The sequence below is a fragment of the Alteromonas sp. ABH4_454 genome, from assembly GCF_056311775.1.
In genome coordinates, this window is the sequence record NZ_CM149972.1 from 3,863,985 (window position 1) to 3,921,655 (window position 57,671).

Sequence of the window (57,671 nt, forward strand, 5' to 3'; positions counted from 1 at the left end):
TTTATCTCAGACATTCACTAACTTTGAAGTAATTGTTGTAAATGATGGTTCTGATAAAGAGTCTCTTGAAGCTTACAAGCAATTTGAAAAGGAAACGCCTTCAAACGTTTATTTTAGATATCAAATAAAACGCCCAAATGGGCATGGCCAAAGTTACTCTATGAATACTGGCGCTCTTGTTGGTGCTGGTAAATACCTTTGTTTCCTCGATGATGACGATGAATGGATTGACTCTGAACACCTAGCACGAGCATATGAAAGCATATCAAATAGTGATAGTACGGTAGATGCCTATTACACGAATCAAACAGCAGTATTTGTAGACGGTGTAGTAAAGCAGGGACCGATATGGCTAGAAGATTTAGCTGAAAAACTTCAATATAAGCAATCTGACGTACGGGGAACGATGGACGTGAGCGTTTCTGAACTGCTCGAAAGCCATGGCTTTGCCCATTTGAATTGCTCTATTATCAGGCGCGAGCTCTATTTGTGCATAAACGGTATGGATGAAAACATCCGTTGGGAATGCGACCGAGACCTATATCTTCGAACTCTAGACCAAGCAGATAAAATACTATACAACCCCTGCGTAGTGTCTCGACATCTCATCCCTGATACAAGTAAAAAAGAAAATATGACAACCATGGTAAATATGCTGGAAAAACGCTTGTATCAGGTAACGGTTTTTCAAAAAGGAACCTTACTGTTAAAACGTTCTTCACTGCGTACCTATTGCCTGGCGTATTTAGGATTTATTTATCAACACATTACTCACGAATTACTTTCTACCAATCGTGTAAAAGAAGCTTCATCGTACGCATCAAAAGCACTTGCCTGTCGATTTAGCATCAAATGGCTTGTATTTACATATTGGTTGAAAACAAAAGCACTGCTTAGCTAAGTGGATACTATGAAACTAATTATTCAAATACCTTGCTACAACGAAGAGCACACATTACCCCAAACGGTTAATGATTTACCTAATCAAATAGAGGGGATCGATGAAATCGAGTATATGATTATTGATGATGGCTCCACTGATAAAACGATTGAAGTAGCAAGATCTCTTGGTGTGCACCATATTGTCGTAAATAAGAATAACAAAGGGCTAGCAAGAACATTTAGAAAAGGCTTGGATGAATGCTTAAAACGCGGTGCCGACATAATCGTTAACACCGATGGCGATAACCAGTATGCAGGGTGGGATGTTGCAAAACTAGTCGTTCCAATTCTTGAAGGGAAAGCTGATGTTGTAGTTGGGGATAGAAAAACAAACGATATTGAGCATTTTTCGCCGTTGAAAAAACTACTGCAACGTGTAGGCAGTTATGTCGTCAAAAAAGTATCTGGTGTAAAGGTTCCGGATGCTGTGAGTGGATTTCGCGCCTACAGCAGAGAAGCTGCGTTGCAACTGAACATTATAAGTCCGTTTAGCTATACCATTGAGGCACTGATTCAATCAGGTAAAAAGCATATGGCTGTAACTCATGTGCCAGTTGAAACTAACGCTAAAACGCGAGAGTCTCGCCTTTTCACAAGTATTCCTAAATTCATCGAGCGTCAGGTAACTACGATTTTACGAATGTACACCATGTACCAACCACTCAGGGTATTTGTGTTACTTGGTGCATTGATCACTTTAATTGGCCTTATTCCTATAGTCCGATTCCTCATCTTCTACATAATGGGAGATGGAGACGGTCACATACAGTCTTTAATATTAGGTGGAGTACTTACTTTACTAGGTATAATCACATTCTTAATTGCGATCATAGCCGACCTCATTAACTTTAACCGTCAACTCATAGAACAAACACTAGAAAAAGTGAGACGAATGGAGTTACAAATGCTTGATGAAAAGAAAGCACGTGATGACGATAACTTGAAGAATCGTTCTTGATGAAAATTCTTATTGTTACCTCCAATTACCCCCGCTGGGAAGGTGATAGCACAACTCCTTTTGTACATAATTTCGCTAAAGAGCTTGTTAGCCAGGGGGTTAAAGTAAGAGTTATAGCGCCGCACTATAAAGGCGCCAAAACCAAAGAGGAAATGGATGGTGTTGAAATACGTCGTTTTCGATATTGGTTACCTGAATCAGGCCAAACAGTGTGTTATCAAGGTGGCGCACTGGGTAACTTGCAAAAAAGCTGGCTTAACAAAATTAAGTTACCTGTTTTAGTGGCCTGCGAATTTTTCTTTACCCTACTTCAAACATTAGTTTGGAAACCCACTTGGATAAATTCTCACTGGCTTATACCACAAGGTTTCGTATGTGCGCTTGTTGCTTTACTGACAAAAACAAAGCATGTTGCAACAATTCACGGTGGCGACGTATTAGCCCTAGATAGCAATACTCTTAGAAAGTTTAAAGCATTCGCTCTCAAGCATTCAAATATAGTGACAGTTAATAGTTCAGTAACCAAAGCCAAAGCTGAAGAACTATCACCCTATTCTACAAACAACTTGTTATTGCTGCCTACTGGCATTTTACCTTTACCTCACTTGAACAAAGAAAAAATAGCAAAAGTAAGAGCGTCGTTGCTGCCGAAAGGGGCTGAACACTTAATTCTTTTTGTGGGGCGTGTAAACGAAGAGAAAGGGGTTGGAGAGTTAATTGAAGCAACGAAAAAGCTTCGTGATAATGAAAAGGCAGTACATTTAGCTATCGTAGGAAGCGGACATGATGAAGACCGCTTCAAAGAGTTAGCTAAAAACCTTGGCATTGAGAAAGAAGTAACATTCGTTGGATGGGTCAGCAGTTCGGAAATTTACTACTATTACGCAGCGGCAGATGTGTTTGCTGGTCCTTCGAAACAAGCTGACGACGGCTGGATAGAAGCACAAGGTTTAACCTTTGTAGAAGCAATGCTTGCCGGTTGCAAGGTAGTTGGGACAAAAAGCGGTGGAATACCTGATGCGGTAATTCATGAGAAAACTGGCTGGTTGGCTGAGCCAGGTGATTCAAATAGTTTGGCTGATGCTTTAAAACTAGCTCTTGTAGACACCAATTCATATATGACTGAATCTTCGAAACTATTCGCAAGCGAACATTACCTCGTCAGTAATACCGTTGCCAAGTTTATAAAAAAGATAACTTTGTCTATAAAAAGTTGAGAATTCTGAACAAAATTTTATGAAAATTAAAAGTCTTGTGATTATAGGTAACTATTTCACATCAAACATGAATGTGTACCTTAATAGAGAGTACCGAACACATAAAATTTGCGAAGCTTTTCGAATGAGTGGAGTAAGCTGTAAGGTCATACTCATCAATTATAAAAGTTTGTTTTCGACCAAGTCGTTCGACGAGAACGAAGTGATAGTTTTAAATCTGCTTGATATTTTTAACTTCAGGAAGCGAAAGCTACTTAATCAAGTATTAAATAAATCAACGCATGTTTGGTATACAAATGGACCTCTCGTAGGATTTCTTTCAAGACTCTTTGTAAAAGCCAAAAGCAATTCGATAATCTACGAAGTTCTAGACAACTACCGTACCTACTTTCCTTCTATTTACCCTCTTTTGAGTTTGTTCGAACGAAACATTAAAAGAAAAGCCGAAAAAATAGCCTACGTTACAAAAGAATTAGCAAATTTAGATGTCGACTTCGAACAAAAAAACACCATCTTTTTTAATGGTATAGACTCTAGAATTTTTTACCCGATGGATAAAGAATCATGCAAGCGCGAATACTCATTGCGAGTAGATAAAAAAACTATCGGATTTACCGGTTCAATTGATAAAAGAGTCAAAGATAATCTTATTACTATTGTTAATTCTCCCAAGCTCAAAAACTTTGAATTTCATATAGTAACCAACTCGGAAATCGACTTCAGCATTCCATCTAATTGCACCGTAACTAGGAAAGTACCACTGAACCAGATGGCATCAGCAATAAACAGTTGTGACCTAGTGATCATACCCAATCGAAAAGATGAGTTTACAAGGTATTGCTTTCCGAGCAAAACTGCAGAAATTATAGCTTGTAAAGTGGATTTTCTTATTACTCCTATTAATTCACTAAATGGAGTCATTAACGAAAGTAATATCGCAACCTTCGATGTAGAGAACTTCGTGGAACTAATTATTGAGAAGCTGGCTACTAAGCACTACTTCAGCCCTTACAACGTAGACTCTTTCACTTGGACGCACCTTGTTGAGAAAAGTTTTTTTAAAGACTGACTATGAAATTATCAATCATAATTGCTACATATAACTCAGCAAAAACTCTTAGTAGAACGCTGGACAGTATCAAAGACCAAACTCTCGATGAAATTGAAGTTATTGTTATTGATGGCAATTCATCAGACGGGACGATGAGAATTGTTGAAGAGTTTAACTCTAAAGCTATTCGATGGCTTTCTGAACCTGACAAAGGAATTTATGACGCTTGGAATAAAGGGCTTAAACTTTCCAGTGGAAAATACATCTGCTTTATAGGAAGTGACGACTACTTTGCGTACCCTAATGCCCTTAGTGATTTGTTCAATTTGGCCGATAAAGAGGGCTTAGACTTCGTATCAGCAAAGTATCAATTGGTAGATGAGATTGGTGAGGCGCGGCTCGTGAGAGGCTTACCTTGGAGTTGGAATGGCATTAAAAAAAGAATGGTCGTGGCGCATCCTGGCTCACTTCATAAGCGATCAATGTACAGTACCATGGAGTACAACTCGCTGTATAGGATAGCATCAGATTATGAACTTTTGTTAAATCAAGGCCCAATGCTGAAGAGCGGATTCCTTAATAAAATTACTGTGGTGATGGCTGATGGAGGGGTGAGCAACAATTTTGTATGGAAAACACTTGTTGAGGTGTATGATATTCAGAGGAAAAGTCAATACATATCACTCCCACGCTCACTGTTTAACTTTGTTAGAGCTCTAGTGAGAACTTACATATTACGCTAGGAACGCTTCAAATGAGGGTTTTTCATTTCTTATCTAATGATGTCCAGTCTGGGGCTGGACTGGGCACTTTAAGGCTTCACTTAGCGCTTTTAGATCTCGGCATAGACTCTTATTTAGTTGCCTACAATAGAGATGAAAACTTTAATTGCAAAAATCTAATTAATTTAAATAGGTTGAAAGAGCGTTGGAAACGAAAAATTAATGTAGGTATTAACGAGTTTTCGCTTAAAAGATACAATAAAAAAAGTGACGGATTTTTTACTACAGGAAACGAGCTTTTCAACATATTCGCTTTGGTAAACCTCGTTGCTGGAGACATAATACACCTACACTGGCCAAACTACGGGATATCACTTCAAAGATTAAAAAAACTATCGGAGAAACATAACGTTTTTTGGACATTAAGAGATATGTGGCCGTTTACTGGAGGTTGCCACTACAGTTTGGACTGCGAGAGGTATATTGTTGGATGTGGTCATTGCCCTATTCTCAACTCTAATTCAAAAGAAGATATTTCAGACTGCAAGCCACATGAAAAAAGCCCTGATGTTTCGCAATATAAAATTTGTCGCAATCAGTGACTGGATGAAAGACGAAGCAAAAAAGTCACCTATCTTAACAAACAAATGTATCACTAGAATATATAATTCCGTTGATGATACTTACTTTGATTTTTCGGTAACTCAGAGTGAAGCAAGACAATCACTTCAAATAGAAACAAAAAAGCCTGTTTTACTTTTCGGCAGCCACAACGTTTTAGACCCCTACAAGGGAGCAGATATCTTTAAGTCTATTTATGAAAAATATCATGAAGACTTTATGTTTGTAGTATTCGGCAAGAACTCTGAAAAAATTGTGGGCCAACGAAAAGGCGAGTTTAAAGCACTGGGGCTTTTAAATGCAGAAAGAATAAAGTATGCCTATGTTGCTGCGGATGCGTTCTTAATGCTCTCTGTACAAGAAGGCTTCGGAAAAACTATTATAGAGTCTTTTTGTTTAGGGACGCCAGTGGTCACTTTACCGGATGGTGCACCTGAAGAAATTGGAAAGCTTTATAAAGACTATCACGAGGTTTACAGCGATAGCTTAGACATGAAAGGCGTAATTGATTCACTAATAGAGAAACACGATAAGAACGAAATGAAGCGTATAACAAGGGATATTTTTTCTGCTGATAAGATAGCTAAGGAATATAGCGATTTATATGAACAACAATGAAATCAATTTTTATGTCGAGAAGTTTCCAGTACTATCTCAAACTTTTGTAGTTGACCAGGTAGCACAGGCCGCTAATAAAGGAATGCTGGTCACAGTCTATGCTGACGAGATAGACCATGAACTTATAAACAACTCCAAGATTTCAAGCGTTCAGAACGTTCGAATTATAAATTCTCTTCCAGCTAAAAAGGTAATACCTAGTAAAAAATTGATTTACTTACTGAAAATAATATTTTTCTTTTTCTCTAAAGGAAAGTTTCAGCTTGGGTTTAACTTTCTTCAATCAATGTTTACTGCAAGAAGGGCAGAGGTTTTAAACATCTGCAGCTTTGTAGTTCGAAACGACTCTCAAATAAAAACTGGTAGCTATGTAGCACACTTTGGAAATATTGCTGCTAAATTGAATTTACGCTTTTTATATCACAAGCAGAAACTGCCTATATTTTCCATCTTTCATGGAGTAGAGATTAGTTCATATGAATACCTCGATTTTTGGATTCCACTTTATCGTCTCCTGAACAAAAACCCCGGTTCAATTCTTCCTATAAGCCAAAGGTGGAAACAAAAACTTTGCGCTATTGGAATAGAGAAGGCGAAAATTCAAGTAATTCACATGGGGATTTCTGTAGCGAATACTTTTAAGCCTAATCAGATTAATGGGAAAGCAAAGATACTTTATACAGGGCGTCTAACAGAGAAAAAGGGGGTACTTACTTTAATAAGGGCAATAAGCAAAGTTAGTTGTCAAAATCTCAGTTTAACCATTATTGGAGACGGACCGCTCAAAGATAAAGCTAATTTTTTGATAGAATCTCTGCACTTGAGAGATAAGGTGTCTCTTGTCGGAGCAAAAAACCACAACGAATCAATCAACGCTTTAAATGAAACAGACATATTTATACTCCCCTCTTGCACAGCACCTAACGGGGACCAAGAAGGTATACCAGTTTCTTTAATGGAGGCTATGGCAAGTTCAAAATTAACAATATCAACATACCACTCAGGTATTCCAGAGTTAATTACAAACCTTGAATCAGGTTTATTGGTTCCAGAGAACGACGTTGAATCTTTAGCTTCTACTATAGATTTTGCAATCTCCAATTATGATTTAACTACTTCAATTAGAGAAAATGGCTTCAAAACAGTAAGAAAGAGATTTGATAAAGAAAAATTGTTCAAAGAGTTACTAGCTGTCGTCAACACTAATAATTTTGCCAATTAATTGCACTTTAGGAGGTGGTATGAAGGTCTTGCATCTTAGTTACAATGACATTTCTGGAGGAACCGCGAGAGCCATGTATAGATTGCATGAATCTCTTTGCAAAAAAGGGATAGAAAGCCAACTGCTTGTAGTTAATAAAGAATGCAATAAAAACAATATTGTTTCTATCGGACTGTTAAACAAATTGGCAATTGAGATCATGAACTTTCTGACAAAAAAGCTTACCCCAATTGTGTCTAAACAACCCAGAGAGCAAACTTCATATAATCTAATATCGCCGTCGGTAAGCAAAATAATCAATGCATTACAACCAGACATAGTGCACCTTCACTGGATAGGTGCTGGAATGGCTTCATTTAGCGACTTATCAAAAGTTAACGCTCCAATAGTCTGGACTATGCACGATATGTGGCCGTTCACCGTAGGAAAACATTACGTACCAGATTCTACATACTTTCACGATGAACAATTAAGCGGAGAGGCAAGCGCCGATTTATTCGCCAAAATAACTTTGCGTCAAAGGCAAACTTTTTACACTCGCAAGAGATGTATACTAGTTGCTCCAAGTCAGTGGCTTGCGAATGAAGCTTCTAATTCCGCTTTAACCCGTAATCAAAACATTAAGGTTATACAAAATACGCTAGACCACAATCAGTACTTTGCGCAAGACAAGAAGGAATGTGTCGAATTACTCAATTTGAAAAGAAATAAGGTTACCTTTTCTTTTGGAGCTATATCAAGCGAAGATGACCCGAGAAAAGGCTTTCAGTATCTAAAGAAGGCAATTCAAAACCTCTCTCCTGAAAACAAACACAAAGTTCAATTAGTCGTTTTTGGTACTAAAAAAAAGGGAAAAGGTAGTTTATATGGAATTGATGTTCATTACTTAGGTTCAGTTAAAGAAGATGACGAGTTAAGATTAATTTACTGCGCTAGTGATTATTTTATAGCACCTTCGATACAAGACAACTTACCAAATACTGTAGTTGAATCACTGGCATGTGGCACACCTGTTATAGCCTTCAATGTTGGTGGCATGCCTGATTTAATCAAAAACGATATAAATGGCTTTTTAGCCGAACAGATAGACGAAAAGTCTCTTCAGAAGAGTTTAGAGAAAGCGATTGATACCAAATTTTGTGGCTTGCTAATACATCAAAACTCGAAAAAATTAAGAGATTACGATGTTATTGCTGGTGAGTACTGCGACCTATATCAACATGTTTTAGGCTAATTGTTTTTCGTGCTGACCTATTTGATCACTTAGCTTATGTACAAAAAAAGTTCACGAAAGTCTTTACAAACAGCTGATTTGATTTTTGAATGAAGCTGCAAGTTTAAAGTTCATAATTCTCGTTAGATTCACTCCCCATTTAAAGAGGCAGTTGTATTCTTATATTTGTAAACGAAACCTCAATGCTCGATAGATAATATAAGAATAAAAATAACAATCAATCAAAAAACGGTGCATAAAATTAACACTGTATTTTTTCATAACCTTTCTTTCATCTAAGAATCGACTATACAGGCTTTTCCAATCTTTTTTCGAACTTATACCGGTATCCCTCATCACAGCCAGAATTACCGCGCATTGAGTAGCCCTAACTCCATTCTTGTAGAACCTTAAAAATATATCGAAATCCATCGTGATTTTTATAGACTCATCAAAGTCACCAAATTTATCGAAAAGAGCTTTTTTACACAAAGACCCTTGATGCCACACGCCAGTTTTAAAGTTTGTTTTCCAATCTAAACCTCTAGACTTTTTTCGCTCGATTCCTTTTCCGTACAATATGTCACAAAGAAGAATATTGGGGTTGTTGACTAAGTTCTCTGCAGCTTCTTTCAAAGAGTTTTCATTATGAAAATAATCATCAGCGTGCAAGAATATCAAATATTCACCACTTGCATTCGCTATTCCTTTGTTCATTGCGTTTGCAATACCGCTATCAGGCTCCGAAATAAAAACATCTATCGAACCTATGTACTTTTCGATAATTTCACAAGTAGAATCAGTTGAAGCCCCGTCAACGACAATGTATTCAAGGTTTTCATACGATTGTTCAAGAACACTTTTCATACAGCACTCTATAAACTCTTCGTTATTGAAAACAACGGTAATCACTGAAATTTTGGGTTCAGATGCCATTTACATTCCTATTAACTTATAAAGTTTTTACTAAGAAGATTATCGTTTTTTTAAAAAACACCTAGTCAATAGGTCAAAACTCACACTTCTAATAAATAGCATGTTGTAATGCTGACTAAGCAAATATTATGTTATTATAAGCTAAAAGTATCGTTCATTATGTTAGTTAACGAAAAAGAGTTCGAAGCATTACATTTTCATAATTATTATGGTTTACCTTGAGTCGCGCAACCTCATTAACATATTGGAAATAGCCCCTAAATGAGCAGAATAGTAAAAGCTACATCATGGAGTTCGGTCTCTACACTTTTAACTACTCTCGTCACCGTATTACAAATTTCCATACTGTCTCACCATATTCAACCAGAAACCTATGGTCAATTCGCTATTATAACCTTAGTTATAGAAATAATGAGCGCAGTAGCTTTGGGTGGAATATCCACATATATTATTCACAAGGTAAACATTACACGTGACGAAACTAATACCTGCTTTGTCATTGTTTCTGCTTTTGGACTCTTCACCTTTTTACTTATTTACTCTTTCATAGAAGTCATTTCAGTTCACATTAATACAGAATCAATAGTTATTCCACTTCAACTAAGCGCAATAATTCTGCCAGTATCCGCAGTGTCATCACAATATGTGGCAATCGCTTTAAAGAGTTACTCGCATAATAAGCTTGCGAAGATTGAAATAGTATCTAAATTACTATCCTTTTTTATTGCATTATTCACAATAGAACATGCTATATATTGCTTAGTGATCTCGAATATTGCATTTTATATTTTCAGACTGATTGGTCTATTACTCTATTTCAGCCCGCAAAGTAAATTAAGCTTATCTTTTGACGCCAAAATTGCTATCGATATCCTCCGATATGGAATATTTGAAGTTGGCTCTCAAAGTCTAAATATTATTCGAAAACAATTAGACATCATCGTACTTTCTTCAACGCTTACCACAAGTGATTTGGGTATTTATCATGTTATCAAACAACTGGCGAGCAGACCTGCTCAAGCCTTGCAACCTGTGGTTAATAATGTAGCGTTACCTACCTTCGCCATATTGCAAAAGAATTATCAAGAACTCAAAACTTGTTATCTAGACTTCATAGCGCTCCAATCACTCGCATTATCATTTTTTTACGTTCCCGTTGTTATTTTTTCAAAGTGGGTAGCTGAATTACTTCTTGGTGATACTTATGCCTCAATGTACTTTTTACTATCGCTACTGGGTGTTTTCTGGTTCCTTCGTGTTGCTGGTAGCAACCTTATCGGCCCCTTGGTGTTAGCTACTGGAAAAACAAAAGCAAATTTTTACTGGAATTTAGGCGTACTAACCCCCAGTTTAGTAATTATTTTAGTATCATCTAAAGACGGAATCATCACGCTAGCATATACGCTAATCTTATTTCAGATGTTAATTATACCCATAGTTAATATCGCTGTAGTAAACCAAGTTATAAAAGTTACATATTTGGAACTGATAAAATCAATTGGGTTTCCTTTAATGCTTTATGTATTACCCATTTCACTACTATACTTGATAATACAAAACTACTCTTTCAATCATTTTTTTATTAGGGAGATTATTGTAGTAATAATTAGCATATGTGTAATGTTTGCCTGCTTAAGATTTAATTCTAGGTTAAGAGGAAGCGTACAGAGATTGATAAAAAAATAACTCACTTAGCTAATTATTTCGAACGAATTTCTTGATATTCCTTCTGTATTTTTCTAAAGGATTTTCTATAAATTTGATGCTAAAGATAGACACGATTAAACATAGAAACAAAGAAAGCAACATTGAAAGAATTCCTTCATAACTGAACCCCAAAACAGGTTCACTCCACAACAGCATGGATGATAAAAACCCCGCTTGCCAATGAAACAAATATATTGGATAGCTAAAACGTCCAACCTCTGCATCTATAAATTTTAGCCTCGACGAAAAACTAATATTTATTAGCAGTACGATAACCAAAGAATTGAGTATATAGTTTGAATAGAAAGTTAGATAGAAAAAGAAACTAGAGTGATTTTTATAGACAACAAACCCACCAAGGCAAGCATTGAATATAGTGATTGCAATGACAAAAAATAACAGCCTATGGCTAGGCGATTTTTTTAAAAAATTGATTTCATTTTGGAAGTGGTAAATTAAAGCACCGAGAGAAAATGGGAGAGTACCAGCTATTAAAGAGCTATATCTCATAGAGTACGAACCATCAAAGCAGTGAGTTGCAAGCATGTATAGACAACTACAGCCGAACCAAATTGCTGAAAAGCCTTTGGTTTTACTGATCCCAAATCCGACCAGTAAATAAAAAAACAGCTCAACTGTTAGAGCCCAAGTAGGAGGAGAAATTCTAGGCTCTATTTTATTCGGAAAAAAATCAAAATACACTAAGGAAATGTTCTGTATCCAGCCTGAAACATCGTTTGGAATATAAATAAACCTTCTATAAGATTGAGACAATGCCTCTCCATAATAGAATATAATTAGCAACGATATTAAAAGAACAAACCAATAAATAGGAAAGAGCCTTAGCAATCTATTTTTTAAAAAAGCTAACAAACCATATATACTATATCCATAAGACTCGTTCATTATAAGTGTCATTAGATATCCACTGAGAATGAAGAATCCATGTACAGCGAAGTGGCCAATAACAGGAACTGAACATAAGTGATGCAGGACAACGACAAAAGCTAAGAACGTTCTATATATACCAAACATGCACTGCACCTGTCCTCAGTCTATAGGAAAGTAAATCATTAACTTTTGATTGCCTCACCAAAGAAATCATTGACGAAAGACATATTTTTTCTATATTCGTAAAGCACAAAATCTTTTTGATAAAGGCGACGTAATATATCTAAACTCGTTGAGTCGAGTGCTGACCTGCAGGTCCTTTTTCCTCTAGTTTTATTTTCGTGCTTAATCTTTGGCGCGTCTATGTTAAGAAGCAACGCTAACTCTACATCAAAATTTTCGAAATCAAGAAGTTTATTGACCATGCACAAATCATTATCCAATATAAATTCGGTTTGCGGTATGAAATGAAAGTAGCTCATTAAGCTGCATTTTCGCTTTCGAGCTAATGAACGGGTAAAAGCATTCACATCATTGAATGGTTTAACATATCGCTTACCAATTTCATTATCTATCGGGTTTCTACCTCCTCGATGTAAGTAGTCATAGGCCGAAAGAAAACGTTCGACTGGCTCTCGCACTATACAGAATTTAACCCAGTCTTCATAATTTTCACCACCAATACTCTTCCATTCAGACCAAGTTCTATGGCCAACGCGCATATTGTCAAACGCGAGAGCTTCAACAGATGTACCACCATTTTTCGGAATATGAACGAAACAGAGGCCAGTTTCGTCAAAAACTCTCTTTACGATTGGGTTATAATGAGGCTTTGACTTTTGGTTCAGGCTGTCAAAACTAGCGAACTTCATTTTTAATAAGCTATTAATTCTTCTTAAATTCACAAACTTACATATCCATTTCAAAAATTTAGAAATCCTACTAGACGGTAGGAATTCACACCTCTTAATGTTTTCAAATGCTTCAAAACTTATCTTACTCTGGCTATTCTTCTAAAATTCCATGCTATGGCACTGCATTTTAGTTACATCTTTTTTTGAGTTAAGTACACGTTCAACTGGTGTCTTATTTTCCTTGCTCGATAACATACTTGTTAACAAAGCAATAAGCTTTTCGTTCCTTAAAAGAACCGATAATATTAGCCTTACAAATAATACTCTTGAAAAACTACCCCAGTCGTTCTCAACAAAAAGTTCACTATGTTCATTACACAGTTAGAAAATTTCGATTTTCAGAGAATGATGTATTCTAAAATATTAAACGTTATTGTAACTTATACATCACTGGACATAAAAAATGAAAAATAGTTTATGGATAACACAAGAGTTCACCTCAACATTTTTCTACCCGTCGCTTCCAAAGGGCTTTTAAACGACGCTGAGATTCTCTCCTCTGCATGGTGCTCATGCCTACCCAACACCAATATTCATATAGTATCTAAAAACAAAGGTATTGCCTTCGTTTTCTTTCAACTTATTGGAATTGTCTTTCGAAAATTCACCTTTAGGAAACAAATCGCATTTCATCTTGAAGAGGTGCAAAGTGGCTTGAAAAGATTTAATGATTTAAACATTTTTATACCAAATCAGGAGTGGCTACGAAGCTTAAGTGCCGCGGAAATGGCTAAAAGTGATGTAATAACGTTCGTAAAAAGTAAGTACGCACTTGCTAAAATAAAAAGTGCAGCTTCTGAAATCTATTATCTAGGCTTTTCCTCCAAAGACATAAACTTACCAAATGTTAAACCTGACTACAGCAAGTTTTTGCATGTGGGAGGCAAAAGCCCCCAAAAAGGTACTTTGGCAGTTTTAGAATGTTGGTCTAAACACCCAGAGTGGCCACAAATAACCGTAATATCTTCTTTGGCTGAAGCTGCAGAATTTTCTGAACACGACAACATAAGGTTAATAACTAATTTTATACCAGATAATGAGCTAAAAAATATAGCTAACACTCACGGTATACATTTGTGTCCGTCTGAAGCTGAAGGTTTTGGGCATACAATTGTAGAAGGGCTTTCTACAAGTGCGATTGTTTTTACAACTAACAACGGTGTTATGGCTGAATTAGTAGCTGATGAAGGCTGTCTTATTGAGTCTCACAGTAGGGAGCAACGATATTTCAGCGATCTTTACGAAATTGAAGTAGCCGATTTAGAAACAAAGATAGAGGAAATATTGCAAACAGATATTGAACAACTGAAAGCCAGAGGCGAACAGTCGCGCGAAAGATATGTCGAAATAAACTCTAATTTTCACGATACTACTTCAAACCTTGTCTCGAACGTGGTTTTACGGAAAATTATTAAGAATTAGTCGCATCAGAATTGTAATTTGCTCTGTGGATGTCCTCAAGATTTTTAAATTAGATTTTGGTCTTGTGCCAGTGCTGCCCTAAGTAAAGCGAGCCATGCACTTCTTTCATTATTAGTGGCGACGCAGGTGCTCACCTTAGCAAAAAGAGTACATCTTGCAATAACTAACAGTCTTATGAATTGAATATAGGGATTACCAGAAGAACACATTACTCACTGCAACGTATTTTTGAAGTTCAAGAGATACTCTCCTTATCTAGTTGTACTTCCCCCCGCCAAAACAGTTGCAAATTTAACCACACAGGTTAATATTCATACAAAGGAAGTAAAAAGTTCTGAAGGATCAGGATGCTTACCATCGCACTCGATAAGCATGCTTGTCGCAAACGCCTTCCCTGTCTCCTTCTAAAACGTTTTGTACTAACAATAAAGGTCTGCTGGTCAGAATCAACATAACAAACGCAGAGGGTATTTCGATGATATTAGCCAACACTCCAATTGGTAGGAACGTTGTTGACAAAGCGGTTACGGGCTGGGTTAACGACCTGAAAATGTTAAACTCCTCAAAGAATGTGCGGCAATTTAACTTTGTGTACTTTTCTTACCGACCCGACTACTCCTTCTTATATTTATCTATAAAAACCCTGGTACGTTACTGCAAAGAGATAAGAAAAATATATGTATTTGTAGACCAAAAAGCGCCTTTTTCGGAAACTGAAGAAAAAGAGTTGAAAGCATTGGACGAAAGGCTGACATTCAAGAAAATATACAACTTTTCATGGGCATCTTCTGAGTCGACAATGGCAGAGTTTGGCGCTTTTCTTGACGTTTGTGAAGAATGCCCTGAAGGAGACTTCGTCGCTAAAGTAGACTCCGACATACTATTTTTTGAAAGCTCAAAATTGAGCCGTATCGCCCGTTCAAATTTACTTTCTTTCGGCGACGGGCATTGGGACAACTATGAATTCTACCAAGGCGGTTTATATATTATTGACGCTCAACTACTGCGGCGAGTTTTAGCTAAAGTTACACTGGAATACATAGACCACCTTGTCGCTCATGAACTCAACAATAACCAAGGCGAAGATCGAGTGATAAGTCATGTACTACGTAGCAAAAATGAACTTTACTATACACACTTGATGTTGTTTCCTAGCGAGTACTCAAGGCTTTCCAAGCTCAACCGTTTTGTCCGTTGGGACTACTGTGCAATGCATTTCATTAGAGACAAGAATTCAATGCCCCTGATGTACCAGAAGTTTTGCAGACAATGAGCATACACACTAAAATATAGCTAAAGGTAAGATGACAACGATACCAATTAACGATACTTCCACAAATGCTTACAATTAAACGGTAAAGCCCCCTATCTAAATAACTTTGGCTGTATCTGCAATTACCAATTTAAAGTGAGCCTTTTTGTTTGTATGCTATTGCATTGAATAGAATAAACGGACTTTCAAAAAAATGAGTTTCACTTTGTACTTTGTGCGTTCTTTGGAAACTATTTTTAGTTTTTTGTTGTTTTTGATAACAACTAGCTGTTTTATTTTGTGGCCGGCGCAAAGCTTAGGAATGTCGTTTGCAGATCTTAATGCTGTCTTTCCGTTTATTGTCTTTTTTTCTGCCGTGTTGGCAGTGTTAATCAAACTGAATACTTTCAGCGCAGTCATTGTTCCAACGGTAAACGCTCCCACCGATAAAGTTAGATCACGCTCAAAAAGCCAATTAATTTTCTGCGTTATTACTTTTGTAATAGCTCTTCTCATTACAGCTTTTGGCATTGATGATGAATTTAGCTATACATGGTTTATTGCAGCAACTGGTAGTGCAACGCTATTATTGTCTAACGTAGTCACGAGCTATCACAAAGCTATCGTCTCTTCAGAACAAGCACCGAAAAGTCACGTAATATGGTTAAGCTTGTGCTCTATATTGTTGATGTTTCTATATTTACTAAGCAATGTAAATAATGCCGACGACACACATTTCATTTCTTACATAGTAGGGCTTTTACAACACCCCGACGCCCCCCTTTTTTCTATTGATACCATTTACAATGAAAACTTACCGAATCACATTTTTGCACTAAACCTCGGCCAAAGTTGGGAGTTTATTATTGCCGCGTTATCGTATTTTAGCGGCATTGACCACCTCACTTGGTACTACACGATTGCGCCATGCATACTGGTTATCTTTGTACCTTGGGTAACTTATTCTTTTGTCAGACATTTTGCACCGCAACAAGCACTGTTGGGAACTCTTTTCTCACTCACTTTTTTGCTTCTTTGGTCTACTCATAACCACATGCACGGTTTTTTCTTTATACCTCGATTTTTTCAAGGTAAAGCGTTGCTTCTTATGCTATACGCGCCGTTGACTTGTCTAATGGTTTTATTATGGTGTAGAACAAATTCCCGTCGTTACTTGATAGCAACAGGTTTAGCGATGGTTGCTTGCGGTGGAGTTTCAAGTACTGGCTTCTATATTGCAGGGCTGGTAGCCGGTATCTCACTTCTAGCATTTTCCCAATGGAGTATAAAGGTTTTATTGAAGAACCTTGCACTCTTAGCTTTGGTTAGTTTGCCTAATTTAGTGATGCTAGTGGTCGTAAAAACGGCAATAGCAAAAGTAAACTCATACTCTCCAGTTTCCACATTAGCTAACGTTGAAGAAAATTTAGCGTTATCTTCTACGTTACCTACAGTGCTACCAATGCAACCTGCTGAACGTCCAATTTCATCAATGTATTGGTTGTTTGGCGACAATTATTCACTCTTTATCATATTAAGTATCGTTTTCGTTGCTCTGATGGCGTCTTACGCTTCGCAAACTAAAGAGCGACTACTTTCACTTCGCTGGCTAGGCCTAATAATAATACTCTGCTTTAGTCATCCATTAGCAAGCTTTCTCGGCAATACCATAGGTCCTGGCAACCTTATCTGGCGCTATCATTGGGCAGCTCCGCTATCACTGGTCATCGCGCTAAGCAGTGCGTTAATAATTCAAAATTCAACCGCAATATTGCGTTTTTTCGTTCCAAATAGCCCTTTGCTAGCTAGGCATGCGAAAACATTGTCATATCCGGTTTTATTTTCAATCTTTGCGGCCTTTATAGTACTTAATGGCAGCTATGCTTTACAAAGATATTCATCATCCTTCATTCTTCACAAAGTTCCTTCCGAAGCCATGCGTGCTGCGAAAGAAACGATTCGCGTTACATCAGAATCCGATACTATTGTCGCGCAAGATATTGTCGCACAAATGCTCCCCATGCTACCTAGAGATGCGAAGCTCATAGCTTCACGACCTCTATATTGGAGCCAGCCATATTTTTCATCAAAAGAAACGAAATTAAGGGAACGCCTACAAACGCTAACAGATAGCCTAAATAGTTTAACTGACGAGCAGTTAATGTTATACCAATCATCTCTCAAGCTTGCAGGTATAACTGTTATTGTGGCCGAATCTTTACCTCCAAAAATCATAGAATCTCTTTCCTTGAAGCCTTTAGCACAACTAAATGCTTGGGGTATCTATAGAGTTATAGGATAAACAGCGCTGATGTCGTATTCTCAAGCTTTACGCTCGATCATAACTACTCCATCTTTACTTTCTAGCAAGAAGCACCTTTTTTTACTTAGCCATATGAGAGCTAATACGAGTCTAATGGGGCATTTGCTCGGTAGTCATAAGCAAATTAATGGCTATTACGAAATGCATATAGGCTATTACAGTTTAAAAAGCTTAATGCGCCAAAAGATACTTTATTCCCAAGAACATAGCATAAAGCAAAACAGCGTCTATATGTTTGATAAAGTTCTTCACAACGAGCACCACATCAGCGAGCGTATACAAAAGCACCCTAAAAGCCACTTCCTTATAAGTATTAGAGCGCCAGAATTTACCATCCCAAGCATTGTATCCTTGTACCAAAAAATAAATCCCAGCCATGAATTTACAAACCCTGAATTCGCTGCTGCGTATTACTGTGAAAGGCTTGAACTTCTTGCTGATATTGCTTCGGTTAAAAATTTCAACTACTTATATTTTGATGCAGATGCAATCAAATCGAAACCAACTCTAACACTACAAAGAATTTCTCAATTCCTTGAGCTTAAAACCACGCTATCTACAAAGTATGAGAAAATGCATAACACTGGCAAAGAAAAAGCTGGAGACTCTTCGAGTTCACTTTTGAAAGGAGAAATAATTCAGTCGGAACTCATGCCCGTTCATGTTCCTTACGCAGAGAGTCCATATTTCAAGCATTGCCAAAACACTTACAACAGAGTGAGAATATTGTTGGATTCCAAAGCCCAACAAAGCGTACTCTTATAACTTAAACTGTGGTTAAAACTCGCAAATTTTAAAGAAGTCGATAACAGAATAATGACAAAAGAAATTGTTTTAATAGATATGGTTAGCCATAGTGAAATGCATTTACCTTTTAACGAAGGTTACGTTAAGGCAATGTCACTTGCGTATCCTGACAAAGCCATTACATTTGCAGCTTGCGATGGCCATGTAAAAAATATAAGGGCGCAAGTTGGAGCACTTTCTAACGTTAAATACAGAGTCATCCCTCAATTTGATGAGTTACTTTCTCATCATTCTTATCACCACCCTATTTATGGAAGAAGAGCCGCTCGATATTACACAAAATGGCTGTCTGACAATTTTAACTTAGAAAATATTGATTTAATCACTGTTCTTGGTTCAAGAGCGCCAGTAATTAATGTCTTGAAAAAGTTTTGGAAAAACATGGCCGGGGAATGCCATTTCTTACAGCATAATCAACTCGGAATAAGCAGAAGCTGGCGTTCTCGAAACCCTATAGAACGCTATTTCGATTATATCTCTGTCCTGAAGCGAGGATTGCCAAAAAATCAAAAGCTATTAGTGCTGGAACTGGGGTTGGACGATGTTATTTTAGACATAGCCCCTGCTATGAGGGGCTCAGTAGAAGTTGTTGAACACCCAGTACTTGAATCTGAATGGTTACCCCCAAAAAATTTAATTGCTGGAGAACCTATTAAAATTGCTTTCTTGGGTCATTGCGGAAAAGGGAAAGGATTTGACGTCTTTTGCAAAATCGCTAAACAGTTTAATAGCGATAATTTAAAATTTTATGCAATAGGAAAAGAAAATACTGCTCAAGCCTCAGAATTTGACACCTCTGGATTAGCACTGCCCCCTCACAAAACCCACTTAGCGAGAGAAAAGTTCGTCGAACTGCTTGGAACGATGGATCTTGTGTGTCTCCCACTTCCAAATTCAGTATCATATGTTTCGAGCGGAAGTATAATTGATGCATTTGCCGCAGCAAAACCGTTGATAACAACGTCAAATCAATCACATATTGCTATTAAGGAAAAGTATGGCGAGTTCGGCATACTGAGGTCTGAACAGTCAGACTTGTTTAAATTTTTTCAGGATTTAGCAGACAAGCCGGAGCAAATTCTCGCCTCTTATGAAAATTGGAAAAGAAACACTATTAAAATTCGCAAGGCTCGCGGAGAACAAGAAATCGCGAAGCGAATCAAGTCAATATGCAGCACTTAGGTTCTTTTTATCCAGTCTCTTAAGGTCTCAACAGGCTTGTGAATGCTCATTACAGTAAGTTGACCAAAAAATAGCATGAAAGGTATCGAGATTATTGCAAACATTTCAGTTCGCTTAGTAAGCTCAACGCCTAACTGTGCCGCACCGTAGAACACTAGAACACCGACAGTCCAATGTATTAGATATATAGGATAACTAAGGTCCCCCATTTTTTTATCAAAATTTAGCAATATTTTGTTTTCCACCTTGACGTGAGTTAAGACAGCAAGAAGAAGACAGTTGATTAAAAAGTTCAAGTAAAAGCCAATGGATAAACCTGATCCGTTTTTGTACTGCCAATACCAGTTTAATAGAACAACGCCATATAAAAGAATAGCCACATCAAGTCGCGCAAAACGTCCTATGGACTGCCCTATTTCATCCTTGTAATGATACATTAGTGCTCCCGTAGCGAAGGGGAGAGAAGCAGCAGCTGGATGAAAATAGCCATAGTCCCACCATGGCAAATTTGTTGTGAATATAGCGACTGTGTATATCGTTCCTGCACCGAACCATATCCAGGTTCTTGTCTTGGTCTTTGAGAGCCCAAGCCCGATTAAAGCGTAATAGATAATTTCTACAGTTAATGCCCAAGAGGGTGGTACGAGCGCAGGCGATTTATGATCGAAATTCATTAGTGTAACATTTGAGAACGTGTTAGCTATTCCTTCGGGCCAACGCAAATTGAAGATAACTGCACTGGTAGCCTCCTCTCCAACCAGCAATAAGGTTACAATACTCAGTAAGCAAGCTGCGATATACAATGGATAGATACGAAGCATTCTTGCAATAGCATACTTTTTCACTCCCTGCCTGTCATAACCATAGTTTTGCTGCATTATAAAAGTCATCAAATAGCCGCTTAAACAAAAGAAAGTAAAAACTGCATACTCTCCAAAACCCGGCCAACCAGCCAAATGCAAGAAAACTACCATGAATGCTAATATTAATCGGTATGTACCAAACACGAATTTAGCCTCTACATTGTTTAAGTTCAGTTGATATAAATTGTAGTGTTTGCTCCCGAATCTCAGCCATTAGGGCGGAATAGCCTGCGCTATTTAAGTGCAACTCATCACTGCTGAATTGAGATAGAAGCTTTTTCTTACCGCTTAGTTTATGATTCACACTTACAAACATCGTGTTATTAATTTCGGCAATAGTTCGCAATTGCATATTTAAGTCTTCTACATACGCACTGTCATTTGGGCGCTCAGTGTACATTACCTCTAAAATAACTAGCCTTTTATCTCGTTTCTTAGCAATACGAACCAGTTTATCAATAGCATCTGCAGCATCATTGGGCATGTCTTTTTTCGTCCGGTTTATACCGGCCATGACTACCAGTACACAATGGTCATCACTTGAGACTTGATCTCGATACATTGAATATACTTGGCGAGCTTGATACCCATCAACAGCTATATTTCGAATTTGCCACGGTTTCAAAGACCAAATATCTGGCCAACCGTCAAACCTAGCGAGGTGGGAATCGCCAAGTATTAGCACTACCGGGCTGGAACTGTGAAGAGATAAATAATTCATTACGGCTCGTCTTGCATTATCAATAGAGAGAAGCACTACAGCAGTTATAATTGCCCCCAACGATAATATACTTAAATGCCCAATGATTCTTTTAAGCACAATTTTCACCCAACTTTTTGTGAAGCATTATTGGTAAAGCCTTAAGTTTTTTCCACCAAAACTCCCATGTAGGGTCGAACTTCGCGAATATTCTGAGGAGTATTGATAGCGCTATCGAGTAAACTACTGCTCCAATTACTATATTTCCCACCAGTGCTAAAAATGACAGTTCAGTAAAATGATAGCCATACTCTAGACAACTCCACATCGCAAAGGCGGCTGTGGATGGTAGTAAAAGTACGCTCAACATTTTCTTGATAGATAAGCCAATCGTCAGCCGTGTAAAAATCAGTATGCATAGGAAGGCGATTAGCGCAACGATACCTCTAGCCCAAGCAAACTCAGACAATTCGCTAAAAGTGAACAAACAGAAAGCACCGACTAGAAGTGTTATCCCCATTGCATCACTGAAAAGGCTATATTGAGTCTTATTGAGATAATCAAATAAGTTGTTAGTAATTGCTGTTAGGGGATAAGGTAGCATCATGACACTTAAAGCAGCCATTACAGGCGCAGTGTCTGCCCACTTTGGCCCTAAGATCACGTCGCAAAATTGAGGGGCAACAAACCAAATTCCAACGATGCAAGGCATTACAAAACCATAGACCAAACCGAAGTATTTGTAAGTTTTATCGAATAATTCCTGTTTATTGTTCTTATAGCCCGCTAAGGCTGGAAACATTGCTGTAGACGCTGGAGTTATTACTTCGGCAAGAGGGAGCACTGCGAATTCAAGTCCAATACTATATTTGCCTACAGCGCCATTATCGAATAACCGCCCCACAAGAAATGTATCAAGTTTATTACGAGTGTACCCCAGCACAGCGCGCGCCATTATTTTACTAGAAAATCGTAGCTGACCTTTTGCGATATTGAAGTTAATCTTAGGACGGTAGGATGATATTCGATAAGACCCGATGCAATATACCATCGCATTACATACCCCCCCCGCCACGAGGGCCCAGTAATTTTGTAACCAGAACGCAAACACCAGCATCACGGCTGTTGAGACCAGCTTTGCACTAAGCATCAAAGCAGAAATACGCTTAAAATCTAGCTCTTTTTCAAATTGAACTAAACCAATATTATTAAGCGCAGAGAAAATGCCTGAACAAGCCACAACTACAATAATCAACTGAATTTCAGGGGCATTCATAAAGTCTGCAAGAAAGCCTGACAACGCAATAATCAAAAAAATTAAAGCGATCTTAAGTAGCAAAGCGACTGTCCAACTCGAGTCCATTGCTTGTTTATCGAGCTGTGTCTGAGATATTAAATACCTGTTTATACCGATGTCTGTTAAGGTCTCAAAAAAGCCGATACAAATGGTTGCAAGCGCGACCAACCCGAATGCAGAGGGGTCTAACAACCTTACTAGAACAAGCGTGCTACCTATTCCAATAAAACGAACGCCCCACTTACCGAGCAAATTCCATAGGTAGGCCACTGTTAACTTTTTTTGAATACTCATTTTGCGACACTAATAGCTTTTATTTTTTTTGAGGTACGCGTGTCCAGAAAAGTATTCAGTCGGTTATCAGTCCTAACATGCTCAGGTTTGTGATAAGTATACAGATTAACTACATTGCGCGGCAGTGAAGCAAAGTCATCACTTTCAAGAATAAGGTACTCTTTGATGCAATTTTGTTGAAGGTGTCTCAAGCTATAGCGTTGTAGCCTACGCCAGTACATCTTAATATTTTTGAATGAATTGGGAATCAGCCGATGGTAGCCGAACAAGGCTCCTTTTACACCAACCATCAATCCATCTTTAACTCCATTGCTCAATCTAAAGTCACATTGAGCAACCCAAGCTAAAAGGCTGTCATCGCCGATCAAACCGACAGGTAGCATAAAGCCTGTTTGTTTAATTTTTTTATGGAATAATGGCGTGATAGCATAAAAGTTACCACTTAACGCTTTACCATTAAGCGTATTTCTGGTGATAACTTCGCTGTAACGACCGATAGGTTCTGGTATAGCGGCTAGAAGATATGCATCAATATTTAATTTAGCGCCCTCCAAAAAAGCGACTAAACTTTCTGCACTTATTGTGCAGTCACCATCGACCATAACTATCAGGCTTTCACTATTCTGAACTAGCTCATATATAGCAACATTCCATGCATTAGATTTATCGCCTAACTTAATATGCTTAGCGTCGAAATTATTTCGGGTGGAACAAAAACTATCGATAACAGAATCTGAACTATCTGAACTTCCGTTATTTACGATATGGACTTTGGAAGCTGTAGAATTTGGAATGCGAGCTAAAGCCACTTCTATGCTTTCTAAGCATGAAACAATAAAGTCTTCTTCATTATGTGCAACCACACACACTTCAATGTGACGTATCATGGTACGTTTATTTCCTCATCAGCACATGCTTCTAACAAACTTTCCCAGCGGCTTATTATAATCTCCGGAGTGAAATGAGACGCTCGTTCAAATGAACGTTCCGAGTAAAATTGCCGATCTGATTTACTTTCGATCATTAACGCTAATTCTCTAGACAAGGCACTTACATCTGCTAATTCAACGACTTTTCCATATTCCTCGTTAATTATTTCGGCTGGCCCCATAGGACAATCGAAAGCAATAACTGGCACACCATGCGTCATAGCTTCTACGATGGTTAAGCCGAAGCCTTCATAGCGAGAACTGCAAACAAAAATTCCAGCATCTAAGTAACACTCTTTCATGTTTGAAGATGGGCCGTCAATCTGAATACTTTCATCCTCTTTAGCTGCTGACAAGAGTTCTGCTTTCGCACTGCCATTAGGGCCTACTATTCGAAGAACCCAATCTTGACGCATATCGCTCGACAAGCTCTTCCATGCTTTTACTAAAAGGTCAAACCCCTTTTGCTCAGTGTAACGTCCAGCAGACAACACGACGTGGACATCTTTATATGGATTAAGTACAGGTAATGGCAATGCACAAGGGTTTGAATGCACGACAACAGTAGCTCTGCACTTATACTTATTTTCCCACTCTCGTTTATCCTGCTGAGTTAATACAACGATAGTTTGAGCAAATTTGGCAGCCAGCCTCCTAGCAAACCAACGACTACCAAATCGAGTTTCAATACGAGAATTAAAATGTTCCCATACAATCCTCTGGCAATTTTTACCAATTGTTGCAGGAAGACTTAACAGTGCCATCTGAGAATCTGAGGCTATGATTGCATTCGGTTGATTCTCGCTTAGGATTTTTCGTAATGCATAGACTTTCTGTGGCAGTGTTTTGAACATATTCGCAGTGTCACCGCCGAGAAATTTAACCTGAACGTCGTTTGATAGGCTGAAAGCAGGTTTCTTACCAGTTTGCTGCACCGAAATCAGAGTAACCGTGTGTCGTTCTGCTAATTGATTACAAAGCTGAAGAGTGACTCTCTCGGTCCCCCCCATAGCAGTATAGTCATGTATTAATATGGCCAGTCTCATTACCAAACCTTGCTTGTTGCATTGTTCTCGCTCGCACTTCTGCGACTCTTTTTTCTTCACCTTTAACGACAGCGGAAAGTGCAGCAGTCATTCCTACGAGCGCAAAAAACAAATCGTTATAAGCTGAACTAAGAGCTGCGCCAGCAGTTAAAAAGGCAATAAGCGAAAGCCTGAGCATTTCTGCTAAATTGACATGCCAAAATACTTTACTTGTCTTTGTAATCCCGCTAAGGGTTTTCAATGTAATTAGTACAATGAAACCATACCAGATAGCACCAAGAAAACCGTGGTCTGCCAACACCTGAAAGTAAATACTGTGGGCGACAAAAACCGTATCACCAACATTTAGGGTCGCACTTGGTATCCAAGACAACGTTTCCCAATCTGCAATAAGACTGTTGATCGTCCCTCTATTTGTAAATGTAGAATCAAATCCACCTCCAAAAAAAGGATGCCTAATAGCCATCAGCATAGCAAGCTTCCAAGACTTTAATCTGCCTTGGAAAGATCCATCCTCCCCTGCATCGCCGATGGTTTCCATCCTGTTGAACCATTCATCAGATAGAATAGCAAGAGCAATCAACCCACCCAAAGACATTACAAACCCATCACGAAACTTGTTTTTCGATTTTAACCAGTAAGCAATGCTGAACACGGCAAGCCCCAGAAAAGCGCCACGAGAATCAGTTCCCAGTACAAACATGACGTTGAAAAATGCTACGCCATATAGTCCGTTTCTAAAATAAAAATTGTCTTTATATTGGCGGGCGAGAAAAATTGCTATTGGAATACACATCAGAGACGCCAATGCTGAAAGGTTATTATCATTGAATGCGGGTGTTAAACCAAAAATGTTGTGGCCACCTAGTGATATAACGAACTTTGCTCCTTCTATCATCGCTAGTGCTCCGAAGGATAAAGTAATACCCCAGGCAATTGCTTCAAAATGCACCTGCTTTCTCACGACTACAGCAATAAAAAAGAACAATAGTAATGTCCGCCAAAACAAATCGAACCTAAACCAAACATAAGGACCATAACCATTATTAAGCATTGTGCTAACAACACAATGTGCAAAAAAGATCACACAAAGAACGAAGATAGCACCACTAGGAGGTTTTTTATTTCCCTTGTTTATCGCGAAGCTAGCCATGGTCACTACGGCGAAAAGAAAGTTCCAACGCACAGATGTCGCCATGCCACCGTGGGCCCATAAAAAGGGAGGCACAAGGGCCGACCAAATCCAGAATGATATTGATAAAAATGGTTTTCTCAACGCTGCGTAAAGTAATAGCGGTAGAATTAACACTAAAAGATAATCACGCATTACTTATCATCGTCCTGATTGTCTATTTTTATAGCTTTAAGTGATAGCCAAACTAGAAGCACAATCTCGAGCAAGAAAACCGTATTGTCTATCACTACAAATGCCTCAAAAATTCATTGATTACGTATTGTGACAACTTTTCGTATACGCGCGAACTGAAGCGATGACTTCCTATAAAGTGTAGTGTAGACACTTTGCCGATAAAATTATCAGGGTCTTTGTTCCCTTTGCCTGTCGATGGGAAGCCGTAATTTGCGTACTTGGGCCATGGCAAAATAAAGGGGTCGTCTGATAAGGAAACCATTAAATTACTCGCGACTTGTTCTGAGCCCCATTCATTCCATTTTTTAGGCCCTACCTTACCCTCTAGCTCTTGAGACAGTGCTTCTAGTCTTTCAAAGCTAGGCCCCATTTTAGGAAAGCCAGTAAGAGCGGAGCATCCACGACAATATTTCTTAAATTTTTCAGATTGTAGAGTCGTAATAGCTCTTTCCGTTTCTACTTGCACATGATTGCCCTGCCACCTTTTAGAAATCGCTGCCATGTACTCAGGGGGCACAGGGAAACTGAAAACAGGGTTTCCAATCGTAAACGCTCTATTCTCGTTAACCGCTTTGGATATTTCGGGAATAGCAGAGATGGTTAACGTGTCAGTATCTACTTGGATTACATAACGCTCTCGAGAGAGTTCTAGTATTCTGACTAACCTTTCCCACGTCCCGCCTCGAGGGCAGTGACCGACATCGATGTCGTTAATATTAGTAATTGTTAAGTCGGAAAAGTGTGCTTTAAACAGGTTTTTATCTTCACCGGTGAGTGAACCATCATCGACAATTTCGATTGCGCAACTTCCCAACTGGTAAGCGAAGCTTTTAAGCGCCAACAGAGCCATATCTACCGCACCGTGATAAACTTGCGATAGTAAGACGACATTAGCACCTTTAATTGATGGGTACATACATGTAGAACGTACGTTAAGCGCAGCCTTCTGAAACCTTACTTTATTTAATTTGGTTATTAGGCTATCAAGAAGCATCAAACTGACCTCGCTTCATAACCCTTTCCTCTGCTAAATTTTCGATGACCTTGGCATTTCCTATCCATTGTAGAGATCTTCGCTCAATCGTCTGAGTAGCAGCCTTGGTAAGATTGTCGACCAGTTCGGGCGATGAAATCATTTTGATTAACTTATCAACCATATCTTCGAGGTTTCCACTTTGAAAAAGTAACGCATTGTGCTCATCAGTTAACAATTCTTTTATATTAGGACTGTCATCTGCCAATATCGCTTTCCCCATCGCTAAGTATTCAAGCAGTTTTAGAGGCGACGCCCATGGCGTAACCGCTGGCTGAAGAGCAATGTCGATTTGACTCAACCAATATGGCATTTTGTCTCTAGCGACTAAACCTGTAGATATAAATTGCTCCGTAAAACCCAATTCATCAGCAAGTTCATTTAGGCTAGGTAACACAGGGCCATCCCCAACAAGCAAAAAAACAATGTCTTTTCTATTAAGGGAAGCTAACGACCGCATGACCTTGTCAAGGTGGTGCCACTCCCTACAAAACCCTACAAACCCTACAACACACTTTTCCTTCAGTTTAGGTAGTCGTTGAGTGTAAAGAGACGGGTCGAAACGAGCCTCATCGACCCCGTTAGGAATTACCTCAATTCGTTCTCTAGGTACCCCCGCATTAAATATAAATTCCGCAAGTACTTGCGTGACGGGCAATACAACGTCAGCATTACGCCAAGCATAATATTCTGACCATCTAGCTAGCCGCTTAAGAGAAAGTCCACCATAGTCAATCCGTTCTTCATACAAAGGAGAGTTGACCTCTAACAGTAAAGGTACTTTACAAAGCTTGGCTGCCCAAATTCCGCCGGTAAAAAATAAGTTATAGCGTTCATAAATAACATCTGGCTTGAATTTCCAGATAGACCACAGCATTTTAAAAAACGCCCAGAAGCTATAGGAGTATTCTATAGACTCATACAGCATTTGAGGTAAATGGTTCTTAAGCTTACTGACAAAACCACCATTGCTGCCGAAACTAGACTGTTCAGTCATTTTCGGTGCTACAATATGAACGTTGTGCCCCAGCTTTCGAAGTGCATTTACGATCTCCTCGATATGAACATATTGCCCGTCTTTGCTGGCAACTCTGTGATGATAGAGTATCTTCATTGACTTATAGTTCTTATTAGGCATTTATCTTGCTCAGCACACCAAGCATTAGGAAGAAAAGGATATTCAGGAAAACCAATTTTTTCCCTACTTTCATATGTTAGATTCGAGGTGTCTAATTCCGGTGTATCAACCTCACCCACTATTATATTTTGCGATATTACAGTTTCTACGTATTGGTTATCTGTAGCTAACATACTGTCATAGCCAATTCTGTCGAATATAAAAACATTTTCTCTAAGTGTGATGCTATTTTCGGTATGTTTTCTTCCTTCTTGAGCATAACCAATCGCTTGTCCATTCGATGACATAGCCCCTTGCTGAAGCAATGATTTGCTCAAAACAAGCTTACCGCCGTTTGGTACATCAAGTAGTCTGCTATCTACACCTGATAGTGATGCTATAATACTGCCGTGAATTTCGGTAACAGCTCCCCTACTTTTGATTTCGTGTCCTTCACTCTTTGAAGCAATAAACATACTATCGTAGATATAAAGCTCTGCTGTATTAGTATAGACACCATGAGCCCGTCCTAAACGTCCCAACTGTTCAAAACGACTATCATAAATAAGGATTCTGCTGGTTTTGCTAGTGGCTTCTAGTACACCATTCTCGCTACTGTGAAAATACACATGCTCTAACGTCAGGTTTGCCCCCTCTTGACGGATACACGCTCCGTTCCGGTCACCTACTGTAATACCTCTGCATTCAATATTTTTAACGGTTAAATCATCAGCATAATTAACGATATACCCTTTTCCTCTTATTGCTGCTTTTTCAAAAACCACATGCCCCTTTCCAATAATGGTAAGACGGTTGTGATGTATTTCAAAAGGTTCAGAATATACGCCTTGTGCAATTTCCAGCGTATCACCATCTTTGAGGCTTTTAAGAGCATTTTGAAGAGATTCAAAAGGTTTCCCATTCACAAAATGTAGGTTAGAAGAAGTGTATTCATCGCTTGGCTGCCATTTCGAAAAAACTGCTTCTATTTCTTGTTGAAGGCTTGGGAACTTAAGCATTTCGTTACGCTCACTGGCCTTCGCCGAAGTATAATATTTACTCAAAATTTTACTTGAAACTTTATCGACTAGGTCTGGACGCAATACTATAAATATAATCAGCACAATATGACCTAATAAGCCCGTATAAAAAAAGTATCTTTTCAGCATGATGAGCGTATTTTCTTTTATGCTCATGATGGCTCTACCTTGTCTTCATTAATTGAGCGGAATAATCTGTAAAGGGAATCACAGCTTTCACTCCATGAAAATTTCTCAGCGTACTTACGCGTTTGAACACGTGAAGGCTTCTCATCTAACAATTGGCGAATTCCCTCAGCGATAGCATCGCTTGAGCGCTCAACTAAAATACCTGCATCTTTTGTCTTAACTACTTCGGGCGTACCCCACACCCTCGTCGCAACAACAGGTGTCCCTGATGCCATTGACTCCAGCAGTACATTTGCCCAACCTTCACGACTTGACGCAAGGACTGAAAGATCCGCACTACGGAACCATTTATTTAAATCCGATTGGCTTAGCGCCCCCAGAAACTTGACTCGCTCACTCACTCCTAACTCTTTGGCAAGTAGTTGCAGTTTCTTCAGGTCGGGGCCGTCACCCGCAATTGCAAGAGTTACACCATCCAGCTTTTTTAGTGACTCAATGACTAAGTGATGACCTTTTCGCTCTATCAACCAACCTACTGAGATAATTAAACTCGGAGTACTTAAACCCAAAGAGCTTTTTAAAGTTTGCTGTGCATCATCATCACTGGCACTGAAAAGTGATAGGTCTACTCCATTTCTTACAACAGTTACCCGTCTGTCATCGACTCCTAGTGCTATCATTTCGTCTTTAAGTGCTTGGCAAACGCTCATCATGTGGGATGAATTCTCGAAAACCGACTGTAGCATTTTTCGAGCTCTTGGATATGTGGGCACTAAATTGATATCAGTCCCTCTTGCAGTGCAGGTAAAAGGAATGTTAAGTCTGCTTGCCACTCTTTCAATAGCAACTCCGTCAGGGTAAAAATAATGTCCATCAATCAAATCGACATTTTTGCGTTTTAGAAGCTTGTGTAATGTTTTTTTGATAGCTTTAGACAAAAAAAATGGAGTTATATACATACCAATTTTTGGTAAGACTACATATTTGGGATGGAAAACTGTAATGCCGTCTATAGTTTCACTGTATGGTACACCGGCATATTTTGCGTATTCGCCAAACTTTTTCCACGAGAAAGGAAACCACGGCACAGGAGCAATTACCGTGGCCGATATTTCTGGGTAAGCACGCAGTAGTTGCTTTAGTCGTGTGTGAACAAAAACACCATGCTTTAGATCGTTTTTGTTTGGATAAAGTGTGCTAATGGTGACAATTTCCATCAACTTTACTCTTTTACGAATTTAGGAGATGTAGAAAAGAGCCCCTGATTTAATTCTACAAGGCGTTGAGCACCAGCAAAGTCACCAGGAGTTCCAATGTCGAAGAATAATCCTTTTGTTTTGAACACATCTATATTTAACCCTTTATTACCTAATACATTTTTTTCAAAGCTAAAACGCTCAGGTTGGTCTAAAAAAGCGTAATGAGAAGTTTTCAACCAATAGATTCCTGCATTAATAAGCCCTTTGCCGCTCTTCCCTTTTTCAGAGAAACCAATGAGCTTTCCTTGTTCAATATTGGCCGCGCCAAAACGAGACAGGTCATTTACTTCTGTGCATACGAGCCCCAGATCGCTTTCGTTTTCACGCATGTCCCGAACAAATTTCGGTAAAGAAAATTCAATAAATGAATCTGCATTTGCAACTATCACATGTTTGTCATAACAAAGCGCCAGCGCTTCCCTAATTGCCCCACCAGTTCCGAGAGGTTCACGCTCAACTGAAAATTCAATATCCCAATCTGCAAAATGATGCCTAACTTCTTCTTCTACCATTTCAGAAAGATGTGAAACTGCTAATATGAAACGTCTTATCCCCTGATTTCGAAAATTCCAGAGTACGTAGTGTAAAAAAGGTACATTATTTACCTCCGCTAAACACTTAGGGTAATTGTCCCCAGTCACACTATGCAACCGAGTCCCTAGACCACCGGCAAGAAGAATGGCTTCCACACTTACTCCTAAGGTTTGTATTTAGCAAACAGTGTTTCTTCGACAATAGCGCATATAATGTGGCCAATGCTAATGTGTGACTCTTGGATGAAAGGCGTACACGTTGAAGGTACGTTTAGCGTTATGTCACACATTTCGGGTAACTTTCCTGCATCACCACATAAAGCAATGGTATGTATGCCCATTTCTTTTGCTTGTTCCACTGCCTTCACAACGTTCGCCGAATTTCCAGATGTACTTATTCCAACAAATATGTCACCTTCTCTGCCATTCGCCTGAACTTGGCGAGAAAACAGATTTTCGAAACCATAATCGTTACCAATAGCTGTTAACATTGAAGTGTCCGTGGTCAAAGCAATTGAAGGCAAACCTGGACGGTCAAAGTTAAATCTGCTTACAAACTCTGCTGCAAGATGTTGAGAATCAGCAGCGCTGCCGCCATTTCCTGCAAACATTACCTTATTTCCCCGTTGCAGCGCTTCTATACACAATTCGCTTGCTTCAACAATTCGCTCTATCAATGCACTATCGTTAAGTATTTTCTGTTTTACCTCAATACTCTTTTCGAAGTGACTTTTTATGTATTGTGTACCGTCCACGCTTTTACCCCAAAATTTGTAAATTGAAAATTATGTACTTGCCCCGAAGTCTGCTTTAGCCTTTTGATGAGCGGTTGCTTGTCAACTGGGTCAACAAAAAGCATCATGAAACCACCTCCACCAGCCCCTGATAATTTTAGAGACTTTGCGCCATTTTCGATAGCCATGGAAGCTACCTCTTCAATATAGGAGTTTGAGATCGAAGATGATGTTGATTTTTTCGCCAACCATGACGCCTCTAATACTCTCGACATACCTTCTATATCATTGCGCAATAGGCACTCTTTCATTTCAAAAGCACTTTGCTTAACCATATGAAGTGCCTCTAATGACTTGTCACTATCTGTCTTTGTTGATGCTTTTATTTGATCATCTATGATCTTACCAGAATCCCGAGACAATCCTGTGAAATAAAGTACGATCTGACTTTCAAGCTCGTTTTGTATGTCGTTTCGGATACGCAGCGGATTCACTAAAACCCTATCTTGATAAAACTCCATAAAATTGAAGCCACCAAATGTGGCTGCGTATTGATCTTGTTTCCCCCCTGACAATTTGCAATCTTCTCGCTCGATTTCATAAGCAAGATGCGCTAGATCATATTCACCGAGAGGTAATTTAAGTAGTTCCCTAAAGGCAGCAAGAATAGCCACAACCATAGTTGAGGAGGAGCCTAACCCGCTCCCTGGTGGGGCATCAGAAAAGGTTATAATGTCAAGGCCAATAGGCTCACCATTGTTAAAGTCTTGTACGACCCGTTTGTAAATAGCTTTATGAAGAATTAATTCATCTTCAACTACAAGTTCATCATGTATGTTCTGTGTATAGGTCTGCTCTATATCTTGAGCTTCAAAACAGATTTTATCGTCATCCCTGGTCTGAATTGTCGCGTAAGCAAACATGTCGAGTGTTACATTTAGTATAAAACCGCCATATTTATCACTATATGGGGATACATCCGTACCACCTCCTGCTAACCCTATACGAAGCGGTGCCTTAGTTCGTACTATCATTGCTGTTTTTCCTTGGGTAAAGTTTATCGAGAGGCTTTAGCGCACCTTCCCAACTATATCGCTCAACTATCCAGTTCCGATTTTTTTCACCGATTGCCGCAGAGCGCGCACTGTCAGAAACCAGGTCTAGAATTGTCTGAGCCATAATATTTTCATCATCAATGACTAAACTCTCTTGTTCCGCTGGTAACGCTATTCCCTCCTGTGCCATAGGGGTCATGACCACTGGCTTGGCCATTGACATTGCTTCAAGCACTTTATTTTGGACTCCCCGAGCGATACGCAAAGTCGCCACTGCGACTAGGGCTTTGTCGATATAAGGACGCACATCGACGACTCTCCCTGTAACAATAACACCTTGGATTGAGGACAGCTTTTTAACTCGCTCCGTGGGTTTCCCTCCAACTATGTAGAAAGTCAGTGCTGGGTGCTTCTCTATTACTAGTGGCCACACGTTTTCACAAAACCATACCACCGCATCTTCGTTGGCCCAATAATCCATTGCGCCTGTAAAGCAAATTGAGGGGCATTCCTCAGAAGGACTATCAGTGTGATCAAACTTAGCAGAAGGGTCAAAATAATCGGTGTCTACGCCATTACTGAGTGTAACTATCTTGTCACTATAAGCGTTGGGAGAAAGTGATTTAAACAAGTCTCTTTCTTCGTCTGTTATAAGCGTTATTGCGTCAAACTCTGAAAGAACCTTTTGCTCTAACTTTTTTAGTAGTTTGTATTCTCTTGCATAAATTAATTGCGAATAGAAAGGCTTGTTTTCACAGTACTGACGCCATTTATCACTGTCTACATCGGCCATATCTAGAACACGTTTTTTGTTTTTGTATTCTGGGAAGTCAATAAACTGAGCCATCCCTGAAGAATATACGAATAGATACTCTATACCATGGTCATTAATAACCTCGTGAACCCAACTTTGTAATTCTTCATTTCTGTAATGTGCAGTAGAAACAGACTCGGCTAACACTAGGGATTTTAAACCACTTGTTAGGTATCGTTTGCGCGTAATGTCGATGAATTTTACTTCTTTACAGTAGGCTTTTACATCGTCTATGTATTTTTTATCAAAATCATCATCAACAAAACTACCCAAATAAAGCTCAAAGCGCTTGCTTAGGTAATTCATAAGATTAAAGGTTGTAATCTTATCCCCTTTATTTGGAGGAAAGGGCATCCTGTGGCACAGAAATAACAAAGGAGGCTTCATGAACGTCTCTCATTTTCTTCTTTTACTAAAAACTGACACAACATCATTATTGTCCATAACGCGGCGGCATGGTCGTATTTCCCGCTAATGTGTTGTTGAGCTTTCTCCAACAAAGCATTTTTATCGAAAATTTCGTGTCTAGAAACACATTCAGAAGATAACAAACTTATCATTTTTTGTTTCAGCGGTCCTCGTAACCATTGAGCCATTGGCACACTAAAGCCCATTTTCTCGCGATATAGAGTGTCCTTGGATAGGAAAGGCTCAAGAGCCTTTTTGAAACTGAACTTTCCTTCACCATTATTCAAATTCAGTCTTGAGGGCAGCCTGAAGCCCCACTCTACTAGCTTATGATCAAAAATAGGAACTCTAACCTCAAGTCCGTGAGCCATGCTTGCTCGATCCACTTTGGTATGAATATCACCCGTAACCCAAGTTTTATAATCGAGATACTGTGCTTCTTTAAGCTTATCCTCAAATTGCTTGCCTTTAAGTACGTTGGCAAATACTTGATTCGAGCTGTATTCGCCAATATGACGCTTAAAGCTTTCATGATAAAGAGTCTTCGCTCATCAAAACGCAGTTTGCTCACACTATTTAGGTAGGCTTCTGAAGAACTCAAAGATAAAGATTGTAATGTCGTTTTTGCTCGTAAAAATTGGGGAGCCCAATCAAGCTTTGGATAAATACTTCCTAACAAACCGAATACTCGTCGCCTAATCGAATCAGGAATAATATCTCGTACTCTTTGTTCATTTATATGGAGGCGATACCTACGATAGCCAGCGAAAAGTTCGTCGCCGCCGTCTCCTGAAAGCGCTACCGTCACATGTTTTCTCGCTAGCTCACAAACCTTGTAGGTGGGGAGAGCCGATGAATCAGAATAGGGCTCATCATATAACTCTACCATTTTGTCAATCAACGAAAAATCTTCGTGATTTACTACCTCTGAGTGGTGTGAAGTTTCATATTGTTTAGCAACTAATGATGCAAATTCGGACTCATTATAGTCAGGAACATCGAAACCTATTGAGAGTGTAGTAACAGGCTCTTTGCGCAGTGCAGACATCATTGCTACGACCGCACTTGAATCAACTCCCCCGGATAAGAACGCTCCCAGGGGAACTTCTGACTCTAAGCGAATATCCACGGCTTCACGAAAACGCTCAACTAGAACTTCTTTGTCTAGTTCGTTGTATTGTGGTTGATCCCACGGTAAATCCCAATATTGTACTTGCTGTGGTAAAGTCTCTGCATTCCCCCGCTGGAACAACAAGTAGTGGCCTGCCTCTAATTTTTGCACTGAAGAATAAATACACTTTGGGTCAGGTACATAACCAAAAGTGAGGTAATCTTCTATTGCTGAATAATTTAGCGTTCGGTCAAACTCAGGATGCGCTTTTAAAACTTTCAGTTCTGAGCCAAAAATCACACTGCCATCAGCAAGTTGAGAATAATGTAGCGGTTTGATGCCTAACCTATCTCTCGCTACAAATAGCTGCTGTTTAACTTCGTCCCATATGAGAAAAACGAACATTCCTCGCAGTTTACTTAAACACTCGACCCCCCACTCCCTCCATGAATGCAGTATAGTCTCCGTGTCACTATGCGTTTGATATTGATAGCCTTTTGACTTAAGTTCTTTAGCAATGTCATGATGATTAAATATTTCACCATTAAAAACTATTACTACATTTTTATCTTCGCTATAGATGGGTTGACCACCGCCCGAGATATCTATTATTGATAAACGACGATGTCCTAAAGCAACTCCATCTCCAAAGTAAAAACCTCCAGCATCGGGCCCTCTGTGTATTTGAGCATTGTTCATGTCTTCTAGCGCTTGTTTAGATACAAGTTGCTCTTTGTCAAAACTGAATATTCCGCTAACTCCGCACATGCCGGTTTCTCATTGGTTATATAAGGATAAATAATCAGAGACCATTTTATCTTCATCAAAATCTTTACAAATTCTTTTACGTGATGCATTTGCGAAACTGCTTAGTAAATCTGACGACTCGAAAAGCAATATCATTGCATCGGCCAAGGCATCTGCATTCTGCGAAGGCACAATTACACCTTCTTTTTGTGTAACTACCTCAGGCATTCCTCCTACGTCAGTTACTATTGCGGGAACACCACTTGCCATAGCCTCTAATAATGTCATTGGTATACCTTCACCGATAGATGACATAACGAATACCGAAAAGCTTCTGTAGACCTCAGGCATATCTTCACGCAACCCTATCAAGCTTATTTTTTTTGACATATTTTTTGAAGTAATGTGGTTTCGCAAAGTCGATTCGCTCTCCCCCTCTCCAACAATATTCAAGCTCGCTTTTTTAGCAAATTCAGCGTTACGACAAGTCGCTAAGCAAAACGCATCTATTAGCAGTGTCTGGTTCTTGATAGGGCTAAGACGGCCCACATGGCCTATAACAAACTCATCACTCGACTTGTTCTGAGGTGCGAAGAGCTCAGTGTCGATACCATTTCTAATTAGCTTTGTCTTACTAGTAGAAAGACCGACCGTATTTTCTAACCACTTATGTAACTCTAATGAAACTGACACCCAAGTATGGATAAATGGCGAAACTAACCTTCTTAATAGCTGATATTTTTTATTGTCGCCAAAGGGATCATATACGTCTCTTCCATGCTCTGCATGAATCCGAACTTTTACGCCAGCTAAGGCTGACAACACTTGGAGCTCTAGCGTCGCAAGGTTATAGCTATGAACCACGTCGGGCTGGTAAGCTCGCAAAAGTTTCCACCATTTAAAAAAAAGTCCAAAGTCTTGACCATCTTTTTTGTCTAACGCTACCACGTTTGCATTACTAGGAAGTAGTGAAGCAAAAGAGTCGGAATAAGAAGTGAGACAGACTACTGTATGCTTATAATTTTTCGGCATACGAGAGACAGTGTTAACTAGTACCCTTTCAAGACCACCGACATGTAGTCCGTATACCACATGAAAAATAGTCTTAGTCATGGCGCAGCCTTTATTTCAACTGGAGGTAAAGGTAAATTTCCTAACCGCTTTAATACAATGTCAACTGAAAGGTTTTCGGGTATTTCTGCAACGACATAATAACCATCGGCTCTTTTACCAGAAATACGATTGAGAAATTGCTGCCACTTTGCGGTTAAAGCAGGAGCTACAGATTGGTTTTCCAGCTGGTACCAAATCAATAGCTTCTTACTATGCCCGTGTACATTTTGAATCTTGATTACTTCGTAAGAATTATTATTTCTACGAATTAGCTCTTTAGCTTTAAGTAAGCTGAACTCGTCATCATTGAATGGTCGATGTAAAGAACTTACTAATTCCTGCGTATCACTATCATCGCGATAGGTTAATCTCAACGGGATGTTATCTAGAAAGCCGCTCCATGTAGGTTGAATAGAATCATCCTTGACCTCCATCCAGCTAAGTGTTCCTTGCTCTACTGGTTGATAGTTAGAATTAAGTAGATAATTTACGTTAATATCTTCAGGTAGCTTCTCATTACTTATTCCAAAGTGGGACAATAATGGAAAGAGAATAACTAACACGGATGCAAAAACTACCGAATTGTTTGCTTGAATACTCCCATTCCCCCCACTGTCTTTTTGATTCACTTGGGGATCGTTGCCGAAAGTTCCAAGAAAAAACAGAATGATTAGAACGAATAGAAAGAAAAACCATCCATAAACTAAATGATCAGCTCCGACAGCATGTTGCATATCTGTAGCATAACCTATGACCATGATACCAAAAGCTCTGATGCCATTCGCAATTATGGGGACAAATGCGCAAATCATTGCGAATAGCAGCCGCTTCCATAAACGTTGATAATTTAGGTAAGCCAAGAGCACGCCTAGTGCAAAAGTTCCTATTAAAAACCTGATCCCAGCGCAAGCTTCTGCTACGTGGAAGGTGCCGTTTGGCAAATAGAGATACAGCCCCTCACGATACACCGGAATACCTACCGCCATAAGGAGTTGGCAGCTAATATCTGCAGTAATTACCTGTAAATGTGGGACAAGTTCTTCTCCGAAAGGAACAGCGAAGTATAGGTAAAAAACGGGAAACGCAATAACTTTGAAAACACTGTTTCCTACTAGCGTCCAGGTGATCAATATAAGCGAGGTAACGGCACAAAAATGTGAAACAAGCTGTACAGACAGTTGCTGCGCTAAAAAAAATAAAGTTTGAGTGATTAGCAGTGGAATAATTACCAACCAAGTAGGGCGGTAATCTAAGCTTTTTAGGCGGATCCTCTTTTCGTATAAGAGATAGAGAGTTATAGGTAAAATAAAAAAACAATGTTTGTAAGTTTCGGACTGAGACCATACTGTCACCATGTGTTGAAGCGTTTGGAAGTAAACGTATCCCCAAACTAAAAACACAAGTGCCCCGCAAGCCAAGTAAGAATTCACCGAACTTTGTCTCATTGACATATATTCCTGCAAAACATCAGCGAACCGCGCTCTAACCTAAAAAGCGGCTTAGGTAAGGTCCTAAGCGCTCAGAAATAAACAAAGGAAGCTTTTTCCAGATTTTGATGAAATACTTATACTTAGGATTATCTGGACTCAAGTTTGGCAGATTATTGGCTTTAACTAAATGACAATAATAAAAGAGTGGCTTTGGCTCAATTCCCCATGTTTTTTTATAACTTCCCGACCCCGAATTGTTTTTACTCCGCCCAAAGTCAAATATCTCGCAGTCACGATTAGCCCTAGCTCGACACATTAGGGTGTAATACATGAAGTCATTACCTCTGCAATGCCTAGCTTCTGGGGTACCGCCTCCGTAATATGGCAACACTGTGTTTTTATAGTAAAAAGATAAGACAGCAGATACGGGCTTTTTCCCATTCTTTATACTCAAAAGCTCTACTTTGTCGCCGAATACTTCCTTAAGCTTTGAAAAATAACGCTTTGGAAATACCGGTGTCCCAAGATTTCTTACACTTTCAGAATAAATGCGGTGTACATCGCTAATGTCAGACGTTTCTTCCGCGGTTAAACCATTCTTTAGCGATTGTCGTATGTTCGCACGCTGCTTTTTCTTTATTGATTGTAATATCGCTTGATCGTCGTCCGCAATTGGCATTAGATAGGTAGAGTGGTTGCAGTTTAGAGTTATATTCGGGTTATTGTAACGTGGCTTGAAATATCTGAACTCAACGTAATCAACATTGAGTTTACGTCCTAGTTCAACGGCTGCATTCTCCAACTGCAACAACCCGGCTTCATCGTCAGTCTATCGCTCCACCATAAACACAAAATGGTGTCGATATTAAGACATGACCGAATAGCCTGCTTTTCTGTTCAAATAGAGGCAACACACCACAAATAATGTTATTTCTCTCTAAAAATAAATAGTGAGGTGTATGTTTATAAATCTTTGAAATTACTTCTCGCCAGCCACTAAGATGAAAAAAGCTACCATCTTCGTGACTATCAACGTACGCATCCCATAGTTCAAACTCGCTTTTTTCTGTCGCTAGCTTACAAACTCTTTTTGACATCGCGTCTGTTCCTTCAGTTTATAAACATCTTCCATTGTTCCCCATTGAAAATCGTTCAATAAAGAGCGGAGTTTCCCTTCCATGTGACTCAGATTCACGTAGTGACGAAAACGAGACTTCATAGGTACTTTCTTTATGCGAGGTTGCTTGGAGTCAATCTCCCATGGGTGGAAATAAAAGTTATATGGTTCAGTTTCAGACCTCAAAAATTGCTCAATCCTGCGCTTTGATAACCAATAGGGAAAAAGCCTGAAATATCCACCTCCTCCGATACCTTTATTTGTCTCTCTGTTTCTTAAGGTTGGTATTGGTATTTCTACAATACCCTCTGGGCGGGTATGCATAAAGCGGGGCCAGGCCGGAACGCCATACAGGTCATGTTCAATCGGGTAAGTGCTTGACGAATATATAAAACCTAGTTCAGATAGGACTTCATAAACCCACTGAGTGTTCTCGTTGATCGAAAAACTTGGAGCCCGGTAGCCCAAAACTTCCACGCCTGTTGTGTCTTCAAGAATTTTTTTACTTTTGCCAATGTCTTCAACAAAACCTTCTTTGTCTAAAAAGCCGAGACCGAGTATGATCATATCCATGGCTCGCTACTTCATGGCCTTCCGAAACAAGTCTTCGAATAACTCCGGGGCACCTTTCAGCAACCCACCCCAAGCAAAAAAAAGTTGCTTTTACATCATACTCCGCAAACAGATCTATCAATCTGTTAGTATTATCCCCCACTCTCAGTGGAAGTTTCGACCAATCATTTGGCGAAATTGATTTTTCAAATGCCGAAACTTGAAAATAGTCTTCAACATCTACTGTCATTGCATTTTTCAAAGGTTATTCCCGCCAGTAAAGAACTATCTTCCACGCCCAAATAGAACAACTTCAGTTGTCCTGATTAAAATTAATAAGTCGAGTAAAAGACTTTGGTGCTTAACGTAGTACAAATCAAATTTCAGTTTTTCCATAGAGTCAGTAACAGAAGCCCCGTATGGATAATTAAGTTGCGCCCACCCTGCCAACCCAGGCTTTACGTTATGCCTTTGATTGTAATAAGGAATTTCTCGAACTAACTGTTCAACAAACTCAGGTCGCTCAGGTCTTGGGCCAATAAAGGCCATTTCACCTTTAAAAACATTAAATAATTGGGGTAACTCATCTATCCGATATTTTCTAATAAAGTGTCCGATGCGTGTTACTCTATCGTCGTCTTTTGAAGCCCATTTTGCTCCGTCTTTTTCAGCATCAGGGCGCATACTTCTAAACTTCATGATTCGAAATAACTTACCATTAAGTCCTACTCGCTCCTGTTTATACAAAACCGATGTGCCCGTTCTGAAACCGTCATCAAGATAGATAAAAGCGGCAGTAAGTAACATAAATGGCCAAGTAATTATCAATACTATAAGAGCGAGAAATGCATTGATTCCATAATCGAGGGAATCTCTTAAATAATTTTGCGTTGAAAAGCCATTTGAATAAATTACCCAAGAGGGATACATAAGATTAACTACAATTTGCCCAGTTTCTCGTTCCATAAAGTCCAGCAATTCAGTTACTTCAACGCCTCTTAACTTACATTCAAACAATTCTTCTAAAGGCAATGTCCCACGGCGCTGATCACATGCAATAACAACTTCTTCTATTTCGTTGTCATAAATGAACTGACGAAGGTTTTGCTCCAGTCGTATGTGAATAATTTTTTCCGACTTTATGCCGTCTTCACGATTATCGCCAGGAACAGGTATAAATCCAACCAAATCGAACCCTATTCTATCGACATCCCTTCTCATTCGTTTCTCAATAATCGATGCTCTTTCACCCGCCCCAATTATCAACGTTCGGGTTTTCCCCAACCCAAGCAACCCCAAACGTGTCGTGAAGTAACGAAAAACAACCAAAGTGATAATCGAAACAGCGGCCGACGCAGGAAGAAAATAAGGATGAATTTTTAACGAAGTTCCAATGGTTGAACTCACTATCTCAATACAGAAGTAAGAAATACCGACACTAACGAAAATTCGTCTAATTATTCCTCTAAAGGTCTCTCTTAATTTACTTTCATAAAGTCCTACAGAAAGAGAAGATATGACAATGAAGAAAGTAAATAAAAATGTAGTTGTTAAAACCTTGAGAGTATCAACTGAACCATTAAAGTAATAATTATCAAGCATCACATACATTAAATAGGTGATGTAACTCACTAGTGTGAAATCACAGATTACAAGCAAATTAGAACGCTTATTTTGCTTTTTATTGTTTGCAGCCATTAAGTTCAGTCCCTGGCGTTACTAATACATACGCGTCTCAATAATCGTTATATTAAATCAATATACGAAAACAATGAATAGGCCTCGGATCTACTTTTGAACATTTATCAAAGAATAATCTCGAAGTTAGAGCCTTTAAGGCTTGCCTAAATTTTTAATTCAGTTAACAATGATTCTACGAACTATGAGTAAACTTTCGCTTCCAAAAAGGATTTAACAAGGATCGCTCGAATGAAGGTACAGATGTTAAGTTTCAAATTCACTTGCGTAATTTCCATATTACTTTGTTTGTGGAGTTGCTCATCAAATAACGTACTACCTGAAGCAACGTTACACCCATCCTACACAACAGATATAAACGATTACAAGTATCTTATAGGTCCTGGCGATTCTGTAAACATCTTTGTTTGGCGTAACCCTGAGTTATCAGGGTCGTTTAGCGTCAGGCCTGACGGTATGATTACTACTCGATTAATTGAAGATATAGAAGTAACGGGCAGAACACCAACTCAACTTGCAAGGGAATTAGAAGAGCAACTTAGTGTTTATATAAATAACCCTCGAGTGTCAGTAACTATCGGAGGCTATGTGGGGCCTTTTAGTGAGCAAGTAAGGGTGATAGGCGAAGCTACAAACCCAAGAGCCGTGAATTATAAAGAGAATATGACACTTTTAGATTTAATGATATCTGTAGGTGGAATAACAGAGTTTGCAGACGGAAACAATACCCAACTAATACGGATAGAAAACGGGGAACAAAAAGTGTACCGAGTGTTTATAGACGATTTAATTCGGGATGGAGATATTAGTAGAAACGTAGATATGCTCCCAGGAGACATATTAATAGTACCCGAAGCTTGGTTCTAGAACAAAGGGAAGTAAATGTTCGACTTACAGCAGTTGTATGCCCAGATACTCGACTATCTTAAGGGCATATGGATTAAAAAAAGATATATACTCTTCGTTAGTTGGTTAGTTTGCCCTTTAGGATTTTTGTACGCACTTTCCTTACCAGATACATACTCAAGCTCAGCACGAGTCCATGTTGATACACGTTCAATGTTGGCTCCATTACTACGGGGCTTAGTAATAAACCCTAACCAAGCACAGGAAGTAAGTTTAATAGCGAAAACACTTAAGAGCAGAGAAAACCTTGAGCGTATTGCAAGAGAGACAGATCTGGATTTAAAAGCAATCGGTCCTGGTGCTTTTGACCAATTGATTAGTGAACTAGAGAGCGATATTAGAATTAGTTCTGGCGGTAGAAGCAATATTTATAATATTTCTTATAAAAACCAAGATCCCAACATTGCGCGCAACGTTGTACAAGAAACGCTTAATCTGCTTATTGAAGGTAGCCTGGGTAAAAATCGAGTACAATCAGATTCTGCATATCAGTTCCTACAACAGCAAATTGATGAGTACGAGCAGAGGCTCACTGAGGCGGAGATGCGTGTAGCAGACTTTAAACGCAAGTATTCTGACATATTACCTGAGACAGGTTCTTACTACTCTCGACTCAAGTCAGCAGAAAGTAATCTAGCAACTACTAGACGCACCATGGTCGAAATTAAAGAACAAATCGCTTCTTTAAAGAAAAATGTAAAGTTAATGCAAAGCGCAGGCTCTAATGACGGTGCTCTGATTCCAACTCGTTACGACTCGAGAATTGAAGCGCTAGAAAACAAACTAGATGAATTAAAGCTTCGTTTTACTGATGAACACCCAGATGTAATCGAGACTCATAATTTACTAGACAGATTAATAGTGCTGAGAAAAAAAGAAGTAGATAGCTATATTTCCAGCATCGAAAATGCATCTTCCATGAGCGCCGACAACCCATTGTCAATAGATATTGGGCAATTAGAAAGTCAGCTGGCACTATTGCAAGTACGAGAAAACGATTACGAATCACAAATAGCTGAGTTGCAGGCGAAAATTGATTTCGTACCGCAACTAGAACTAGAACAAAAAGCGCTAAACAGAGATTACGGCATAATTAAAAGTAAGTATGAGCAATTATTGCAAAGACAAGATTCTGCCGAATTGGGGAAAAAAGCTGACATTTCAGATGATGATCTAAAGTTCCGTGTTATTTCACCGCCAGTTTTACCCAGACAACCTTCAGGTCCAAACAGGATATTGCTTTACACCGCAACTCTAGTTGTTGGCTTTGCAGGTGGGTTAGGCCTAGCATTTATTGTTTCGCAGTTTTCTCCAGTTTTGATGAGAGCCGAACAGTTGTCTGCACTCGTATCACTTCCAATCTATGGAACTGTTGCAGATCTAGAAATTGCGAGTGTTCGCAAAAAACAAAGAAAACACTTGCTGATATTTCTCACTTTATCTTCAATATTACTTGCGATATATGGTGCCCTAGTTCTACTGTCAATGATGAATATAAACCTATATGAGCGTTTTATGTGATGAGTACTATTGAAAAAGCATTGGCGAAAAACAAAAAAACAAGCGCTGTTGAGAATAAATCAGACGAGTCTTTAGATGAAGTCATGGGCCAGGATACTCAATCGGCCGATACTCCTGCTGAGCCCGAAATTAAAGATAAGAAATCGGAAAATATAAACGATTACTCTGCTGAGAAAACGGTCAGTGTAAATGATGAAATCCAACTAGACTTAGAATCACTTAGCGCAAAAGGAATGGTTGATAATAGCGCTGAGAGAAGATTAATTAATGAAGAATACCGAGCAATAAAACGCAAGATCCTATCAAATGCGTTTGGGCCATTATCAAAAACACTTGATCGTAGTAATGTTGTAATGGTGACGAGTTCCAAGCCGGGCGAGGGAAAAACATTCACTGCTGTAAATTTGGCTCTAAGCATAGCGTCGGAACAAGACAAAACTGTGTTACTTGTTGATGCTGACGTGTTAAGGCCCAACGTTATGAAAACTCTAGGCTCTCGTAACAGAGAGGGACTGATTGAATACCTTTTAGGAGAGAAGCAAAATATTTCAGATGTAATGCTTTCTACAAACATTCCTAAACTAAAGCTTATCGCCGCTGGTAAATCTCACCACTTATCTAACGAACTTCTCGCTAGTGAAGTTATGCGGACTACTGTTGATGAATTTTCAACACGTTACAAAGACCGTATCGTAATTATAGATACTCCGCCACTTTTAGGAATAAACGAAACTTCAGTCCTCGCAAATCTAACTGGACAGGCTATCGTTGTTTGTGAGGAGGGCCGTAGTAAAATTCATGATATAAAAAGTTCCGTAGCTCACCTAAACCCTGAAATGGCAATTGGCTTTGTGGTTAATAAATCTTTGAGGCAAGAGAATGGGCCTGGGTATTATGGCTACTACTATGGAAGTAATGGAAGCTAAGAAAATGGAAAGAAAAGGGTTTGGTAATTCTTTAGTTCAGCTTAGCATAATAACTTTGGTAGCTTCATCGAATATACATGCTGCCGATTTTGAATTCACTCCCTCGGTATCAGCCACATTAAATTACGTCGAAAGAGTAACAGATAGCCGAGACAATTTTTTTGCAGGTGAACTATCTCCAAAAGCATTATTAACCTATCAAAGTAATAATTTATCTGCTTCTGCAACAGTGAATAACAGAAATATCTATAGAGATTTTTCTGGTGACTCATTTGAAAGTTATTTGACTAGTAGCTACAACGTTCAGTACGAAGTCCATGACCAAAGTATTTTTTTATACGCAAACGGTTCTCAGCAATATAACTCAATAAATTCTAGCAATTTACTTATAGACGACTTGGTTACCAATCCAAGCAACCTAGCGAAAACTAGAAATAATACAGGTGGCCTCCGAACCACTAATTTTGGTAACTCTTGGGTTACGTTATCATCAAATTTATCTGCATCATTATTCGAAAGTGAGAGAAGCAGTACAAGTGAAAGCGCTTTTGACACAAAAAGCTACCGTTCGAGTTTCAACTTAGCTAGTGGCAGCAGGTTTTCATTCCTTCGATGGAACTTGGGAGCCACTTACAGAGAAACTCAGCGAGAAAGTAGTTTTGATACAAAGCGGCGCAACTCATATGCAAATGCTAATTTTGCCATAACTGATCGCTTTTTTTTAGTTGCGGGAATTAACGAGTCTAAGCAGGATTTAAATGGAGTAGATGGTATCGATACGTACAGAACCTACAACGCAGGGGTTTTGTATCAAAATCAAAACAACTTGCTGAGGATCGCATACAACAGTGTTGGAGAACAGAGTACGTTATCAAATAATGACGATAGTGATTTTTATTCGATTGACTTCAGAGTCCAACTCAGCCCCAGGACCAACCTTTCAGGAAGTAAAAATCAAGCATTTTATGGAGACACTGAGTCATTTTCTTTCAATTATGCTAATAGAAAACTTAGAGCTACAGCTACATATTCTGAAGAAGTAACTGCAAATTCATCAATTTTTGACTCCGCCGTTGATGGCGTATTCGTTTGCCCAGAAACTTATCTTACATTAGATGACTGTTTTGTCCCAGATACTCTAAATTACGAATTACAACCTGGCGAGCAATATACTGACCTTTCGACATTTCAAGATAATATTAATGATAGTGAACGGGTAAGAAAAAGTTGGGTAGTAAACACTGGCTATCAGTTTAATCGATTGACTGTCTCCCTCCAAGGGCGACGTCTCCAATCATTGTATTTCGACGACACTCCAGACTCATTACAACACTCTTTCTCAACATCATTGATTGCTCGCATTGGAGTGAAAACGTCACTCAACGCCAATGTTTCTTATATAAAAACAGAATTCGATAGTCTATCAAGAAGCGATTCCGAAAGTTATGTTGGAACAGTCGGGATGAATTTCAGGATAAAAAGAGATATAACTATAGGCGTTCAAGGCCAGTACCGCGATTTAGATTCGTTGAATCAGTTTGACCGTTATCAAGAAAGACGTTTTTTGATAACGCTTTACTACTCGCCTAATGATAGTGCTTCAAACTTGCAACAAAACACCATTAGCAACTGAGTTTAGTCAACTTTTTCAAAAGTTACTGCTCTTTCTTATCATCACTCTTAAGCCGCACATACGTCTTAAACTTTTTCTTCATAAGCTTATCTACGTACTGGGTCATTTTCACTTTCTGTGAAATTGCGTCATCTAACGCATCTACCAACTCTGCTAGCATATCCAAATAATACTTGGTGTCACGAACAACATTCCCTTTCGGCGTCATAATAGTCTGGCTTTCGGGGTGGTCAGCAAATCCCATATGCTCGGTAACTTCAGCGCCGGTTTTATCTGGCTCGAACATTTCGGCTTTCACTTCTTCAATAACCTCGTTTACCGCATCGGCGTTAAAGCTCTCTAGCTCTTCAAGAAAGCCATAAAGCATTATCCTATCCATAAGGGTGTTAATTTTACGAGGTATGCCACGAGAGAACATATGAATGCGTTCTAACGCTTCGTCGCTAAATAGTGCTGAACCATTCCATCCGGCATGTTGTAAACGGTATTCGATATATTCTTTGCACTCTTCTAAAGAAAGTGGTGCTAGATGGCAAGACGCCACAATACGCTGCCTAAACTGCTCCATGTTCGGCGCACGCAGTATAGGCTGTAGCTCTTCCTGACCAAGTAAAAAGCTTTGGATAAGCGGCTTGCCGTTAAGCTGAAAATTGCTCAGCATTCTAAGCTCTTCGATGGTTTCTAACGGAAGGTTTTGCGCTTCATCTACAAGTAATAAAGCACGGCGACCCGCTTTATTTAAGTCGTACAAGAAAATTTCTAACGCTTTAAGAATATCAGCTTTTGAACGCCCCTCAGTAGGGATATCAAATTTGGAGGCGACCATTTTTACTAGTTCGTCTGGCGAAAGCTTTGGCGTAACTATTTGCGCTGCCGCAATATCGTCTTCAATTTCTTCAAGCAGACTGTTTGCTACGGTAGTTTTACCCGTTCCAATTCCGCCAGTAATAACAATAAATCCCTCGGCTTGAGACAGGCCATACTGCAAGTAAGACATGGCGCGCTTGTGCCATTTACTTGCGAAGAAAAATTCAGGGTCTGGGGTTAACTGAAACGGTTTCGAGTTAAGTCCATAGTAACTTTCGTACATGCTATTTACCGTTATTCCATTAGAAATGTGTATTTACAACCAGCGCTTAAAGTTGGTTAAAAACAGCGCACTGCCTTTTACCTATGCTTTTAACCTACATGGTAACTAACAACGCGCCGGTATCGAAGTATTATCGTGTCAGCGACTAGGTTATCGCAGTTTGTTTTCAGTAATGCGTTCGATGATACCTGTAGTCGATACACCATCTTCAAACGTTAACACTTTAACTTCCCCGCCGTTTTCCAGCACTTCAGTGCCACCTGCAATCTCTTCAATTTTGTAGTCGCCGCCTTTAACAAGCACATCTGGTAGTAAGCGGGCAATAACTCGCTGAGGCGTATCTTCTTCAAAGGGTACAACCCAATCGACTGCGCTTAAGCCTGCTAGTACAACCATACGCCTGCTAACGTTATTTACAGGACGACCTGGGCCTTTTAATTTGGTCACAGACGCATCAGTGTTAACTGCAACAACTAAGCGATCACCAAGCTGTGCAGCTTCTTCAAGGTAAGCAACATGACCAGAGTGCAATATATCAAAACAGCCGTTGGTCATGACAATACGTTCGCCGCGTGCTTTAGCTGCTTGAAGCGCTATTTCCAGCTGGTCTTCACTCATCACGCCGCCATCTAAATGTACCGACTGTTCGCCTAATGCTAATGCTAGCTCTGTGTTAGTTACAGTGGAGGTACCCAGTTTTCCAACCACAACACTTGCTGCTAAATTAGCAAGCACACAAGCAGCTTGAAGCGGCAGATTACAGGCCATGGCAACAGCGAGTGTTGAGACAACCGTATCCCCTGCCCCAGTTACGTCGTACACCTCTTTGGCTTTTGCGGGTAGATGAAACTCATTGTTATCTCCACCAAACAATGTCATACCGTCTTCTGAACGCGTTACAAGAAGTGCGTTTAAATTCAGCGATTCTTTTAATGACAGCGCCTTTTCCACCAGCACTTGCTCACTATCTATCTCGCCGACAATACCGCGAAGCTCGTCCATATTCGGTGTAACTAACGTAGCTCCAGCGTATTTACCAAAATCACTACCCTTGGGATCTACTACCACACGCTTGTTCTTACTGCGCGCTTTTTCTATCAGTCCTTGTGGGTTGCTTAAACACCCTTTTGCGTAATCGCTTAGAATAACAACGTCAGCATTGTCTAGCGCTTTATCGAAAGCTAATTCCAATGCTGATTTGTCCGTATCCTGAAAACTCTTCTCAAAATCTAAACGCAGAAGCTGCTGATTTCTGCTCATTACTCGAAGCTTTGTAATAGTATCGAAGCCATCAACTTCGAAGAACTCACAGCGAATATCGTGTGTCTCTAATCGCTCTTTTAATATGATGGCGTTTTCGTCTTTACCGCACATTCCCAGCAAGGTTACCTCAGCCCCAAGGGTAGCCACGTTTACGGCAACGTTCGCGGCACCACCAGCTCGGTCTTCAGAACTATTAACATTCACTACTGGCACGGGTGCCTCGGGTGATATACGCCCTGTACCACCGCTCCAATAACGATCTAACATAAGGTCGCCAACAATAAGCACTTTTGCTTTACTAAAATCTGGTAATATCATGCTGAGAGTAATTTTTTAGACATTGAGTACATTGGCACAGAGTATAACAGCCAAGACCGGCAATACCCACCAACCAAACGCAAATACACTTTGGTATCTTTATATGGTCGAGAACAAGCTCGGGCAAATTTATACGGGTATCACTACTGATCCTAAACGTCGTATTGCCCAGCATAGGGGAATACTCAAAGGAGGCGCAAAGGCGCTTAAAGGCAAGTCTCCTTTAATTTTTAGAGCTGTATTTGAAGTTGCCGACAAAGCGCAAGCGGCAAAGCTTGAATATGCGGTTAAGCAAATGAGCCGCACTCAGAAGAACAGCATTATTCAAATGAAGCGGCTCAACGATTTGCCATGTGTAAAGTCAGCGTTTGAGGACTAAGTGATTGGCGACAGATTTGTCGCCAGATATCATTTAATGAGAGCGCCAAAGGCGAAATACCTTGAAAACTAGGTAGTGAAAAGCTCTCAAGTTGCTAATCTAACCACCTAAAACACCATTGATGATCATAGCGTTACCAATGCTTAGCGTGAAACCTAACGCCGCTACACCTACATTATGTTGATGGTCCACTTCTCGGCGGAAGTTCATGCCAAAAAGTATGATTTTTTTATTCACTAGAACCAATAAGTGAAGTGCGATAGCCAAACCCACACTTACAATCAACCACCCCGTTACATTACTCACATAGCCCGATGGATTGTAGATAAGTAAGTTCTTCGCTGCTGAAACAATCATAGCCGTGCCAAGCAGATTACCACTATGCTCGATAGCGAGCGCTAACTGCCCTTTTTCTAATGCCCCCTGAAACGAGTCATTTTGATTGTCCCGTGCGTATCTGAACTCTAAAATTCGTGTCATTACTAGCAGCATGGTCAGAACTACGGTAAAGCCCGTTACTATGGCAATCAGCGCGTTCATGTCGCTACCGTCTACCCAAATCATAATATTGCGAAGTACTATCGCACTGGCTACTAAGCTCGCAGCATCAACAAGTGCAACGCTAACGCTTCTTTCAGCAATCATTGTGTGAGTGTCTAATTTGTTAAGTACCAGCTTATCGTGAGCAAAGCGACCAAACTTCACTAGCATGATCCCCACAAAACCAAAAGTAACCATGCCAATGGCCGCTTCTTGGTACCCTACCCCTATATGCCGTCCTACTACTGAACTCAGTACAATACATAAAGACAACATGCCCCCGGCAATGCTTATGCCAAACGCAAAGTTATCTTTAACACCAAGTTCTTCAGTTACTGAGTACTTTCTAAATGCACCAGTCAGCCATTTCATAATCATCAGTAGCACTAACGCTATTGCCACATCCATGGCAAGGTAAATTAAAAGTTCCTGCGTTAGAGGTACTAGTTTTAGTAAGGCTTCCACGTTATCTTTGCTCCTTGAACATACAAAGTTCCTTCCTGATCGCTATTCTTCAATCGGTATCGTTGTAGTGATAACGATAAGGGCATCAGTATCTATCCTTGCTAAATTGGTACAAGGATGACAGCGAACTTGTTCAGATTTATTTTAATAAGGGCCTGAAAAAGTCACCGTCATTAACCAAGGCGGTAAAACTCAGCAGGCTATGAATACTTGCAATAAAGATGTGAGTATTCATTATTTTACACAGATGTTATCTCTTAAGACGCGAGCATTATGCCAATAGACAACGAAAATAGCATGACAAACGTAGAGCAATCCGGAAAATTATGGCAGCAGTTGCTAGATTCACCCGCCTTAACCGAAACCGACCAAGTCATTGCAGAAAACCATCGCGAAGCCCTTTTAAGCGCTTTTGCTCGCTCCGCTTTCCTAGCTGAAACACTGGTACAAAAGCCTGCGTTTATTTCCAGAGTCGTCGAGCCTGTGTCTGATTTAACTGTTTCTGAATCAACCATTACTCACTTCAGCACTGAATTAAAAACAAAGCTTGAAACACTCAAAAGCGAAGACGAATTACTAAAGGTCCTTCGTGAATACCGCAATCAAGAAATGGCGCGTATCACCTTCTTAGATGTGCTCAATAAACAGAGTATTGAAGATTCACTTGCTCAAGTTTCGGCATTGGCGGATGCGCTGATAACTAGCGCTTACCATTGGATTTACCAGCATTTGGGTCACCGATATGGAACTCCGAAGAGCAACAACCAAGATATGCACATGTATATTCTTGGTATGGGCAAGCTCGGTGGGCGAGAACTTAACTTTTCGTCCGACATTGACTTGATATTCGCTTATCCGGAAAAAGGAGAAACGAGCGGAGGCAAGAAAGCGCTAGAGCATCAACAGTTTTTTACCAAGCTAGCCCAAAAGCTTATTCAAGCGCTGAACAAAGTAACCAACGATGGGCAGGTCTACCGCGTTGATATGCGCTTACGCCCGTTCGGGGATTCCGGCCCCTTAGTCATGCATTTCGCTGCGCTTGAGGACTACTATCAGGACCAGGGCAGGCACTGGGAACGCTTTGCGATGGTCAAAGCACGGGTCATTAATGATGATCATTCAGATAACTCTGAGTGGTTAAAAGGCATTCTTCACCCCTTTACGTTTAGGCGTTATTTAGACTTCACCACACTGGATGCGCTGCGCAATATGAAAAAGCTTATTGCTACCGAAATTCGCAGGCGAAGTTTAAGCAACAATATTAAATTGGGTGCTGGCGGTATTCGAGAAGTCGAGTTTTTTGCCCAAAGTTTTCAGCTTATCCACGGCGGTCGTGAGCCAGCGCTACAAAGTAAGTCTTTGCTCCACACGTTAGATGTTTTGAGCGAATTAGATATTGTAGAAAGCGAAGTAACAAAGCAGCTTAAACAAGACTATCTGTTCTTAAGAAAAGTAGAACACACATTACAGCAAAGCCAAGACCGTCAAACTCAAACATTGCCCGACGAGCCTTGGCAACAAAATGCGCTGATTGATGTTATGGGTTTTGCTTCTTATAGCGACTTTTTAACTCATTTAGACGAAGTCATGAGTCGCATTCACGGTCAATTCAACGAATTAGTTGAGGAATGCCATGACACACATTCAGACGAAGATCAGCTTTTTATTGCGTGCCAAGATGCATGGCGCCTTTCACTGCAAGAAGATGAGTTTACTGAAACGTTTAGCGACAATCTTTCCGGTAAGGAAAGTAGTCAAATCTACACCATTCTCGTCGCCTTCAAAGACAAGCAACGAAACTACCGCATAGGTCAAAGAGGCGAAGATACCCTTAACAAACTTCTTCCAGAAATTTTATACGTATTAATTAAGCAGCACCCTAATTACACAGCACAAGTTTTGAGCCGATTACTAGGCGTGATTGAAGCAATTACAGGCCGCACAACGTATCTTGATCTTTTGCTTGAAAACCCGGATGTGCTTAAACAGTTGGTAAGGCTTTGCGAGAGAAGCGATTGGATAGCCCAGGAAATTAGACGATTCCCGCTATTGTTAGATGAACTGCTCACCCCACTCTATCTAGGGCAGCAGAATACTGACATTAAAACCAGCAAGCAGGAATATCAGACCGAGCTACGCGAGACTATGCTCCGTATAGAGCAAGACGACGTGGAAATGTTAATGGATGGACTTAGACAGTTCAAACTTTGCCAACAGCTTCGTATCGCTGCCAGTGATATTAGTGAATCCCTACCCATTAATAACGTTAGCGATAAACTCACCGTTCTAGCAGAGGTTATCTTAGAGCACGTCGTTAATGCAGCATGGATGCAAATGCGACAGCGCTTCGGCGTTCCTTCGCACCTTGAAGGTAATGATAAAGGCTTTGCCGTTATTGGCTACGGTAAATTAGGCGGTTATGAGCTTGGGTATGGGTCGGATTTAGATTTAGTTTTTATACACAATGCGCCCCGTTCAAGTAGTACGGACGGCAAAAAATCAATTGAGGCACAACAGTTTTATATTAAGTTGGCCCAACGCATTATGCACCTTCTCAATACTAAAACACTGTTTGGTCAGCTGTACGAGACCGACTTGCGCTTGCGCCCTTCTGGCAACGCAGGGCTATTGTGCTGTCATATAAACGGTTTCGAGAAATATCAAGTTGAGGAAGCTTGGACATGGGAACACCAGGCACTGGTTAGAGCAAGAGCTATCTGCGGCGACGCTTCGCTTTTGGATGACTTTACAAAGGTAAGGCATTCAATTCTCAGTCAATCTAGAGACCCCCAAACACTGTCACAAGATGTCTGCAAAATGCGGATTAAAATGCGTGAACACTTACTGGCTAAAAATAATGAAAAAGTAGATTTGAAGCAGTGTAAAGGCGGTATTACTGACATTGAATTTATTGCGCAATATCTTGTATTAGCACACGCTTGTACTGTGAAAGCAATGACTGAGTACCCAGATAATCTTAGAATTTTCGATGTTGCAGCCAGCGCGAACATCATTGATACACCAACAGCACAAAAACTCCAAAAAGCGTACCTGCGGCTTCGTGAGCAATATCACCACCTTACTCTGGCAGATACCAAGTACGCTGACCAAAGTGAAGAGTTAGATATTATACGCGAGCAAGTTAGGCAGCACTGGGATACATTATTCGGCAGGCTCAGTGACTGAGCCTGCAAACGAGCTACCCGCGAACCCGGCGACATTGATTTTTTAAAAAATCGGTCTCTTGAGCCGTTACAACTAAAGAGCGCTGCTCTGCACATAGATAAGCTTGGACTTCGCCTTCGAAACTACTGTCGATGGCGCTTGCGATCTTAGCTAAAGAACCGGCAACTGTGTTGTCTAATTGAAATTGATGCTTGATTACGAAGTCTTGTTCCAAGTTCCAAATTAACTGCATACCTTCCGCTTGAGCATATTGTGAAATAGCCTCGCGAAGCGTGTTGCCTTCTTTGAAGGTTCGGTATTTGTGTTCGCCAGTCCAGTTCTTTTCTACCGGACGGGTCTGACTGGACATCTTTGCTAACTTGCTGTCTAGGTTAGGATCTACTCCGGCAATATCGAGCACGAAATCACCCTGTTCATCCTCTAATGGGTCAGTGGAAGACATACGAAAGTCACGATAAAACTCGCTAAGTCCCTTTGAAACAGATTTCTCTTCTTTCTGTGACGCAGGTGTAGGTGACTGTTCGTGTGTTTGTAGCATATAAATCAGTACGCCTGCTGCTATAACAAGCACTACCGCAATACCTATCTGCTTTGCCCAAAATGAAGAGCTTGAATAACTCGTCTGTCCCATAACCTACCAATCTGTGAATACACTAAAAGAAATTCGACGCTTTTTTGTCGCAGTTCGAACCAACTCCGATTTGTTTATATTAGACGAATTGGCTTTATTACGCCTTTATCCTATTTATCTATTTTAGTACGAGCAAACAGGTTGCGACCAACCACGTTATAAACAAAGGTTATGCTCTTTGGTTACCTACTGCCAGGTTTTAATACTCCACATGCTGCCGATTAGTGGCAAAACGTTCGCTCTAATTACGCTCAAGCGCTAAACGCACTTTTTTCGTTAAATTGGCTTTCAGTTTAGCGCTTACAATGACTTATAGAGAGATTCTGGATTACTCTCGGGGCGCGTTTTGAAACGCTTGTGCATCCATAAGTAGCTCTCTGGTTGCTCTTTTACTGCGCTATCAACGTGTTGATTTAAAAGAGTTAAAGCTTCTGCATCTTCCATTGCACCAAGTTCAGAAAGTGGTGAATATATTTTTATCTTATAGCCGCGTTTGGTGTATTGAGACGTTATGATCATAGGCTCAGAGTTTGTGCGCCTAATAAACATAAGCGTCGCCGTTGTTGTAGCGGTCTCTTTTACGCCACCAAATGGTACAAAAATGCTCTGTCTGGGGCCGTAGTCTTGGTCAGGCAAATACAGGCATAGCTCTTTATCATCAAGTGCTGCGATAAGCGCCTTGGCATTGCGCTTATCAATCATGTATTTATTAGAGCGGTTTCGACCGTGATACTGAAGGTAATCCACTAACGGGTTGTTGTGCTTCCTATAAAAGGCAATGCTCGGATGATAAAAACCAATGCCACGACACGCAAACTCTAAGTTCATATTATGTAGTGCCATACCAAAAACGCCTTTGCCCTCAGCAAGGGCAGCTTCAACATGTTCAGTGCCCTCTATTTCAATAGCGCGTTTAACCCGCCAGTCAGGCCACCACCACCCCATAGCGGTTTCGAACAGTGCCATACCCGTTCTGCGTATGTTTTCTTTATAAAGTGCTTCAATTTCACTTTCAGACAACGAGGGGTTCCAAAGCTGTAAATTTCGTTTTGCAACTTTCGCTCGTTTAGGCACTACAAGAGCAATTAGCTTTCCTGCACCGCCCCCTATAGTGCGGATAACAGGTAAAGGTAGCCAAGTAATAGCGTATAGAATAAAAACACCCAGCCAAACGGGCCAGAACTTAGGGCCAAGGAATGCCAATTTAAACTTAGGAGCTTTAATTGCCGACGCCAATGTATCTTTCCTATTAAGTGAAGTGGGCGGCATTGTAGCAGAAGGTTTTTAGCTGGGCTAATTGGGCCAGTTGACCAATAGAATGTTTAGGATAAAAGGGATGAAAACAGACATGAAGCAGGCAGTGACAGGATTATACAATTCGCTAAATATCACCACCTTGCCTATGCGTTTACATAACCGCCTGTTTTTAGCTTGCTATAACAAAACTAAAGGAGCCTTGATCAGTACTCTTTATCAATTTCCTTTAGTTTTTTTTCAAAAGATTCGTACTGATCTTTTGAATCATAATCAAAGTGATACTGATTATGAAAACCAAACTGGAGCTTCACGTTAACGTCTTCAATGTACAGCGTATACCCGTCATGGTCAGTAAAAGCAGTTATCCCTTTAAGCTTATACTGCTCGTTTTCCTTTGCTCCATGTTGGCGAATCTTATCGAAAACTTGAAGTAAGAACTTGCTGTCTAATTCGTTTTTCATTGTAAATCCATAGTTGTGAATTTACTTACTTTTACATCAACAAGCGGGTTTTGGATTTAAAATACTAAAGATCAATTGAAGTTATATCTGAAACCGACGTTAACCATATTTGTAGAAAAGCTATCTTCACCAGTCATATGAACATATTCTAAGCGAACCATCGATCTAATGCCGACATAATAGTCAAACCCTAAACCAGCGATTCCAGCTGCAATGCTTTCCGAAGTTCGGCATTGCGTAACAACCCCAGCGTCAGAACACTCTGAAGAAAGATCCACATCTACTTTAGCAATACCCAGTTTGTAGAATAACTCCCCTGTACCACCACTTGCCTTACCTAGGAGCGCGAGATAGAGGGCATCGCCTTTATTTTCGTTCTCATTTTTTGCATAGTCGAATAGACTAATATAGCCAGCTTCAGCGTACCACTGTCTATGTATTTGTTTACCAAAGGCGAGGCTATAAGCAAATTTGCTTTCGCTCGTGGTTGACGTTTCGAAGTCGTTATAAGCTACCGTAGCTAATCCATAAGTTTTAGGTGCAGCATTCGCTTGAGAAACTCCAAGCGCCATCGCACCTAGCATCCATAAAAACCGATTCATCTATTTTTTTCCCTCAAAAATAGTACTCTAGTGAAAATTCTATATGGTCATCTCTTCTTAAGAAAAAGAAGGGGTCATCTTGGTCGTCAGATGAGAAAAAATATCCA

The 57,671-nt window shown here is 39.7% G+C and carries 51 protein-coding genes and 2 pseudogenes (2 of these 53 cut by a window edge); 20 read left to right on the plus strand and 33 right to left on the minus strand.

Annotation, left to right across the window (positions count from 1 at the left end; translation table 11 throughout):
• The 8 genes from ACYX4W_RS16930 to ACYX4W_RS16965 all read left to right on the plus strand — a co-directional run.
• Nucleotides 1-901: the 3' portion of a glycosyltransferase family 2 protein gene (locus tag ACYX4W_RS16930; RefSeq protein ID WP_476073931.1), read on the plus strand. It extends 95 nt beyond the left edge of the window; only the last 901 of its 996 coding nucleotides appear in the window; its start codon lies off the left edge, out of view; its stop codon occupies nt 899-901.
• Nucleotides 902-910: 9 nt separating this feature from the next.
• On the plus strand, nt 911-1,900 hold the full coding sequence (locus ACYX4W_RS16935) for a glycosyltransferase family 2 protein (RefSeq protein ID WP_476073932.1): 990 nt from the start codon (nt 911-913) through the stop codon (nt 1,898-1,900).
• Nucleotides 1,900-3,117, plus strand: coding sequence for a glycosyltransferase (locus tag ACYX4W_RS16940; protein WP_476073933.1), 1,218 nt, complete (start codon nt 1,900-1,902; stop codon nt 3,115-3,117). Before ACYX4W_RS16935 ends, ACYX4W_RS16940 begins: the two co-directional genes overlap by 1 nt.
• 202 nt (nt 3,118-3,319) lie before the next feature.
• Nucleotides 3,320-4,186, plus strand: coding sequence for a glycosyltransferase family protein (locus ACYX4W_RS16945; protein ID WP_476073934.1), 867 nt, complete (start codon nt 3,320-3,322; stop codon nt 4,184-4,186).
• A 2-nt stretch (nt 4,187-4,188) separates the two neighbouring features.
• The gene (locus ACYX4W_RS16950) at nt 4,189-4,911 is read left to right on the plus strand and encodes a glycosyltransferase family 2 protein (RefSeq protein ID WP_476073935.1); all 723 of its coding nucleotides are present in this window, start codon (nt 4,189-4,191) and stop codon (nt 4,909-4,911) included.
• Nucleotides 4,912-5,382: 471 nt separating this feature from the next.
• Nucleotides 5,383-6,129, plus strand: coding sequence for a glycosyltransferase (locus tag ACYX4W_RS16955; protein WP_476075490.1), 747 nt, complete (start codon nt 5,383-5,385; stop codon nt 6,127-6,129).
• A complete protein-coding gene (locus ACYX4W_RS16960; RefSeq protein WP_476073936.1) occupies nt 6,116-7,351 on the plus strand; it encodes a glycosyltransferase in 1,236 nt (411 codons plus the stop codon). The genes ACYX4W_RS16955 and ACYX4W_RS16960 overlap by 14 nt, the downstream gene beginning before the upstream one ends.
• Nucleotides 7,352-7,370: 19 nt before the next feature.
• Complete coding sequence (locus tag ACYX4W_RS16965) at nt 7,371-8,585, plus strand: glycosyltransferase (protein WP_476073937.1); 1,215 nt, start codon at nt 7,371-7,373, stop codon at nt 8,583-8,585.
• 159 nt (nt 8,586-8,744) lie between these two features.
• Here the strand turns inward: ACYX4W_RS16965 and ACYX4W_RS16970 are convergent, their stop codons facing one another.
• Nucleotides 8,745-9,500 (minus strand): glycosyltransferase family 2 protein, encoded by a 756-nt coding sequence (locus ACYX4W_RS16970; RefSeq protein ID WP_476073938.1) that lies wholly within the window; start codon nt 9,498-9,500, stop codon nt 8,745-8,747.
• Nucleotides 9,501-9,761: 261 nt separating this feature from the next.
• On the opposite strand from ACYX4W_RS16970, the gene ACYX4W_RS16975 reads away from it, so the two are divergent.
• Nucleotides 9,762-11,186 carry an oligosaccharide flippase family protein gene (locus ACYX4W_RS16975; RefSeq protein WP_476073939.1) on the plus strand — a complete coding sequence of 475 codons (1,425 nt, stop codon included), beginning with the start codon at nt 9,762-9,764 and terminating at the stop codon, nt 11,184-11,186.
• A gap of 9 nt (nt 11,187-11,195) precedes the next feature.
• Here the strand turns inward: ACYX4W_RS16975 and ACYX4W_RS16980 are convergent, their stop codons facing one another.
• Nucleotides 11,196-12,242, minus strand: coding sequence for an acyltransferase family protein (locus ACYX4W_RS16980; protein WP_476073940.1), 1,047 nt, complete (start codon nt 12,240-12,242; stop codon nt 11,196-11,198).
• A 38-nt stretch (nt 12,243-12,280) separates the two neighbouring features.
• The gene (locus ACYX4W_RS16985; RefSeq protein WP_476073941.1) at nt 12,281-13,003 is read right to left on the minus strand and encodes a sulfotransferase family 2 domain-containing protein; all 723 of its coding nucleotides are present in this window, start codon (nt 13,001-13,003) and stop codon (nt 12,281-12,283) included.
• 426 nt (nt 13,004-13,429) lie between these two features.
• Between ACYX4W_RS16985 and ACYX4W_RS16990 the strand changes: the two genes are divergently transcribed.
• From ACYX4W_RS16990 to ACYX4W_RS17010, 5 genes are all read left to right on the plus strand, one after another.
• On the plus strand, nt 13,430-14,434 hold the full coding sequence (locus ACYX4W_RS16990) for a glycosyltransferase (protein ID WP_476073942.1): 1,005 nt from the start codon (nt 13,430-13,432) through the stop codon (nt 14,432-14,434).
• Between the two features lie 475 nt (nt 14,435-14,909).
• Nucleotides 14,910-15,707: a glycosyltransferase family protein gene (locus tag ACYX4W_RS16995; protein ID WP_476073943.1), complete on the plus strand. Its 798-nt coding sequence runs from the start codon at nt 14,910-14,912 to the stop codon at nt 15,705-15,707.
• 223 nt (nt 15,708-15,930) lie between these two features.
• Nucleotides 15,931-17,988, plus strand: coding sequence for a DUF6077 domain-containing protein (locus ACYX4W_RS17000; RefSeq protein WP_476073944.1), 2,058 nt, complete (start codon nt 15,931-15,933; stop codon nt 17,986-17,988).
• A gap of 9 nt (nt 17,989-17,997) precedes the next feature.
• Nucleotides 17,998-18,774 carry a hypothetical protein gene (locus tag ACYX4W_RS17005; RefSeq protein ID WP_476073945.1) on the plus strand — a complete coding sequence of 259 codons (777 nt, stop codon included), beginning with the start codon at nt 17,998-18,000 and terminating at the stop codon, nt 18,772-18,774.
• Nucleotides 18,775-18,825: 51 nt separating this feature from the next.
• Entirely contained in the window at nt 18,826-19,998 is a 1,173-nt protein-coding gene (locus ACYX4W_RS17010) for a glycosyltransferase family protein (RefSeq protein ID WP_476073946.1), read from the plus strand.
• On the opposite strand, the gene ACYX4W_RS17015 is transcribed toward ACYX4W_RS17010, so the two are convergent.
• From ACYX4W_RS17015 to ACYX4W_RS17120, 22 genes and pseudogenes are all read right to left on the minus strand, one after another.
• Nucleotides 19,995-21,005, minus strand: a complete 1,011-nt coding sequence (locus ACYX4W_RS17015; protein ID WP_476073947.1) for an acyltransferase family protein — start codon at nt 21,003-21,005, stop codon at nt 19,995-19,997. The genes ACYX4W_RS17010 and ACYX4W_RS17015 overlap by 4 nt on opposite strands.
• 4 nt (nt 21,006-21,009) lie before the next feature.
• Nucleotides 21,010-21,681: an SGNH/GDSL hydrolase family protein gene (locus ACYX4W_RS17020; protein WP_476073948.1), complete on the minus strand. Its 672-nt coding sequence runs from the start codon at nt 21,679-21,681 to the stop codon at nt 21,010-21,012.
• A complete protein-coding gene (locus ACYX4W_RS17025; protein ID WP_476073949.1) occupies nt 21,674-23,152 on the minus strand; it encodes a lipopolysaccharide biosynthesis protein in 1,479 nt (492 codons plus the stop codon). The genes ACYX4W_RS17020 and ACYX4W_RS17025 overlap by 8 nt, the downstream gene beginning before the upstream one ends.
• Complete coding sequence (locus ACYX4W_RS17030) at nt 23,149-24,039, minus strand: glycosyltransferase (protein ID WP_476073950.1); 891 nt, start codon at nt 24,037-24,039, stop codon at nt 23,149-23,151. The genes ACYX4W_RS17025 and ACYX4W_RS17030 overlap by 4 nt, the downstream gene beginning before the upstream one ends.
• Nucleotides 24,036-25,127, minus strand: a complete 1,092-nt coding sequence (locus ACYX4W_RS17035; protein ID WP_476073951.1) for a glycosyltransferase family 4 protein — start codon at nt 25,125-25,127, stop codon at nt 24,036-24,038. The genes ACYX4W_RS17030 and ACYX4W_RS17035 overlap by 4 nt, the downstream gene beginning before the upstream one ends.
• Nucleotides 25,102-26,454: a putative O-glycosylation ligase, exosortase A system-associated gene (locus ACYX4W_RS17040; protein WP_476073952.1), complete on the minus strand. Its 1,353-nt coding sequence runs from the start codon at nt 26,452-26,454 to the stop codon at nt 25,102-25,104. Before ACYX4W_RS17040 ends, ACYX4W_RS17035 begins: the two co-directional genes overlap by 26 nt.
• A gap of 94 nt (nt 26,455-26,548) precedes the next feature.
• A complete protein-coding gene (locus tag ACYX4W_RS17045; protein ID WP_476073953.1) occupies nt 26,549-27,412 on the minus strand; it encodes a hypothetical protein in 864 nt (287 codons plus the stop codon).
• A gap of 67 nt (nt 27,413-27,479) precedes the next feature.
• Nucleotides 27,480-28,667, minus strand: coding sequence for a glycosyltransferase family 4 protein (locus tag ACYX4W_RS17050; protein WP_476073954.1), 1,188 nt, complete (start codon nt 28,665-28,667; stop codon nt 27,480-27,482).
• Nucleotides 28,640-29,842, minus strand: coding sequence for a right-handed parallel beta-helix repeat-containing protein (locus ACYX4W_RS17055; RefSeq protein ID WP_476073955.1), 1,203 nt, complete (start codon nt 29,840-29,842; stop codon nt 28,640-28,642). Before ACYX4W_RS17055 ends, ACYX4W_RS17050 begins: the two co-directional genes overlap by 28 nt.
• On the minus strand, nt 29,839-31,032 hold the full coding sequence (locus ACYX4W_RS17060; RefSeq protein ID WP_476073956.1) for a glycosyltransferase family 4 protein: 1,194 nt from the start codon (nt 31,030-31,032) through the stop codon (nt 29,839-29,841). The genes ACYX4W_RS17055 and ACYX4W_RS17060 overlap by 4 nt, the downstream gene beginning before the upstream one ends.
• Before the next feature lie 5 nt (nt 31,033-31,037).
• Nucleotides 31,038-31,763 carry a sugar phosphate nucleotidyltransferase gene (locus ACYX4W_RS17065; protein WP_476073957.1) on the minus strand — a complete coding sequence of 242 codons (726 nt, stop codon included), beginning with the start codon at nt 31,761-31,763 and terminating at the stop codon, nt 31,038-31,040.
• An 8-nt stretch (nt 31,764-31,771) separates the two neighbouring features.
• Entirely contained in the window at nt 31,772-32,362 is a 591-nt protein-coding gene (locus ACYX4W_RS17070) for a D-sedoheptulose-7-phosphate isomerase (RefSeq protein WP_476073958.1), read from the minus strand.
• Nucleotides 32,341-33,375 carry a GHMP family kinase ATP-binding protein gene (locus ACYX4W_RS17075; protein WP_476073959.1) on the minus strand — a complete coding sequence of 345 codons (1,035 nt, stop codon included), beginning with the start codon at nt 33,373-33,375 and terminating at the stop codon, nt 32,341-32,343. Before ACYX4W_RS17075 ends, ACYX4W_RS17070 begins: the two co-directional genes overlap by 22 nt.
• A complete protein-coding gene (locus ACYX4W_RS17080; protein WP_476073960.1) occupies nt 33,359-34,597 on the minus strand; it encodes a TIGR03087 family PEP-CTERM/XrtA system glycosyltransferase in 1,239 nt (412 codons plus the stop codon). The genes ACYX4W_RS17075 and ACYX4W_RS17080 overlap by 17 nt, the downstream gene beginning before the upstream one ends.
• Nucleotides 34,594-35,130, minus strand: coding sequence for an asparagine synthase-related protein (locus ACYX4W_RS17085; protein ID WP_476075492.1), 537 nt, complete (start codon nt 35,128-35,130; stop codon nt 34,594-34,596). The genes ACYX4W_RS17080 and ACYX4W_RS17085 overlap by 4 nt, the downstream gene beginning before the upstream one ends.
• A gap of 149 nt (nt 35,131-35,279) precedes the next feature.
• Nucleotides 35,280-36,497: pseudogene (gene asnB, locus ACYX4W_RS17090) on the minus strand (asparagine synthase (glutamine-hydrolyzing)); the annotation flags it as partial.
• A gap of 9 nt (nt 36,498-36,506) precedes the next feature.
• Complete coding sequence (locus ACYX4W_RS17095) at nt 36,507-37,589, minus strand: glycosyltransferase (RefSeq protein ID WP_476073961.1); 1,083 nt, start codon at nt 37,587-37,589, stop codon at nt 36,507-36,509.
• Nucleotides 37,586-39,034 carry an exosortase A gene (xrtA, locus tag ACYX4W_RS17100; protein WP_476073962.1) on the minus strand — a complete coding sequence of 483 codons (1,449 nt, stop codon included), beginning with the start codon at nt 39,032-39,034 and terminating at the stop codon, nt 37,586-37,588. Before xrtA ends, ACYX4W_RS17095 begins: the two co-directional genes overlap by 4 nt.
• Before the next feature lie 37 nt (nt 39,035-39,071).
• The gene (locus ACYX4W_RS17105; RefSeq protein WP_476073963.1) at nt 39,072-39,827 is read right to left on the minus strand and encodes a FemAB family XrtA/PEP-CTERM system-associated protein; all 756 of its coding nucleotides are present in this window, start codon (nt 39,825-39,827) and stop codon (nt 39,072-39,074) included.
• 16 nt (nt 39,828-39,843) lie between these two features.
• Complete coding sequence (locus ACYX4W_RS17110; RefSeq protein WP_476073964.1) at nt 39,844-40,116, minus strand: hypothetical protein; 273 nt, start codon at nt 40,114-40,116, stop codon at nt 39,844-39,846.
• A pseudogene (locus ACYX4W_RS17115) lies at nt 40,092-40,938 on the minus strand (XrtA system polysaccharide deacetylase). The gene ACYX4W_RS17110 and the pseudogene ACYX4W_RS17115 overlap by 25 nt, the downstream one beginning before the upstream one ends.
• A 35-nt stretch (nt 40,939-40,973) precedes the next feature.
• Nucleotides 40,974-42,386 carry a TIGR03013 family XrtA/PEP-CTERM system glycosyltransferase gene (locus ACYX4W_RS17120; protein ID WP_476073965.1) on the minus strand — a complete coding sequence of 471 codons (1,413 nt, stop codon included), beginning with the start codon at nt 42,384-42,386 and terminating at the stop codon, nt 40,974-40,976.
• 231 nt (nt 42,387-42,617) lie between these two features.
• On the opposite strand from ACYX4W_RS17120, the gene ACYX4W_RS17125 reads away from it, so the two are divergent.
• From ACYX4W_RS17125 to ACYX4W_RS17140, 4 genes are read left to right on the plus strand one after another with little or no spacing between them, the layout of a single operon-like run.
• Nucleotides 42,618-43,253, plus strand: coding sequence for an XrtA/PEP-CTERM system exopolysaccharide export protein (locus ACYX4W_RS17125; protein ID WP_476073966.1), 636 nt, complete (start codon nt 42,618-42,620; stop codon nt 43,251-43,253).
• 15 nt (nt 43,254-43,268) lie between these two features.
• On the plus strand, nt 43,269-44,813 hold the full coding sequence (locus ACYX4W_RS17130; protein ID WP_476073967.1) for an XrtA system polysaccharide chain length determinant: 1,545 nt from the start codon (nt 43,269-43,271) through the stop codon (nt 44,811-44,813).
• A complete protein-coding gene (locus ACYX4W_RS17135) occupies nt 44,813-45,739 on the plus strand; it encodes an XrtA-associated tyrosine autokinase (protein ID WP_476073968.1) in 927 nt (308 codons plus the stop codon). Before ACYX4W_RS17130 ends, ACYX4W_RS17135 begins: the two co-directional genes overlap by 1 nt.
• Nucleotides 45,720-47,372, plus strand: a complete 1,653-nt coding sequence (locus ACYX4W_RS17140) for a hypothetical protein (protein WP_476073969.1) — start codon at nt 45,720-45,722, stop codon at nt 47,370-47,372. Before ACYX4W_RS17135 ends, ACYX4W_RS17140 begins: the two co-directional genes overlap by 20 nt.
• 22 nt (nt 47,373-47,394) lie before the next feature.
• Here the strand turns inward: ACYX4W_RS17140 and ACYX4W_RS17145 are convergent, their stop codons facing one another.
• On the minus strand, nt 47,395-48,462 hold the full coding sequence (locus tag ACYX4W_RS17145) for an XrtA/PEP-CTERM system-associated ATPase (RefSeq protein ID WP_476073970.1): 1,068 nt from the start codon (nt 48,460-48,462) through the stop codon (nt 47,395-47,397).
• Nucleotides 48,463-48,612: 150 nt separating this feature from the next.
• Complete coding sequence (hldE, locus tag ACYX4W_RS17150) at nt 48,613-50,043, minus strand: bifunctional D-glycero-beta-D-manno-heptose-7-phosphate kinase/D-glycero-beta-D-manno-heptose 1-phosphate adenylyltransferase HldE (RefSeq protein ID WP_476073971.1); 1,431 nt, start codon at nt 50,041-50,043, stop codon at nt 48,613-48,615.
• 103 nt (nt 50,044-50,146) lie between these two features.
• Here hldE and ACYX4W_RS17155 point away from each other — a divergent pair, with 103 nt between their 5' ends.
• Nucleotides 50,147-50,422 (plus strand): GIY-YIG nuclease family protein, encoded by a 276-nt coding sequence (locus tag ACYX4W_RS17155; protein ID WP_476073972.1) that lies wholly within the window; start codon nt 50,147-50,149, stop codon nt 50,420-50,422.
• Nucleotides 50,423-50,521: 99 nt separating this feature from the next.
• Here the strand turns inward: ACYX4W_RS17155 and ACYX4W_RS17160 are convergent, their stop codons facing one another.
• Complete coding sequence (locus tag ACYX4W_RS17160) at nt 50,522-51,427, minus strand: DUF350 domain-containing protein (protein WP_269917472.1); 906 nt, start codon at nt 51,425-51,427, stop codon at nt 50,522-50,524.
• A gap of 273 nt (nt 51,428-51,700) precedes the next feature.
• On the opposite strand from ACYX4W_RS17160, the gene glnE reads away from it, so the two are divergent.
• Nucleotides 51,701-54,613, plus strand: a complete 2,913-nt coding sequence (gene glnE, locus ACYX4W_RS17165; RefSeq protein WP_476073973.1) for a bifunctional [glutamate--ammonia ligase]-adenylyl-L-tyrosine phosphorylase/[glutamate--ammonia-ligase] adenylyltransferase — start codon at nt 51,701-51,703, stop codon at nt 54,611-54,613.
• 13 nt (nt 54,614-54,626) lie between these two features.
• On the opposite strand, the gene ACYX4W_RS17170 is transcribed toward glnE, so the two are convergent.
• From ACYX4W_RS17170 to ACYX4W_RS17190, 5 genes are all read right to left on the minus strand, one after another.
• Nucleotides 54,627-55,244 (minus strand): TcpQ domain-containing protein, encoded by a 618-nt coding sequence (locus ACYX4W_RS17170; protein ID WP_476073974.1) that lies wholly within the window; start codon nt 55,242-55,244, stop codon nt 54,627-54,629.
• A gap of 300 nt (nt 55,245-55,544) precedes the next feature.
• Nucleotides 55,545-56,480, minus strand: coding sequence for an LpxL/LpxP family Kdo(2)-lipid IV(A) lauroyl/palmitoleoyl acyltransferase (lpxL, locus tag ACYX4W_RS17175; RefSeq protein WP_476073975.1), 936 nt, complete (start codon nt 56,478-56,480; stop codon nt 55,545-55,547).
• A gap of 224 nt (nt 56,481-56,704) precedes the next feature.
• Nucleotides 56,705-56,962 (minus strand): DUF3081 family protein, encoded by a 258-nt coding sequence (locus ACYX4W_RS17180; RefSeq protein ID WP_476073976.1) that lies wholly within the window; start codon nt 56,960-56,962, stop codon nt 56,705-56,707.
• A gap of 71 nt (nt 56,963-57,033) precedes the next feature.
• Nucleotides 57,034-57,564, minus strand: a complete 531-nt coding sequence (locus ACYX4W_RS17185; RefSeq protein ID WP_476073977.1) for a hypothetical protein — start codon at nt 57,562-57,564, stop codon at nt 57,034-57,036.
• 13 nt (nt 57,565-57,577) lie between these two features.
• Nucleotides 57,578-57,671, minus strand: partial view of a hypothetical protein gene (locus ACYX4W_RS17190; RefSeq protein ID WP_476073978.1) — the final stretch only. The gene runs 1,091 nt beyond the window's last position; only the last 94 of its 1,185 coding nucleotides appear in the window; the start codon falls outside the window, past its right edge; the stop codon is at nt 57,578-57,580.

What these genes read in the sequence shown, in the direction of transcription:
- ACYX4W_RS17030 (WP_476073950.1), bottom strand. Translation starts at nt 24,039, where the DNA reads ATGATACGTCACATTGAAGTGTGTGTGGTTGCACATAATGAAGAAGAC.
- glnE (WP_476073973.1), top strand. Translation starts at nt 51,701, where the DNA reads ATGCCAATAGACAACGAAAATAGCATGACAAACGTAGAGCAATCCGGA.
- ACYX4W_RS17055 (WP_476073955.1), bottom strand. Translation starts at nt 29,842, where the DNA reads ATGAGCATAAAAGAAAATACGCTCATCATGCTGAAAAGATACTTTTTT.
- ACYX4W_RS17060 (WP_476073956.1), bottom strand. Translation starts at nt 31,032, where the DNA reads ATGGAAATTGTCACCATTAGCACACTTTATCCAAACAAAAACGATCTA.
- ACYX4W_RS16995 (WP_476073943.1), top strand. Translation starts at nt 14,910, where the DNA reads ATGATATTAGCCAACACTCCAATTGGTAGGAACGTTGTTGACAAAGCG.
- ACYX4W_RS17095 (WP_476073961.1), bottom strand. Translation starts at nt 37,589, where the DNA reads ATGACTAAGACTATTTTTCATGTGGTATACGGACTACATGTCGGTGGT.
- ACYX4W_RS16970 (WP_476073938.1), bottom strand. Translation starts at nt 9,500, where the DNA reads ATGGCATCTGAACCCAAAATTTCAGTGATTACCGTTGTTTTCAATAAC.
- ACYX4W_RS17145 (WP_476073970.1), bottom strand. Translation starts at nt 48,462, where the DNA reads ATGTACGAAAGTTACTATGGACTTAACTCGAAACCGTTTCAGTTAACC.
- ACYX4W_RS16960 (WP_476073936.1), top strand. Translation starts at nt 6,116, where the DNA reads ATGAACAACAATGAAATCAATTTTTATGTCGAGAAGTTTCCAGTACTA.
- ACYX4W_RS17120 (WP_476073965.1), bottom strand. Translation starts at nt 42,386, where the DNA reads ATGGCTGCAAACAATAAAAAGCAAAATAAGCGTTCTAATTTGCTTGTA.
- ACYX4W_RS16975 (WP_476073939.1), top strand. Translation starts at nt 9,762, where the DNA reads ATGAGCAGAATAGTAAAAGCTACATCATGGAGTTCGGTCTCTACACTT.
- ACYX4W_RS16980 (WP_476073940.1), bottom strand. Translation starts at nt 12,242, where the DNA reads ATGTTTGGTATATATAGAACGTTCTTAGCTTTTGTCGTTGTCCTGCAT.
- ACYX4W_RS17170 (WP_476073974.1), bottom strand. Translation starts at nt 55,244, where the DNA reads ATGGGACAGACGAGTTATTCAAGCTCTTCATTTTGGGCAAAGCAGATA.
- ACYX4W_RS17155 (WP_476073972.1), top strand. Translation starts at nt 50,147, where the DNA reads ATGGTCGAGAACAAGCTCGGGCAAATTTATACGGGTATCACTACTGAT.
- ACYX4W_RS17185 (WP_476073977.1), bottom strand. Translation starts at nt 57,564, where the DNA reads ATGAATCGGTTTTTATGGATGCTAGGTGCGATGGCGCTTGGAGTTTCT.
- ACYX4W_RS17140 (WP_476073969.1), top strand. Translation starts at nt 45,720, where the DNA reads ATGGAAGTAATGGAAGCTAAGAAAATGGAAAGAAAAGGGTTTGGTAAT.
- ACYX4W_RS17130 (WP_476073967.1), top strand. Translation starts at nt 43,269, where the DNA reads ATGTTCGACTTACAGCAGTTGTATGCCCAGATACTCGACTATCTTAAG.
- ACYX4W_RS16940 (WP_476073933.1), top strand. Translation starts at nt 1,900, where the DNA reads ATGAAAATTCTTATTGTTACCTCCAATTACCCCCGCTGGGAAGGTGAT.
- ACYX4W_RS16950 (WP_476073935.1), top strand. Translation starts at nt 4,189, where the DNA reads ATGAAATTATCAATCATAATTGCTACATATAACTCAGCAAAAACTCTT.
- ACYX4W_RS16935 (WP_476073932.1), top strand. Translation starts at nt 911, where the DNA reads ATGAAACTAATTATTCAAATACCTTGCTACAACGAAGAGCACACATTA.
- ACYX4W_RS16990 (WP_476073942.1), top strand. Translation starts at nt 13,430, where the DNA reads ATGGATAACACAAGAGTTCACCTCAACATTTTTCTACCCGTCGCTTCC.
- ACYX4W_RS16965 (WP_476073937.1), top strand. Translation starts at nt 7,371, where the DNA reads ATGAAGGTCTTGCATCTTAGTTACAATGACATTTCTGGAGGAACCGCG.
- ACYX4W_RS17050 (WP_476073954.1), bottom strand. Translation starts at nt 28,667, where the DNA reads ATGCCTAATAAGAACTATAAGTCAATGAAGATACTCTATCATCACAGA.
- ACYX4W_RS17125 (WP_476073966.1), top strand. Translation starts at nt 42,618, where the DNA reads ATGAAGGTACAGATGTTAAGTTTCAAATTCACTTGCGTAATTTCCATA.
- ACYX4W_RS17045 (WP_476073953.1), bottom strand. Translation starts at nt 27,412, where the DNA reads ATGTACCCATCAATTAAAGGTGCTAATGTCGTCTTACTATCGCAAGTT.
- ACYX4W_RS17035 (WP_476073951.1), bottom strand. Translation starts at nt 25,127, where the DNA reads ATGAGACTGGCCATATTAATACATGACTATACTGCTATGGGGGGGACC.
- ACYX4W_RS17135 (WP_476073968.1), top strand. Translation starts at nt 44,813, where the DNA reads ATGAGTACTATTGAAAAAGCATTGGCGAAAAACAAAAAAACAAGCGCT.
- ACYX4W_RS17040 (WP_476073952.1), bottom strand. Translation starts at nt 26,454, where the DNA reads ATGCGTGATTATCTTTTAGTGTTAATTCTACCGCTATTACTTTACGCA.
- hldE (WP_476073971.1), bottom strand. Translation starts at nt 50,043, where the DNA reads ATGATATTACCAGATTTTAGTAAAGCAAAAGTGCTTATTGTTGGCGAC.
- xrtA (WP_476073962.1), bottom strand. Translation starts at nt 39,034, where the DNA reads ATGAGACAAAGTTCGGTGAATTCTTACTTGGCTTGCGGGGCACTTGTG.
- ACYX4W_RS17025 (WP_476073949.1), bottom strand. Translation starts at nt 23,152, where the DNA reads ATGAGTATTCAAAAAAAGTTAACAGTGGCCTACCTATGGAATTTGCTC.
- ACYX4W_RS17180 (WP_476073976.1), bottom strand. Translation starts at nt 56,962, where the DNA reads ATGAAAAACGAATTAGACAGCAAGTTCTTACTTCAAGTTTTCGATAAG.
- ACYX4W_RS17010 (WP_476073946.1), top strand. Translation starts at nt 18,826, where the DNA reads ATGACAAAAGAAATTGTTTTAATAGATATGGTTAGCCATAGTGAAATG.
- ACYX4W_RS17110 (WP_476073964.1), bottom strand. Translation starts at nt 40,116, where the DNA reads ATGTCAAAAAGAGTTTGTAAGCTAGCGACAGAAAAAAGCGAGTTTGAA.
- ACYX4W_RS17080 (WP_476073960.1), bottom strand. Translation starts at nt 34,597, where the DNA reads ATGAAGCCTCCTTTGTTATTTCTGTGCCACAGGATGCCCTTTCCTCCA.
- ACYX4W_RS17005 (WP_476073945.1), top strand. Translation starts at nt 17,998, where the DNA reads ATGTCGTATTCTCAAGCTTTACGCTCGATCATAACTACTCCATCTTTA.
- ACYX4W_RS17075 (WP_476073959.1), bottom strand. Translation starts at nt 33,375, where the DNA reads ATGATAGTACGAACTAAGGCACCGCTTCGTATAGGGTTAGCAGGAGGT.